The 57,671-nt window shown below is 72.1% G+C and carries 34 protein-coding genes (2 of these 34 only partly in view); 21 read left to right on the plus strand and 13 right to left on the minus strand.

Features of this window, described 5'->3' with window-relative positions; all coding sequences use genetic code 11:
• The 4 genes from ACBR40_RS10120 to ACBR40_RS10135 form a co-directional block, all read left to right on the plus strand.
• Nucleotides 1–788, plus strand: the 3' portion of a protein-coding gene (locus ACBR40_RS10120) for an oxygenase MpaB family protein (protein WP_371248467.1). 637 nt of this gene lie to the left of the window's left edge; 788 of the gene's 1,425 nt are visible here — the last part of the coding sequence; the start codon falls outside the window, past its left edge; it ends in the stop codon at nucleotides 786–788.
• A gap of 636 nt (nucleotides 789–1,424) precedes the next feature.
• Nucleotides 1,425–1,766, plus strand: a complete 342-nt coding sequence (locus ACBR40_RS10125) for a hypothetical protein (protein WP_371248468.1) — start codon at nucleotides 1,425–1,427, stop codon at nucleotides 1,764–1,766.
• Entirely contained in the window at nucleotides 1,763–2,884 is a 1,122-nt protein-coding gene (locus tag ACBR40_RS10130) for a hypothetical protein (RefSeq protein ID WP_371248469.1), read from the plus strand. Before ACBR40_RS10125 ends, ACBR40_RS10130 begins: the two co-directional genes overlap by 4 nt.
• 812 nt (nucleotides 2,885–3,696) lie before the next feature.
• Nucleotides 3,697–3,924, plus strand: a complete 228-nt coding sequence (locus tag ACBR40_RS10135; protein ID WP_371248470.1) for a hypothetical protein — start codon at nucleotides 3,697–3,699, stop codon at nucleotides 3,922–3,924.
• Between the two features lie 66 nt (nucleotides 3,925–3,990).
• Here the strand turns inward: ACBR40_RS10135 and ACBR40_RS10140 are convergent, their stop codons facing one another.
• On the minus strand, nucleotides 3,991–4,266 hold the full coding sequence (locus tag ACBR40_RS10140) for a hypothetical protein (protein ID WP_344206886.1): 276 nt from the start codon (nucleotides 4,264–4,266) through the stop codon (nucleotides 3,991–3,993).
• 359 nt (nucleotides 4,267–4,625) lie between these two features.
• Here ACBR40_RS10140 and ACBR40_RS10145 point away from each other — a divergent pair, with 359 nt between their 5' ends.
• The 3 genes from ACBR40_RS10145 (at nucleotide 4,626) to ACBR40_RS10155 (ending at nucleotide 7,323) form a co-directional block, all read left to right on the plus strand.
• Nucleotides 4,626–4,793 (plus strand): hypothetical protein, encoded by a 168-nt coding sequence (locus ACBR40_RS10145; protein ID WP_344206885.1) that lies wholly within the window; start codon nucleotides 4,626–4,628, stop codon nucleotides 4,791–4,793.
• A 98-nt stretch (nucleotides 4,794–4,891) separates the two neighbouring features.
• Nucleotides 4,892–5,422, plus strand: a complete 531-nt coding sequence (locus tag ACBR40_RS10150; protein ID WP_371248471.1) for a TlpA family protein disulfide reductase — start codon at nucleotides 4,892–4,894, stop codon at nucleotides 5,420–5,422.
• Nucleotides 5,419–7,323 carry an ABC transporter ATP-binding protein gene (locus ACBR40_RS10155; protein WP_371248472.1) on the plus strand — a complete coding sequence of 635 codons (1,905 nt, stop codon included), beginning with the start codon at nucleotides 5,419–5,421 and terminating at the stop codon, nucleotides 7,321–7,323. Before ACBR40_RS10150 ends, ACBR40_RS10155 begins: the two co-directional genes overlap by 4 nt.
• Here ACBR40_RS10155 and ACBR40_RS10160 read toward each other — a convergent pair.
• The 5 genes from ACBR40_RS10160 to ACBR40_RS10180 form a co-directional block, all read right to left on the minus strand.
• Nucleotides 7,242–7,685: a S26 family signal peptidase gene (locus ACBR40_RS10160; RefSeq protein ID WP_371248473.1), complete on the minus strand. Its 444-nt coding sequence runs from the start codon at nucleotides 7,683–7,685 to the stop codon at nucleotides 7,242–7,244. The genes ACBR40_RS10155 and ACBR40_RS10160 overlap by 82 nt on opposite strands.
• A gap of 53 nt (nucleotides 7,686–7,738) precedes the next feature.
• A complete protein-coding gene (locus tag ACBR40_RS10165; protein WP_371248474.1) occupies nucleotides 7,739–9,310 on the minus strand; it encodes a lectin in 1,572 nt (523 codons plus the stop codon).
• Nucleotides 9,311–9,323: 13 nt separating this feature from the next.
• Nucleotides 9,324–10,700, minus strand: a complete 1,377-nt coding sequence (locus tag ACBR40_RS10170; protein WP_371248475.1) for a glycoside hydrolase family 43 protein — start codon at nucleotides 10,698–10,700, stop codon at nucleotides 9,324–9,326.
• Nucleotides 10,701–10,721: 21 nt separating this feature from the next.
• Complete coding sequence (locus tag ACBR40_RS10175; protein ID WP_371248476.1) at nucleotides 10,722–12,047, minus strand: PHB depolymerase family esterase; 1,326 nt, start codon at nucleotides 12,045–12,047, stop codon at nucleotides 10,722–10,724.
• 194 nt (nucleotides 12,048–12,241) lie between these two features.
• On the minus strand, nucleotides 12,242–13,915 hold the full coding sequence (locus ACBR40_RS10180) for an RICIN domain-containing protein (RefSeq protein WP_371248477.1): 1,674 nt from the start codon (nucleotides 13,913–13,915) through the stop codon (nucleotides 12,242–12,244).
• A gap of 367 nt (nucleotides 13,916–14,282) precedes the next feature.
• Here ACBR40_RS10180 and ACBR40_RS10185 point away from each other — a divergent pair, with 367 nt between their 5' ends.
• From ACBR40_RS10185 to ACBR40_RS10200, 4 genes are all read left to right on the plus strand, one after another.
• A complete protein-coding gene (locus ACBR40_RS10185) occupies nucleotides 14,283–16,322 on the plus strand; it encodes a family 43 glycosylhydrolase (protein WP_371248478.1) in 2,040 nt (679 codons plus the stop codon).
• A gap of 21 nt (nucleotides 16,323–16,343) precedes the next feature.
• On the plus strand, nucleotides 16,344–17,279 hold the full coding sequence (locus ACBR40_RS10190) for a GNAT family N-acetyltransferase (protein ID WP_371248479.1): 936 nt from the start codon (nucleotides 16,344–16,346) through the stop codon (nucleotides 17,277–17,279).
• A 41-nt stretch (nucleotides 17,280–17,320) separates the two neighbouring features.
• Nucleotides 17,321–17,542 carry a hypothetical protein gene (locus tag ACBR40_RS10195; protein ID WP_371248480.1) on the plus strand — a complete coding sequence of 74 codons (222 nt, stop codon included), beginning with the start codon at nucleotides 17,321–17,323 and terminating at the stop codon, nucleotides 17,540–17,542.
• A 275-nt stretch (nucleotides 17,543–17,817) separates the two neighbouring features.
• Entirely contained in the window at nucleotides 17,818–18,447 is a 630-nt protein-coding gene (locus tag ACBR40_RS10200) for a hypothetical protein (RefSeq protein ID WP_371248481.1), read from the plus strand.
• A gap of 6 nt (nucleotides 18,448–18,453) precedes the next feature.
• Here the strand turns inward: ACBR40_RS10200 and ACBR40_RS10205 are convergent, their stop codons facing one another.
• Nucleotides 18,454–18,651: a hypothetical protein gene (locus tag ACBR40_RS10205; RefSeq protein WP_371248482.1), complete on the minus strand. Its 198-nt coding sequence runs from the start codon at nucleotides 18,649–18,651 to the stop codon at nucleotides 18,454–18,456.
• A 267-nt stretch (nucleotides 18,652–18,918) separates the two neighbouring features.
• On the opposite strand from ACBR40_RS10205, the gene ACBR40_RS10210 reads away from it, so the two are divergent.
• Genes ACBR40_RS10210 through ACBR40_RS10220 form a run of 3 tightly spaced genes read left to right on the plus strand, consistent with a single transcriptional unit; the run spans nucleotide 18,919 to nucleotide 32,815 of the window.
• Nucleotides 18,919–23,640 (plus strand): amino acid adenylation domain-containing protein, encoded by a 4,722-nt coding sequence (locus ACBR40_RS10210; RefSeq protein ID WP_371248483.1) that lies wholly within the window; start codon nucleotides 18,919–18,921, stop codon nucleotides 23,638–23,640.
• A complete protein-coding gene (locus ACBR40_RS10215; protein ID WP_371248484.1) occupies nucleotides 23,637–31,823 on the plus strand; it encodes an amino acid adenylation domain-containing protein in 8,187 nt (2,728 codons plus the stop codon). The genes ACBR40_RS10210 and ACBR40_RS10215 overlap by 4 nt, the downstream gene beginning before the upstream one ends.
• A 14-nt stretch (nucleotides 31,824–31,837) precedes the next feature.
• Nucleotides 31,838–32,815 (plus strand): threonine/serine dehydratase, encoded by a 978-nt coding sequence (locus tag ACBR40_RS10220; protein ID WP_371248485.1) that lies wholly within the window; start codon nucleotides 31,838–31,840, stop codon nucleotides 32,813–32,815.
• Between the two features lie 18 nt (nucleotides 32,816–32,833).
• Here ACBR40_RS10220 and ACBR40_RS10225 read toward each other — a convergent pair whose 3' ends face one another.
• A complete protein-coding gene (locus ACBR40_RS10225; protein WP_344206850.1) occupies nucleotides 32,834–33,469 on the minus strand; it encodes a 4'-phosphopantetheinyl transferase superfamily protein in 636 nt (211 codons plus the stop codon).
• A 260-nt stretch (nucleotides 33,470–33,729) separates the two neighbouring features.
• Between ACBR40_RS10225 and ACBR40_RS10230 the strand changes: the two genes are divergently transcribed.
• The 5 genes from ACBR40_RS10230 (at nucleotide 33,730) to ACBR40_RS10250 (ending at nucleotide 49,869) form a co-directional block, all read left to right on the plus strand.
• Nucleotides 33,730–35,322, plus strand: a complete 1,593-nt coding sequence (locus tag ACBR40_RS10230) for an acyl-CoA carboxylase subunit beta (protein WP_371248486.1) — start codon at nucleotides 33,730–33,732, stop codon at nucleotides 35,320–35,322.
• The gene (locus ACBR40_RS10235; RefSeq protein WP_371248487.1) at nucleotides 35,319–35,498 is read left to right on the plus strand and encodes an acyl-CoA carboxylase epsilon subunit; all 180 of its coding nucleotides are present in this window, start codon (nucleotides 35,319–35,321) and stop codon (nucleotides 35,496–35,498) included. Before ACBR40_RS10230 ends, ACBR40_RS10235 begins: the two co-directional genes overlap by 4 nt.
• Entirely contained in the window at nucleotides 35,495–36,022 is a 528-nt protein-coding gene (locus ACBR40_RS10240) for a hypothetical protein (RefSeq protein WP_371248488.1), read from the plus strand. Before ACBR40_RS10235 ends, ACBR40_RS10240 begins: the two co-directional genes overlap by 4 nt.
• Before the next feature lie 225 nt (nucleotides 36,023–36,247).
• A complete protein-coding gene (locus ACBR40_RS10245) occupies nucleotides 36,248–39,130 on the plus strand; it encodes an AMP-binding protein (protein ID WP_371248489.1) in 2,883 nt (960 codons plus the stop codon).
• On the plus strand, nucleotides 39,127–49,869 hold the full coding sequence (locus ACBR40_RS10250) for an SDR family NAD(P)-dependent oxidoreductase (protein ID WP_371248490.1): 10,743 nt from the start codon (nucleotides 39,127–39,129) through the stop codon (nucleotides 49,867–49,869). The genes ACBR40_RS10245 and ACBR40_RS10250 overlap by 4 nt, the downstream gene beginning before the upstream one ends.
• A 135-nt stretch (nucleotides 49,870–50,004) precedes the next feature.
• On the opposite strand, the gene ACBR40_RS10255 is transcribed toward ACBR40_RS10250, so the two are convergent.
• From ACBR40_RS10255 to rfbA, 4 genes are read right to left on the minus strand one after another with little or no spacing between them, the layout of a single operon-like run.
• Entirely contained in the window at nucleotides 50,005–51,117 is a 1,113-nt protein-coding gene (locus ACBR40_RS10255; protein WP_364464316.1) for a DegT/DnrJ/EryC1/StrS family aminotransferase, read from the minus strand.
• On the minus strand, nucleotides 51,114–51,728 hold the full coding sequence (gene rfbC / locus ACBR40_RS10260) for a dTDP-4-dehydrorhamnose 3,5-epimerase (RefSeq protein WP_371248491.1): 615 nt from the start codon (nucleotides 51,726–51,728) through the stop codon (nucleotides 51,114–51,116). Before rfbC ends, ACBR40_RS10255 begins: the two co-directional genes overlap by 4 nt.
• Nucleotides 51,729–51,746: 18 nt before the next feature.
• Complete coding sequence (gene rfbB / locus ACBR40_RS10265) at nucleotides 51,747–52,736, minus strand: dTDP-glucose 4,6-dehydratase (protein ID WP_364464310.1); 990 nt, start codon at nucleotides 52,734–52,736, stop codon at nucleotides 51,747–51,749.
• Nucleotides 52,733–53,608 (minus strand): glucose-1-phosphate thymidylyltransferase RfbA, encoded by an 876-nt coding sequence (rfbA, locus tag ACBR40_RS10270; RefSeq protein ID WP_344207151.1) that lies wholly within the window; start codon nucleotides 53,606–53,608, stop codon nucleotides 52,733–52,735. Before rfbA ends, rfbB begins: the two co-directional genes overlap by 4 nt.
• A gap of 205 nt (nucleotides 53,609–53,813) precedes the next feature.
• Between rfbA and ACBR40_RS10275 the strand changes: the two genes are divergently transcribed.
• Nucleotides 53,814–56,183: a penicillin acylase family protein gene (locus tag ACBR40_RS10275; protein ID WP_371248492.1), complete on the plus strand. Its 2,370-nt coding sequence runs from the start codon at nucleotides 53,814–53,816 to the stop codon at nucleotides 56,181–56,183.
• 65 nt (nucleotides 56,184–56,248) lie between these two features.
• Nucleotides 56,249–56,974 (plus strand): thioesterase II family protein, encoded by a 726-nt coding sequence (locus ACBR40_RS10280; protein ID WP_371248493.1) that lies wholly within the window; start codon nucleotides 56,249–56,251, stop codon nucleotides 56,972–56,974.
• A gap of 1 nt (nucleotide 56,975) precedes the next feature.
• Here the strand turns inward: ACBR40_RS10280 and ACBR40_RS10285 are convergent, their stop codons facing one another.
• Nucleotides 56,976–57,671 carry the 3' end of an SDR family NAD(P)-dependent oxidoreductase gene (locus ACBR40_RS10285; RefSeq protein WP_371248494.1) on the minus strand. The gene runs 5,268 nt beyond the window's last position, so the window shows 696 of its 5,964 coding nt (coding positions 5,269–5,964); its start codon lies beyond the right edge, outside the window — the gene reads right to left on this strand; its stop codon occupies nucleotides 56,976–56,978.

Genomic DNA, 57,671 nt, shown 5'->3' on the forward strand with positions numbered 1-57,671 from the left:
GCCGGGCCATTGCGGGCCCGCTGGCCACGGCGATCACCATCGCCTCGCTCCCCGAGGCCTTCAGCCGGCGCGTCGCCCTGCCCGACCTGCCGGGCGCCCGCACCCTCATGCAGGCCGCCTACCTCAGCACCGCCCTCGCCACCCGCCACCTGCCGGAGAGCTGGACGCGGGTGGAGTTCTTCATGGGCCTGCTCGACCCCTCCCACCACAAGGGCGCGGGCCCGTGGGAGACCGTACGCCGCCGGGCCGGCAAGGCCGCGGCCCTGGCCCGCCTCCTCACCCCCGCCTCCGGCGGCGAGGACGGCCAGGTGACCCGATCGGCCGACCGGTTCTTCGCCGAGGTCCTCGACCAGACCGGCGACGGCTATCTGCGCTGGCCCGACCTGGCCGCGATGGCCCGGGAGATCGCCACCCGGCTCGACCTGGGCGAGCAGGAGGAAGACCGGCTGTTCCAGGCGTATGCCGCCTGGTGGCGCGAGCTGCAGAGCGCCCTCGACAGCGACGGCGACGGACGGGTCACCCGCGCCGAATACGCAGCCTCGGCCGCCCGCCTGCCCAGCACCGGCCTCGTCAAGATCGCCGACGTGCTGTTCGACGTCACCGACGTGGACGACGACGAGAAGATCGACAGCGAGGAATACCTCAACCTGTTCCGTACGGCCTTCCACCGCGACCTGGCCGGCAACGACGACAGCTACTCCCGCGCCGCCTTCGTCAGACAGTTCGTCTCCTTCATGTCCGGACAGCAGCACTCCAACGCCTACATCTCCCTCCTCGCGTCGGGCTGACGACAGGCAACCCTATGGAAGGGGCAGGGTGGCAGCTGCCCATACGGCGCACAGTCCTGTTCGAGGCGCGGATGAAGGCACGGAGATGAGTGAGGCCTGCAGCGCGGTCTTCGAAGTGCCCACAGCAGCAGGTGCAGGACGTGGCGCCGCAATGAGGGCATCGCGGCTAACGTCCGTATCGCGGCGTATACGGCCGGTTCGCGGACCCTTGCTCCAACCTGGGAGGTCACGAAGGGCGTTGCGTTGGTAGCCTGCCAGCGCAGCACCCTGCGCGCCTGTTCCCGTAAGGCTTGGCCACAGCCATGGGTTGGCAGATTCAACGGCGCATCCGCATCATCACCCGTGTCCGGCGTCCGTCGATCGCCTGCACCGCACTGATGATCGCCGTTCATCCGCACCGTTCGCCTCGGAGTGCAGACAGCCGGCGAGTTGTCAGGGCGAGATCCTCGCCTCACGAATCGCTCAGCGTGACGTAACAGCACGTTGTGCTCCCACCGGTAAACGACATACCCAGCGACCGCAGGAACCTTCGCCTGACGAGGCGCGCCGCTCACGGTTGGAAGAGCACCTAGACAAACTCGGGCGCACCGGAGGAAGGTATCGACAGCACCTGAGTGATGCCACACGGAGGCAGTCATGTCGGCGGCGCGTCGCAACCAACGCTGGATATGGGTTGGGCGGATCGTGTTCGGAATCGTCATCGCTGGACTTATCGCATACTTCATGGTCATCGGCCTGGAAAAGGCCGACAAGCTGGCCAGCGTCCTCGCGTTCTTACTGGCATCAGGCGCGCTCGTGGGGCCGTTCCTGCTGCCGAAGTCAGAGCTGTCCGGCGGCGGTCAAGACTCGGACAGCGATCTAGCCGCCCGGCAACTCAAGGACTCTGACGCTCCTGTCGACATGAGGAACTCGCATGGAGTGCAGGTGAACCAGGGCGGCACCAACACGCAGAACAACAACTTCTTCGGGTCGCTATGACGGGCGAGCAGAGGGCACGATTTCAGGGCCTCCAAATCAATTATGGAGGCTACGTTCATCAAACAAATACTTTTGCAGCGCCATCCCTGGATGATGAGCTTCGATCACTTCGTGCACATAATCGCGCTCATGCTCGGCAATGGATATTGGATCAGGATGCCAAGCTGCGAAGAACGGTGCTGAACGAGTACGAGAAGGCACACGAGATTCTCAATGACATATGTGCTCATCAAGGTGCCGCGCTGGCCGTAGAACTCATCTATCACATGAATCCGAAGCGACTGATGTGGCTACTGGAGCGTCTGGATGAGAAGCACCAGCAAGCAGCCTTCTTCGAACTGTCGATACGGCTCGCCCAGGACGGGAAGGTCGCTGAGTACTATGTTCGCGACTACGCGGCTGTTGATCAGATTCGCACCGCTCACCTGTTGATCAACGTCGCCTGCATGGCAGAAGCAGGACCCGGTCGCGCCCTTGAGCTGCTCCCTAGCTATGACTTCGCCCTGAGCTTACCTGATTGGTTCGCAGTCAGACTCCTAGAAGCACTTATCTTTGACCACAGAAATGCCGGCCCGCAGACATACGGCTACACGCGCGAAGCATACACGGTGCTGATTCGACTGCTGAATGTGGACGACGAGCGAACCATACGCCTTATCGTGCAGTTTCCCCCTGATCAGAGGTCGAAGTGCTTGTTCCTCCTCCCGCTCATCTCTGCGGCGGACCTGCTGACGGCCATGACCGAGGTCTCACAGGAGGCGGCCATCGAAGTCGTACACACATTGCCTTGGCCGATCGCCAGGGCTGTGGTGGGAAGGGTGGCGTGGGATATGGGCCGAAAATTGGAAGGGCCAGGAGAAACGACATGGTGGCCCTGGCTTGACGGCATCTGCGCCGCGCTGGCCTATCTTCCTCACACCGTACACCGCGTGCGCCATAATGGCGGGCCGTCGGCTCTCACTACAGAGCTGAAGAACCTGCGGGATGTGCGCAAGGCCGCAACATGGGCCATCAAGGATGCGAACTTCTATCGCCACCAACGCAACCACCTGGGGTGGCTGGCAATCGCCCAGATGCTCATCCTGCTCATTTTGCTGATTATCCTTGTGCTCACCTGAGCCGTAGTGCGAGCTGGAGGGCCGGGATGGCCGGCAGCGCAGCTTCGTGAGTACCTTCCGTTGCTCCAAGAGTGCGACGATGCACTCGCCGAAGGCGCGAATGCGGGTACGGGCACGGTTGAAGTCCCGTTGCCCACGCGACAGCCATGAACAACGGTGGCGATGCCGCTTCAGCGACGTCCGGATCGTACCGCCCGCCCCTTGACAGCCCTGCCGCGGAGGCCTTCACGCCCGCATCGGGCCAAGGCATCGATCAGGCCGTCTGCCGAGCGGTGGTCAGGTCATGAACGACGCCCAAGCGCAGGCGACGCCCCACTGAGCCGCGCCCTGCGGGATCGGCCAGTACTTGCACGTTCGACCGTGCTGCTTGTGTTTTCCGCTGTAGCACGGCCGCTCAATCGATGGAGATGAGAGGCCGTCCAGGATGGCATAGGCCGCCCGCGCCACGGCGGCGTGCACGTCGTAGGCCGGCGTAACCAGCAGGTCCCCGCCTTCGAGCGGGCCTAGCGCCCGGCCAGCTGTGTACGGGGCCAGCCGGTTCGGCGGGGTGCTCGTCATCCCGTGGCAGGCGCGTCGGGCGGCCGATGGTTTCCGGCGGCGCACTCTTCCCGTCCTCCTCATGTCGCAGGCAAGGCTTCCACGCGGGGCTGGGGGTGCTTGGGCTGAAGCTGTCGTGGGTGCCGGTCGGCGTTGACAGATCTTGGTGAAGATCCGTAGCGTGTTGTGAAAAGTGCGACATATGGGGCGCTTTGCAGCGTCCTGCGGAAAGGAAAAGTGTGCGACGCAGACTGGCGCAAGCAACCTCCACGCTCATGGCAGCGGCATTCCTGACGGTCGGCGGAGCCTCCATCGCGGCCGCTTCCACGGAGGCCGGATCGACGCAGCAGGCCTACGCCGCGGCCGGCTGGACGCCGTACAAGAATTACGCCACCTACGCGGCCTGCCAGCAGGAGGGGAAGGAACTGCTGAATGCGGGCATCGTCAAGAACTACGACTGTTCGTGGGACAGCCCCTACTGGCTGTTGAGCGTCTACAAATAATTCCGCGAAAGGCTGATGGAGGGTGACGGAGCGCGGTCCGTCACCCTCCATCAGACTGTTGGCTGGCTATTCGATACGTACGCGGAGCAGCCAGAACGGGCTGTCGTAGTCACAGGTGTAGGCGATGACGACTCCGCCGCCGAGCATTTCCCGGCCCTGCTGACGGCAGGCTTCATAAGTGGCGTAGTTCTTGTAGTCCACCCAGACCGCAGGCGGCGCCGCGACCTTTGCCTGCTGTGCGGTTTGAGCTTGTGCGGAAGCGGTCGCGAGGAAGCTTCCTCCCGCTGTCAGGAATACTGCTGCCAGGAGCGTTGAAGCGGCTTGCGCCAATCTGCGTCGCACACTTTTCCTTTCCGCAGGGCACCCGATTGCGCCCCTTTTGCCGACCTTTGCGCAACACGCTACGGATCTTCACTCAAGTGTGTCAACACCGTAATTGACTTTCTCCGATTTTCGGAGAAGGGGGGTTGCCGTCAGGTCGATCCTGACGCTGCCGCGCCCGCACGGCCCCGCGCCTTTACACAAGCCGGATGATCATGTCAACGGCAAGAGTCATCGAAACAAGGTTGCGCCTTGCGGCGATCTTCATCGTTAAGTTCTGATCTTGGTCCGGCATAGGTTGCAGGCGCCACAAGCAATGATCACCGACTTCCGCAACGCGGTGACAGCGTACGGACGAGGTGCTCGACAGAGGAGAGTTCATGATCCGTTCTCTTGGCAAGCTGGGCGACCGGCTGCTCGACAAGCTGCTCCCCACGACCTCCGCCGCCGCCGACACCTGCTGGGACGAGATCAAGTTCGTCGGCTACACCATGCGCAGGACGTGCTGCATCGCCGCCGGTTACACGGCCTGCACCCCCTGGCGCTGATCGAGATCCGCACCGAGTGATCGTCATGCGGTGCACGGCGCCGGCTGCGTGCCGGTCGGCGCCGTTCTCCGGGCGGGCCGGCCTGTGAAGGGAATTCGATGTCGTACCTCGTTGTCGCCGTAGTCCTCGTCGGGGCCCTGTGCGCCGTGAACCTGCTGCTGACCCTGGCGGTCATCCGCCGTCTCCGCGAGCATGCGGCCCAGCTCGCCGCCGGCCGGCCGGCGAGACCGCCCCTCGTGCCGGCCGGCACCGCGCTGCCCGAGTTCACCACTGCCGCGGCCGACGGCACGACGGTGTCGCGGGACTTCTTCACCGGGCCGACCCTCGTGGCGATGTTCTCCACCACCTGCTCGGCCTGTCACGAGCGACTGCCCGAGTTCACCAGCCGGGCGCAGTCCCTCGGCCCCGGGCGCGCCCTCGCGGTGGTCGTGGACGAGAAACAGGACGCCGGCGCGTTCGCGGCCGCCCTCGCCCCGGTGGCGACCGTGGTCGTCGAGCCGCCGGACGGGCCGCTGGGCAGGGCGTTCCAGGTGTCGTTCTTCCCGGCCTTCTACCTCGTCGACGGCCGAGCGGTGATCTCCGCGGCCGCGCTCACCCCTGACGAGCTGCCGCTGGCGGCCCTCACGTGAGGGACGCCGGGGCGGGCTCCCTGCTCCGTCGCGGACGGGTGGCGGCCGAGCTGGCCTGGCGGGCGCAGCCGGCCGCCGTGCTGGGTTCGCTGGCAGTGGTGCTGCTCATGGGTGCGGCACCGGTGGCGACCGCGTGGCTGACCAAGCTCGTGCTCGACAGCCTGGCGAGTGGCAGCGGCAGCGGCGACGGTGGTAGTGGCGGCGGCGGGGGCATCCTCCTCCTCGCGGCCGCCCTCGGGGTGGCGGGCCTGGCCCTGGTCGTCCTGCCGCACGTCGCCGAGTACCTCAACGGGCAGTTGCACCGGGGGTTGCAGCGGCTGATCTACGATCGGCTGTTCCGGGCCGTCAACGCCGACCCCGGGCTCAGCCGGTTCGAGAACCCCTCCTTCCACGACGAGCTGCGGCTGGCCCATGAGGCCGGCCAGAACGCACCGCAGCAGATCGTCGGCTCATCCCTGGCGATCTTCCAGGGCGTCCTGACGCTGCTCGGGTTCATGGTCACGCTGACCGTGCTCAGCCCGGTCATGGTCGTCATCGTCATCGCGGCCGCGCTGCCGTCGGCCCGGGTACAGCTCGCCTTGAGCCGCCGCAGGGCCCGCACGATGTGGGGCATCAGCTCCAACACGCGCCGCCAGCTCTTCTACGGCGCCCTCCTCACCAGCCCCGACGCGGCCAAGGAGGTGCGGCTGTTCGGCCTCGGCGACTTCCTGCGCGCCCGGATGCTCAAGGAGCTCGGGACCGTGAACGAGGCCGAGCGGGATCTGGACCGGCGGACGCTGCGCAGCCAGGGGCTGATGTCCCTGCTGGGCGCCGCCGTCGCGGCCGGCGGCCTGTTCTGGGCCGTGCTGGCCGCCGCGTCGGGCAGCCTGAGCGTGGGGGACGTCTCCGTGTTCGTCGCCGCCGTCGCCGGGGTGCAGACGGCCCTGACCTCGATCGTCAGCCAGTGGGCCGGCGCGCACAACGCCCTGCTGATGTTCGGGCACTACGTCGGCGTCGTCCAGGCCGGGCCCGGCCTTCCGGTGGCCGCGGAGCCCGCCGCGCTGCCCGCGCTGCGCGAGGGCATCGAGCTGCGCGACGTGTGGTTCCGCTACGACGACGAGCACCCCTGGGTGCTGCGCGGGGTGAACCTCTTCATCCCGTACGGCAAAGCCGTCGCCCTGGTCGGGCTGAACGGGGCGGGCAAGAGCACCCTGGTCAAACTGCTGTGCCGGCTGTACGACCCGGTCCGCGGCGCCGTCCTCTGGGACGGCGTGGACCTGCGTGAGGTGCACCCGGACGACCTGCGCGCCCGGCTCGGCGTGGTCTTCCAGGACTACATGGCGTACGACCTCACCGCCGCCGAGAACATCATGCTCGGTGACCTGGCCGCGGGTGCCGACCCGGAGGCGATCAGGGCCGCGGCCCGGCGGGCCGGGATACATGACGCGCTCGACACGCTGCCCAAGGGCTATGACACGTTGCTCAGCCGGATCTTCTTCGGTGAGGGGGACGAGCGGCAGGCGGGGGTGACGTTGTCGGGCGGGCAGTGGCAGCGGCTGGCGCTGGCCCGTGCGCTGATGCGTCATCGCCGGGACCTGCTCATCCTCGACGAGCCGAGCTCCGGCCTGGACGCGGAGGCCGAGCACGCCGTCCACCTGGGGCTGCGCCGGCATCGGGCGGGACGTACCAGCGTGCTGATCTCGCACCGGCTCGGAGCCCTGCGGGACGCGGACCTCATCGTCGTGCTGAGCGAGGGGAAGATCCGCGAACGCGGCTCCCACGGCGAGCTCATGGCGCTGGGCGGCGAGTACGCGCGGCTGTTCAGTCTGCAGGCCAGCGGCTACGAGCCCGCCGCCGCCGGGCCAGGTGCCGGGGAGAGCCTGCGCACGACCACGCCCAGCACCCGGTCCGCCGGTACATAACCCCAGTGCCGCGAGTCGGCGCTCAGCGGACCGTCGCCGATCACGACCAGCCGGCCCGCCGGGACCAGCGCCCCCTCCGGGGCGTTGACCGCGGGCGGCACAGGATCGCCGGGCAGCGCGGCCACCCGCTTGATGAGCCACTTCGCGTCCTTCGGGGCGGACAGCGGGCCGGTGCGCCACCGCCCGCCCGCCGCCGCCTCGAAGACCACCACCTGGCCCCGCCCGAGTTGCGAGCCGGCCACGCGGCGGACGAGCACCCGGTCGCCGGAGCGGTACGCGGGCTCCATGCTCGGCCCGGTCACCTGGACGACCACGAAGCGACGGCGGGCGACGGCGAGGGCCCCGGCGAGAACCCCAAGCAAGATCAATAGGTACCGCACGGGGCCACCCTAGCCGTCATGTCCCAGGCCACGCGTCAGACGCGGCTCCACCGCTGGTTGGCGCCGCCGTTGCAGGACCAGAGCACCAGTTTGGTGCCGTTGGCGGTGGCGTTGTTCGGCACGTCGAGGCACCGGCCCGACTGCACGCCGGTGATGGTGCCGTCGGCGTTGAGCCGCCATTGCTGGTTGGTCTGGCCGTTGCAGTCCCAGATGATCACCTGGGTGCCGTTGGCGGTGCCCTGGTCGTAGGCGTCCAGGCACTTGTTGCCGTACACCCGCAGCTCGCCGCTCGCGGTCGGCGTCCACTGCTGGTTGGGCTGGCCGTTGCAGTCCCAGATCTGCGCCTGCGCGCCGTTGGTCGGCGAGGCGCCCGCGACGTCCAGGCACCGGCCCGAGCCGGCCCCTCTGAACGCGACCGCGGGGACGATGCCGCCGCCGGTGACGGTGTACATGGCCGCCCCGTGCCCGGGCACCGACGCGCTGATGGTCCCGGTGGAGGAGGACGTCGTGTGCGCCCACAGGTCGCGTACCGAGTAGGAGGACGCCGAGCCCAGGCCGAGGGCCGAGGCGGTGGTGGAGACGGTCGAGGTGGAGGTGCCCCGGTTGAGCAGGACGACCGCGACCGAGCCGTTCGACATCGGCTTGCGCCAGACCTCCAGGTTGCCGTTGTCGCTGATCTTGTGGCCCTGCCTGCCGCCCCAGTCCTGGTTGACCGCGATGACCTCGGTGTTCGTCAGGATGGTACGGGTCTCGGCGCTCATCGACCGGAGGTCGTTGCCCGCGATGAGCGGCGCGTTCAGCAGGGACCACAGGCTGAAGTGCGCCCGTCCTTCGGTCGCCGTGAGCGAGCCGACGCCGACCTCCAGCATGTCGGGGTCGTTCCAGCCTCCGGGCCCCGAGTACGCTTCGAGCCCGACCTGCTGGTCCAGGATCCCCATGACGGAGTTCCAGTTCGCGGCGATGTCACCCGTCGTGCGCCAGGAGTTGCCCACCGGCATCCCCCAGGTCCACACGTTCTCCTGGCCCCAGTTGCACAGGCTGTAGAGGATCGGGCGTCCGGTGGCGGCCAGCGCGTCGCGCATGGCGGTGTAGCGCTGTAATCCGGTCCTGCCCTGGTGGTCGCCGCAGTTGTCGTACTTCAGGTAGTCGATCCCCCAGGACGCCCACAGCGCGGCGTCGCGCTGCTCGTAGCCGAGGCTGGCCGGGTAGCCCGCGCACGTGGTCGTGCCCGCCGAGGAGTAGATGCCGAGCTTGAGCCCCTTGCCGTGGACGTAGTCCGCGAGGGCCTTCATGCCGCTGGGGAACTTCTGCGGGTCGGGCACCAGGTTGCCGCCGGCGTCGCGGCTCTTCGTGGACCAGCAGTCGTCGATGTTGACGTACTGGTAGCCGGCCGCGGCCATGCCGCTGGAGACCATGATGTCCGCGGTCTGCCGGATGAGGCTCTCGTTGACGTTGCAGAAGAAGGAGTTCCAGTCGTTCCAGCCCATCTGCGGGGTGCGGGCGAGCCCGTTGTCCAGCGCGAGGGCGGGCGACGTGGCGCCGCCGACCGCGACCAGCGAGGCGGCGGCCAGTGACACCGTCAGGAGCCAGCTCATGAATTTACGCATCCGATTCCTCCCTTCAGGAGGTGAACTGCCACCAGTTCACGTTGAACAGGTAGCCGCTGCCGCCGGCGTACCTGAAGTACAGGTCGTGGGTGCCCGTCGCGCCGTTCACCGGGCAGGTGACCGTCGTCCACGTCTGCCAGCCGCCGGTGCCCGCCACGGTGCACGTCCCCACGAGGGTGCCGTTGGGCCCGTCCAGGCGTAGCTCGATGCGGCCGCCGCCGGCCGCCGAGGCGACCCGCGCGCTGAAGGACCTCGCGCCGGAGCCGAAAGCGACACCCTTGACCTTGACGTAGTCGCCGTTCTCGATCCACCCGACGTTCATGCCGCCTTCGCTGGCGGGCTCGGTCTCCACGCCGGACTCCCAGGCGATCGTCTCGGCCTCCTGGCGGACGTAGGGGTTCAGCGTGCCGACCTGGGGCGCTCCGGTCGTGGTCATGTTGATCGTCGGGATGGTCCCGTCGGCGTTGTAGGTGAACTTCTCGACGGCGACCGAACGGGTGAAGCCGCCACCGCCCGGCAGTGCGCCGTTGTGGTAGAAGAAGTAGGAACCGCCGTTGAAGTCGATGACGCCGGCGTGGTTGGTGAAGCTGCTGCCCTGCGTGGGCATGACCGTCCCGCGGTAGGTCCAGGGGCCGGTGGGGCCGGGGGCCGTCGAATAGCCGATGAACTCCGAGCAGCATTTCGCGGCGAAGACGTTGTAGTAGAGGCCGTTGCGCTTGTAGACCCAGGGGCCCTCCTCGTACAGCGTGGGCCGGCTGGCGTTGCCGGTGCGGGTGCCGAAGCCGGCCGTGGTGAGCGGGATCTGGGTGGGGCTGCCGGAGTACGAGATCATGTCGGCGTTGAGCCGGACGTACCAGAGGTTGGGGTTGCCCCAGTACAGGTACGCCTGCCCGTTGTCGTCGATGAAGACCGTGGGGTCGATCTCACCGTTCCTGACGAGGGGGCGGCCGATGGCGTCCCTGAAGGGTCCGGTGGGGCTGTCGGAGACCCCCACGCCGATGGCCATCTGACCGCTCGCCCGGTCCTTGACCGGGACGTACCAGTAGAACTTGCCGTTCCGCTGGACGGCCTGGCCCGCCCACGCGTCCGCGCTCGCCCAGCTGAAGGTCGCCACGTTCATCGGCGAGCCGTGGTCGGTCCAGTTCACCAGGTCGGCGGACGACCAGACCCGCCACTCCTTCATGGTGAAGTACGTCGAGCCGTCCTCGTCGTGTCCCGTGTAGAGGTAGACCCGGCCGTTGTGCACCAGCGGAGCGGGGTCGGCCGTGTAGATCGTCTGGACGATCGGGTTGTCCGCCCTGGCCGTGCCGGGGATCACCGCCACGAGGCAGAGCAGCGCCGCGATCACGAGCGCAGCGCGCCCGGAGAGAGCGCCGAACCGAAGATTCATGATCACCTTCTGTTAGGGGGGTCAGGTGCGGGTCCAGCGCTGGTTGGCGCCGCCGTGGCAGGTGTAGAGCTGGATCCGGGTGCCGTTGGCGGTGCCCTGGCCCACGGCGTCGAGGCACAGCCCGGACTGCGCGCCGGTGATGGTGCCGTCGGAGTTCAGGCGCCACGACTGGTTGGCCCCGCCGTGGCAGGAGTAGATCTGGACGGCCGCGCCGTTGCCGCTGCCGGCCGCGTCGAGGCATTTGTTGCCGTAGACCCTGAGCTCGCCGGCCGAGGTGGCGGCCCACTGCTGATTGCTCCGCCCGTTGCAGTCCCACAGCTGCACCTGCGTGCCGTCGGTGGTGGCGGCGCCGGGCACGTCCAGGCAGCGCCCGGAGCCGACTCCCCTGAGCGGCCCGGTCGCGTCACCGGACGTGGGCGTCGTCGTCGGGGAGCCGCCGGCGTCCAGGCCGAAGAAGCGGATGGCGTACGCGGCCATCCCCGCTCGCGGCAGGTCGTGGCCGGCTCCCGAGATGGTGTACGCCTCGACCTGGCCCGAGCCGAACACCCGCCGGGTCCAGCCGGACTGCGGGCTGTCGGTGGAGGCCGGGGTCTGGCTCAGCCCGTGCACGTTCGTCCACTGGTCGACCTCCTCCTGCAGCATCGTGTACTGCAGCACGGAGTCGGCGGTGCCGTGCCAGGCCTGCACGCGGGGCCGGGGCCCGGTGTAGCCGGGGTAGGCGTTCCTGACCAGGTCGCCCCACTGCTGCGGCGTCTTGTCGCCGCACCCGGCGGGCCCGAGGCAGCCGTAGGGCACTCCCGCGTACGGCGCGCCGGCCTTGAACACGTCCGGGTACGTGGCCAGCAGGTTGAGCGTCTCCATCGCGCCGGAGGAGAACCCGGTGGCGAACACCCGCTGCGGGTCGCCGTTGTAGCGCTGCAGCACGTGGTTCACCATGGAGACGATCGACACCGGGTCACTGCCGCCGCCGTGGCGCAGGGCCTCGTTCGACCAGACGTCGAAACAGTTCGACATGCCGTTGGCGCTCTTGTTGGCCTGCGGGTAGATGACGACGAAGCCGTACCTGTCGGCCAGCGAGGCGAACTCGGTCCCCTGGTGGAAGCCCGGCGCCCAGCCGTTGCAGCCGTGCATCGCGACCAGGACGCCCGGCCGGGATGCCACCCTGTCGGGGACGTAGAGGTACATCCGCAGGCCGCCGGGGTTGGTCCCGAAGCCCGTCACCTCGGTCAGGACCGCGGCCGACGCCTGCGGCGTGGCCGTGAGGAACGCGGACAGCGCGGTGACCGCCGCCGTGATCAGGACCGCCAGGACGGTTCCGATGCCCGCGCGTCTTCTCGTACGCTTCATCGGTTCGCCTTTCCTGTGTTAGCGCTAACAATGTGCTGGAGGTGGTGGCAGGACGGAGCAAATACGGGGCAGAAAGGTACTGTCAAGAGCGCCTTAGCTTGCGGCCGAATGGAGACGGCAGCGGGTGAATGCGCTCACCTCGGATTTTCCGGTCCTGCGGGACTCGGGCTTGCTGTGAAACTTTCGGCGTTCGGTCAGCCCACGCGCGCGAGCTGCCATTGCTGGTTGGTGCCGCCCCAGTCGTCGTACTGGACGATGTTGCCGCCGTCGGCGGTGGAGGCGCCCTGCACTTCGAGGGCCTTGTTGCTGTGGCGGGCGATGAGTCTCACGTAGCCGTCGGGGCTGTCGGCCAGGCGCCACTGCTGGTTGGCGCCGTTGGTGTCGGTCCATTGGACGATGGCGGCGCCGTTGGCGGTGGACTGGTTGGAGACGTCGAGGACCTTGCCGGAGTGGCGGGACTTGAGCCGGTAGTAGCCGCCGCCGGAGTCCACGAACTGCCACTGCTGCTGGTTCTGGTTGTTGCGGGTCCATTGCGTGATGCGGCCGCCGTCGGCGGTGGACAGGTTGTAGACGTCCAGCGCTTTGCCGCTGTTGCGGTTCACCAGGACGTACCAGGCGGTGGTGTCCACCACGCCGCCGGGGGCCTGGGTCACCCCGGTCACGAAGGTCGTCACGCTGCGGGCGGGCAGCGTGGCGGTGAAGGAGCCGTTCGACACGCCGGCCGCGCCCTGGGGCGCGACGTTCCTGCTCGCGTCGGTCACCCAGGACGACACGCTGGAGGCGGTGCCGCCGGCCAGGGTGAACTGCTGGCTCACCGCGGAGGTCGTCTTGTTGATGGCGACGATGGCGACCGTGCCGTCACCGCCCCGGTACGCCGAGACGTAGACGTTCGACACCGGGTTCGCCGTCGCCGCGATCCGCACGTACCCCGGGCGGACGAACCTGGCGAACTGCGCCATGTTGGCACCGCGCTTGCTGAGCTGCCCGTCCTCCCGCATCGGGCCGTAGCTGCGCCGGATGTACCACCAGATGTACGCCTGGAACTCGGCGTCCACCATGGCGTGGTGGATGTGCTCCCCCACGTCCAGCGCCTGGGGCCAGAGGTCCGCCGAGTCGCTGCTGTTGGGGTAGTAGACCTCGGTCATCCAGAGTTCCTTGCCCGCGCCCTTCTGCTGGAAGAGGGGGTAGGGGAAGTTCGCGTACGACGTGCCGTAGAGGTGGGCCCCGATGATGTCCACGTTGGCGAGCGCCGTGGGGTCGTTGAGTATCGGGTCCGACATGTTCTTCAGGTACTGGAAGGACTCGGGCGCGATGACCCTGGTGCTGATCGAGCCGGCGTTCTCCCGCAGGAAGCGCACCATCTCGGCAGGGGTCCACCACGTCCATTCCTGCGCATAGTCGGGCTCGTTCTGCACGGATATGCCGTATAAGTTCACCCCGTTGTTCCGCATGTACGTGGTGAAGTCGTTGAGGTGCTGGGCGTAGGCGGCGTACGAGCCGTACTTGAGGCGCCTGGCGTTGGTCTGGCTGCCGCGGACGAAGGTCTCGACCATGCCGGCGGGCGGGTTCCACGGCGAGGCGATCACGGTCACGCCGAGCTCGGCCGCGCGCCGCGCCGTCGCCAGGTCACGGCTCCAGTCCGCCTGGTTCTCGGGAACGGGGATCCTCAGCACCGAGAACCCCAGCTGCCCCTCGCCGGCGCCGAACGCCGTCTCCCTCTGGGCGGCCGTCAGGTCGCCGATCCAGGCCGCGTGGGCCATGCCGCCGAAGCCCCGGATCGTCTGCCTGCGCGCCGACGGGTCGATGACCACCGCCGCGGCGGCGGTCGCGGGCCGTGTCGTGGCCGCGAGGACCGGCAGTGCTCCCATCGTCGTCAGGACGGCTCTCCGGCTCAGCGATCGGCGATCTCCGGGCGCGGGCTCTGTCATGGTTCCTCCTGGTGGCTTTTCCGGAGGAACGTAAAGCCCTGACTCCGGCCCGTCAACCATGTGAGGCCGGAAACTTAATGGCTCGGTTTTCGCAACTTAAGGAGTGCCGCCCAGCGAATTCCATGAAACTTTCATGCGTACGAGCGCTGCCGCTCCGCCCTCCCCGGAGGCGAAACTCCAGGAGGGAAGGCCGGATGACGGCGAAACCCCCGCTCGGCGGGCGACCCGCTCGTTGACGCCGGGCCGCCCGTCGGATGTACTCCGCGACGAAGCCCCGTTCGTGTTAGCGCTAACAGCGGAGCGCCCGATGAAGCACAGACCTCTGTCCATCCTGGCGACGGTGACCGCCCTACTGGCCGGCCTGCTCGTCGCCCTGCAGACCCAGCCGGCCAACGCGGCCACCGTCGACACCAACGCCTGGTACGTCCTGGTCAACCGCAACAGCGGCAAGGCCCTGGACGTCTACAACCTGTCCACCGCCGACGGCGGCCGCATCACCCAGTGGACCCGCAACAACCAGAACCAGCAGCAGTGGCAGTTCGTGGACTCCGGCGGCGGCTACTACCGCGTCAAGTCCCGCCACTCCGGCAAGGTCCTCGACGTCTCCAACCAGTCCACCGCCAACGGCGCCGCCATCGTCCAATGGACCGACACCAACGGCGCCAACCAGCAATGGCGCCTGGCCGACAGCCCCGACGGCTACGTGCGGCTCATCGCCCGCCACAGCAACAAGGCCCTCGAAGTGCAGGGCGCCTCCACCGCCGACGGCGGCAACATCGTCCAGTACGACGACTGGGGCGGCGCCAACCAGCAATGGCAACTCGTCCCGGTCAACGGCAGCGGCAACGGAAACGGCAGCTACACCAACCCGGTCGTCTGGCAGGACTTCGCCGACGGCGACATCATCCGGGTCGGCGACGCCTACTACTACTCGGCCTCGACCATGCACTACTCGCCGGGCGCGCCGATCCTGCGCTCCTACAACCTGGTCGACTGGGAGTACGCGGGACATTCGGTCCCGAGGCTCGACTTCGGCTCCAATGCCTACGACCTCAACGGCGGCCGGGCGTACGTGAAGGGCATCTGGGCCTCCACCCTGAACTACCGGCCCAGCAACAGCACCTACTACTGGATCGGCTGCATCGAGTTCAACCGGACCTACGTCTACACCGCCTCCGCCGTGGACGGCACGTGGACCAAACGCTCGCAGATCAACAACTGCTACTACGACGCCGGCCTGCTGGTCGACACCGACGACACCATGTACGTCGCCTACGGCAACGGCACCATCAGCGTCGCCCAGCTCTCGGCCGACGGGCTCAGCCAGGTCCGCGCCCAGCAGGTGTTCCAGACCCCGAGCAGCGTCGGCACCCTGGAGGGCTCCCGCTTCTACAAGCGGAACGGCTACTACTACATCTGGCTGACCCGCCCCGCCAACGGCCAGTACGTGCTCCGCTCCACCTCGCCGTGGGGCCCGTACGAGATGCGCCAGGTCCTGCTGAACATGCCGAGCCCCATCTCCGGCGGCGGCGTCCCCCACCAGGGCGGCCTCGTCCAGACCCAGAACGGCGACTGGTACTACATGTCGTTCGTCGACGCCTACCCCGGCGGCCGGGTGCCGGCGCTCGCGCCGATCACCTGGAGCGGCGACTGGCCGACCGTGCAGACCGTCAACGGCGGCTGGGGAGCCACCTACCCGAAGCCGAACATCCAGACCAGCCGCACCGTCTCGTCCATGATCGGGCCGGACACCTTCACCTCGGGCAGCCTCGGGCACCGCTGGGAGTGGAACCACAACCCCGACACCAGCCGCTTCTCCACCGGCAACGGCCTGCGCCTGCAGACCGCGGCCGTCACGAACGACCTCTACAACGCCAGGAACACGCTGACCCACCGCATCCAGGGCCCCTCGTCCACGGCGACGATCGAGCTCGACTACTCGCAGATGAGCAACGGCGACCGCGCCGGGCTGGCCATGCTGCGCGACCAGTCGGCCTGGATCGGCGTCAAACGCGACAATGGCGTCAACCGGGTCGTGATGACCAACGGACTGACCATGAACAGTTCGTGGCAGACCACCGGCACCGGCACGGAGGCGGCGAGCGCGAACGTCTCGGGCGGCCGGATCTGGTTGCGCGCCACCGCCGACATCCGGCCGGGGTCCGGCAGGCAGGCCCGTTTCTCCTACAGCACCGACGGCAGCACGTTCACGAGCCTCGGGCCGGCCTTCACGTTGAACAACGCCTGGCAGTTCTTCATGGGCTACCGGTTCGGGATCTTCAACTACGCGACGCAGTCGCTCGGCGGGGCGGTGACCGTACGCCGCTTCGATCTCACCACGCCCTGACGCGGGCATAGGCTCTCCCCCATGGTCGCCGTCCGCCCCTTCCGGTCCGGCGACGAGGTCCCCCTCGTCGCCGCCTGGAACCGCAGCATGCCCGCCGACCCGACGACGTCCCGCTGGTTCGGTGACCGGGTGCTGCTCGATGCGAACTTCGACCCCGAGGGCCTGCGCGTGGCCGTGGACGGGGACGAGGTGGTGGGCTGCGCGTACGCCGTCCGCCGCCTCGTCCCCCTGGCGCCCGGCACGGGCCTGGAGCCGGACGCCGGCTGGATCCCGTTCTTCTTCGTCGTCCCGGAGCACCGGGGCGGCGGCCTGGGGCGGCGGCTGGTCGGCGAGGCGGTGGCGTTCCTGGAGGGCCTCGGCCGCACGACGGTGGACTTCTCGTCGTACACCCCCAACTACGTGCTGCCGGGCGTGGACGCCGAGCTCTATCCCGGCGCCTACCGGCTGCTGGGCGAGCTCGGCTTCCGTACGCTCTACTCGCCGGTCGCCATGGACCGCACCCTCGTCGGCTACCAGGCCCCGCCCGAGGTGCACGGGCTGCTGCGCGAGCGGGAGCGCGAGGGGTACGTCTTCCGCAGCCCCACCGTGGGCGAGCTGCCGGAGCTGATCCGTTTCGCGGCCGGCGCCTTCAACCCCGACTGGGGCGAGGCCATCCGGCAGCACCGCGACCCCGAACGCGTCGTGATCGCGAAAAAAGACCATATAGAGGGCTTCGCCCTGTACGGGGCCTACCGCGGCACCCCCGAGCGCTTCGGCCCCTTCGGCGTCGATCCCGGCCGGCGCGGCACCGGCCTCGGCAAGATCCTCCTCCACCTCACCATGACCAGGATGCGCGCAGAAGGACTGCATTCGTCGTGGTTCCTGTGGACCGGCGAGGCCACCCCGGCCGGCCGGCTCTACACGAAGGCGGGCTACGAGGTCACCCGGCAGTTCCACGTGATGCGACGGACCGCCTGACCGCCGTCGGCCTGCCGGCGTTGACGGGCCGGGCGTTCCCCGTGGCCGCCGGGTCCGCCGCGGCCGTCACGGCGGCCGCCCTGCTCGCGCTCCGGCCGGCCGGCGACGACGGCTTCCCGACCGACCCCGTGGGCGTGCTCGCGTTGGCGGCGGCCTCGACCGGCGCGGCCGTCACCGCCGCCCGGCTCACGGTTACGCGGTCTCCTGGGTCGCCACGGCGATCTTCCTCGTGCTGCTCGCCCGCGGCCGGAGTGGCGTGCTGAACCTGCTCGGCGCCCTGCTCTCGGGCGTCGGCGGGATTCTTTTCGCGCTCACGATCACCGCGGAGGCGCTGCCGTTCGCCTACGCAGCCGACCCCGCGGTGCTGCCCGAGGCCGAGGGACGTGTTCGCGGGGCTACCGGCGTTCAATCGCGCGGTCACCGTCGTCGGATACCTGCTGCAGGTCGCGCTCGTCGCCGCCATCGGCTGGTTCGGGCTCCGCGCCGCGCTCACCAGGTAGCTCCGAACAATTCCGGCACTTGCCGCATCCAACGTGACATGATCACGCTCCTGGTGGCGGCGCTGGCCCTCGGCCCCGTCCAGATCCCCGACAACTTCCTGCTGACCGAGAAGGCCGCCCGTGCCCCGCAGTCGGAGGACGACAGGGCCGAGAGCTCGTGGCGCATCAGCGACAAGACGACCGCTCCCCTGGCGCTCAACCCCTGCCGCCGCAAACGCGTCTCACCGGCGGAGCGCTCGGCCGTACGCACGATTTTCCACGACACCACAGCGCCCTCGCACTCCAGCGAGCAGCTCCTCGTCCACCGGAGCGCCGGCGCCGCCAGAACCGCCCTGCGCACCCTCCTCGCCGACGCCCGCCGGTGCCGGACCAAGCCGTACGGAGCGCCGTACAGCTGGGCCCGCGACAGCAGGACGCGCTGGGTCGTGAGCCCCACGCGGGTCGGCGATGAGGCCGCGCTGATGCACCTCATGATGTACGACAAGCTCAACAAGGAATGGACGCCCCTGCTGTCGGGCATCGTCGCCCGCAAGGGCCGCGCGCTGATGGTCTACACCGGCGACCAGGAGACCCTCGGCCACTCCCGCGCCCGCGCCGTCAAGGCGCTGCGCAAGACCGCCACCCGTATGGCGGCCAAGGTGTGCGCGCTGCCCTCGGTCTGCGCCTGAAGCCGCTCAGGCCCGGGGCATCGCCACCGCCTTGATCCGGGCGGCGGCCAGCACGGCCGCCGCCAGCACCGCGAGGACACAGCAGAGGCCGAGCAGCCCGAGCACGGTCGCGACGGCGGCCAGTTCTACGGCGAGCGGCTGCGCAGGGAACGGAACAAGAAAGCCGCTCGCTACCACCTCTACCGGGCCTTTCCCCAGCTCCATGTGACCAGCAGAGCACAGCCCTCCGGGCTCGCCCTGACCTGACCTGCAAGCAAGATCAAGCAGGTTCCAAGTCAGTAGCAAGCCGGGTCATTGATGCTGATCTGCGGAGGATAATGATCCTTTGCGAAGCGAGCAGATGACCCCACGGAGAAGACCCGCGCCGCGGACGCACGCGCCGACCATGCGCCGGTGAGCCGCCCGCGCGACCTCGCGCGCCCAGCGACGACCTCGCCCGGGCACGTTCGACCTTTGCTGGAAAGAGGACACATGAACACGGATGTGACGGGCGCGAACCGTCCTCTCACCGACTCGCCCGGCCGCCTCCACGAGGCCGTGGAGGCGCAGTGCCGGCGTACGCCCGATCGTGTGGCCGTCGTCGCGGGCACGAGCCGGCTGACCTACGCCGAGGTCGACCGCATGGCCAACGGGGTCGCCGACGCCCTGGTCGCGAGGGGTGTCGGACGCGGCGACCTGGTCGGGATCTGCCTGAGCCGCGACGAGTGGCTGGTGCCCGCGCTGATCGGGGTGCTGAAGGCGGGGGCGGCCTACGTGCCGCTGGACCCGGCCTATCCGGCGGAGCGGTTACGGTTCATGGCCGAGGACTCCGGCGCGGGCGTGGTGGTCACCTCGGCGGCGCAGCGCGACACCGCGGCGCTGACCGGCGCCGGCACCGTGCTCGTCGACGACACGACGCCCGCGGCGCGCGGGCCCGAGGTGCCCGGCGAGCCGGGCGACGCCGCGTACGTCATCTACACCTCCGGCTCCACCGGCCGCCCCAAGGGCGTGGTCGTGGAGCACCGCAACACCCTCAACTTCGTGCGCTGGGAGGCGTCCGCCTACACCGCCGAGGAGCTGAGCGGCATGCTGGCCGGCTCCTCCATCTGCTTCGACGCCTCGATCACGCAGATCTTCACGCCGCTCTGCGCCGGCGGGACCGTGATCATGGCGGACAACGTGCTGTCGCTGCCGACGCTGCCGGCCCGCGACGAGGTGCGCACGGTCTTCGGTGTCCCGTCCGCGCTGTCGGTGCTGCTGCGCGAGCCGCTGCCGGACGGCGTGCGCATGATCCTGTCCGGCGGCGAGCGGCTGACCGCCGCCCTGGTCGCCCGCATGTACGCCAACCCGGGCGTACGCCGCGTGCTCAACATGTACGGCCCCACCGAGTGCACCACCGGCTGCACCATCCATGAGGTGAGCCGCGACTCCCAGGACGACCCGCCGCTGGGCGGGCCGATGGCGAACGCGCTGCTCAGCGTGCGCGACCCCGACGGCAGGCCGGTCGCCGACGGAGACGTGGGCGAGCTGTGGATCGGCGGGCCCGGCGTGACCCGCGGCTACCTGGGCCACGAGTCGCAGGCGTTCCGCACCGAGCCGGACGGCACCCGCGTCTACCGCAGCGGCGACCTGGTCCGGTGGGTGGATGGGCTGCTGCGTTACGTGGGCCGCGCCGACGACCAGGTCAAGATCCGCGGCTACCGGGTGGAGCTGGGCGAGGTCGAGTCGGCGCTGGACCGCCACCCCGCCGTGCACCGCTCGGTCGTGCTGGCGGACACCGACGACGACGGCATCGCCTACCTCGCCGCCCACGTGGCGGCCTCCGGCGTGACCGAGCCCGAGCTGCGCGACTGGCTGCGTGACCGCCTGCCCGACCACCTGGTCCCGGCCAGGATCGGCGTGACCGCCGACCTGCCGATCGCCCCGATGGGCAAGGTGGACCGCGCGGCCCTGCCCAAGCTGCGCGCCGCCCGTACGGGGAGCGAGGCGCCGGTCGCGCCACGGACGGACGACGAGCGCCAGGTGGCCGAGGTCATCGCGGACGTGCTGGACCTGCCTGAGGTGGGCGTGCACGACCGGTTCGCCGACCTCGGCGGGCACTCGCTGGCCGCCGCACGGGTGGTGACGGAGCTGTCACGGCGGCTCGGGCACACCGTGCCGCTGGCGGCGTTCCTGACCGAGCCGACCGCGGCCGGCCTCGCGGCGCGCCTGCGTGAGCCAGGGTCGGCGCCGGTGCGGCGGACCGGCGCGACCCGGCACCCGCTCACCGCCGCGCAACGCGAGTTCTGGACGCTGCGCCAGCTGCACCCGCACAGCCCGGTCACCACCGTGTCGGTACGGCTCCGCGTACGCGGCCTCGGTGGAAGCGCGCCGCTGCGCGCGGCGCTCGACACGATCCTGCGCCGGCACGAGGCCCTGCGCAGCACGGTCTCGGTCGGCGAGGACGGCGTCCCGTACGCGGTCGTGCACCCGCCCGTCCCCGTCCCCCTGGTCGAGCACCCGGCGGGCGCGGACCCGGTGAAGGTGGCCAGGGCCGCCGCGGAGCACGTGTTCGACGTGACGAACGAGGTGCCGCTGCTGCGCGCGAGCCTGTGCCCGGCAGGGGACGACGTGGCCGAGCTGGTGCTCGTGACGGACCACCTCGCCTTCGACGGCGGTTCCGTCGGCGTGCTGATGGAGGAGCTGGCCGCCGAGCTGGCGGGTGAGCCCGTCGCCGAGCCTGCGGTGCAGCTCGGCGACGTGGCGGCGCGCGAGCAGGAGGGCCGGGCCGACCTCGCGCGGCTGCGGGAGTTCTGGCGCACCGAGCTGGAGGGGGCGCCGGTGGCGGGGCCGCCGCCCGGCGACCTGACGACCGGCCGGGTGATCAGGCCGCTGCCCGAGGAGTTCACGGACGGCGTGGCCGCGCTGGCCCGAGCGTGCGGTGCGACCCCGTTCGCGGTGTACCTGGCCGCTCTCGCCCTGGCCGCCGGGGAGCCCGACACGCTGATCGGCATGGTCGCGGCGCGGCGCGCCGAGCCGGAGCTGGCCCGGATCGTCGGGCCGCTGATCGACACGGTGCCGGTGCGGCTGCGGACGGATGCCGCGCCGACCTTCCGCGACCTGGTCAGGCAGGCCGGGGAGGCCAGCACGCGGGCGCTGGTCCATCAGGAGGTCCCGCCCGCCGACCTGCCCCGCGCCCCGGTGCTGCTGGCCATGCAGCACGCCGAGGTGCCGGTGCGCGCCGGCTGCCTCGAACTGCTGACCGAGGTCGGCTCGGGCGCGGCGGTGCACGAGTTCAGCGTCCTCGTCAACCGGACGGCCGCCGGCGCCGAGCTGCACCTGGAGTACGCGGTCGCGCTGCTCGGCAGGGAGGCGGCCGAGGCGTACCTGGACCGGCTGCTGTGGCTGCTGCGGCGCGCGGTGGCCGAGCCGGACCTGGTGATCGCGGCGTTCGAGCCGGTCACCCCCGACGAGCGCGCCGCGCTGCTGGCCCGCGCGGCCGGGCCGCGGCTGCCCGACGGCCTGCCGCCGGTGCCGTCGGCGCTCGCGTCGCACACGGCGGGCACGGCGGCGGTCGGCCCGGACGGCGCCACGCTGAGCCACGCCGAGCTGAACGACCGCGCCGACCGGATCGCGGCCGGGCTGCTGGCGCACGGGGTGTCGCGGGGCGACGTGGTCGGCGTCCGCGTGCCGCGCGATCACATGCTGCCCGCGGTGCTGCTGGGCGTGTGGCGGGCCGGGGCGGCGTACCTGCCGCTGGACCCGGACCACCCGGCCGAGCGGCTGCGCCTGCTGACCGAGGACGCGGGCGCCCGCGTGGTGCTCACGCGCGGCGAAACGCCCACTGAAACAGGGCCGGTGGCGCTCGACGCGGACCGGCTCGCGGCGGGTCCGCGTGCGGACCTGCCGGAGGTCCGCGCCGACGACCTGGCGTACCTCACCTACACCTCCGGCTCCACCGGCGCCCCCAAGGGGGTCGAGGTCACCCACGGCGGCCTGGCCGCCCTCGTGGCCGGGATGATCTCGACGCTCCGCCTCGGCCCGGCCGACGTGCAGCCCGCGGTCGCGCCGCTGAGCTTCGACGCCTCGGCCTCCGAGCTGTGGAGCGTCCTGACCGCCGGCGGCACGTCGGTGGTGGTGGACCGGGCCACGGCCGCCGACGGGCACGCGCTGGCGGAGCTGATCACCACGAGCGGGGCCACGGTGATCGACCTGGTGCCGACCTCGTACCGGATGCTGGTCGCGGCCGGCTGGGCGGGCGGCCCGGCGCTGCGCGCCGTCGCCGGCGGCGAGGCCCTGGACCCGGCGCTGGCCGAGCAGATCCTGCTCCGCGTCGGCGAGCTGTGGAACGCCTACGGTCCCACCGAGACCACCGTCACCTCGACGCTGCACCGGGTGCGCGCGCACGAGGCCGACCGGGTGCCGATCGGGTCGCCGATGCCGGGCGAGCGGGCGTACGTGGTGGACGCGCGGCTGCGGCTGGTGCCGCCGGGCGCGGTCGGCGAGCTGCTGCTGGGCGGCGCCGGCGTGGCCCGCGGCTACCGGGGCCGCCCCGAGCTGACCGCGGCCGCCTTCGTGGCCGACCCGTTCACGCCGGGCGGCCGGTGCTACCGCACGGGCGACCTGGTGCGCTGGCGGCCGGACGGGACGCTGGAGTTCCACGGCCGCCGCGACCACCAGGTGAAGGTCCGCGGCTACCGGATCGAGCTGGGCGAGATCGAGGCCGTGCTGCGCGAGCTCGCCGACGCCGCGGTGACCGTGGCGGGCACCGACGCGCAAGCCCACCTGGTCGGCTACGTCGCGCCCGAGACGGCGGACCTGGCCGCGATCGAGCGGCACGCCCGGTCCCGGCTGCCCGGCCACATGGTGCCGCGCCGCTGGGTCGCCCTGCCGGCCCTGCCCACGCTGCCCAGCGGCAAGGTGGACCGGGCCGCGCTGCCCGAGCCGGACACCGGCCCCGACCCGGCGCGGGTCGCGCCGGCCACCGACGCCGAGCGCCTGGTGGCCGCCGTCTGGGCCGAGGTGCTCGAACGGCCCGAGGTCTGGGCCGGCGACGACTTCTTCGCCCTCGGCGGGGCCTCGTTCGCCGCGACCAGGGTGGCCGCCCGCCTGCGCGAGATGTTGCAGCTCGCCGTGCCCGTGCGGTTGCTGTTCGACCGCCCGGTGCTCGCCGACTTCGCCGCCGCGCTGGAGGAGCTGCTGGCCGCCGACCTGATGGAGGGGAACGAGGGATGACCGAAGTACGTGAGGACCGGATCGCCGAACTCGTCCGGTCCAGGCTCGCCGCCGCGCTGAAGCAGAACGAGAAGGCCGCCGCCCCCGGCATCCCGGCGACGTCGGCCACGGACATGCCGCTGTCGCCGGCGCAGGAGCGGCTGTGGTTCCTGGCCCAGCTCGAACCGGACACACCTGCCTACAACGTGCCGCTGACGCTGCGGCTGCGCGGCCCGGTGGACGTCGCCGCCCTCACCGGCGCGGTGGCGGACCTGGCCGAGCGGCACTGGGTCCTGCGCGGCGTCATCGAGGACGGGCGGGTGCGTCCCGTCGCCGCCGTGCCGGTGCCCGTGGTGGACGTGGACCCGGCGGAGCTGGAGCGCGAGCTGACCGCGCACGCCTGGCGGCCGTTCCGGCTGGAGGCCGAGCCGCCCCTGCGGGCCACGGTGTTCCGGCTCGCGGGCGACGAGTGCGTGCTCGCGCTCACCCTGCACCACATCGCCACCGACGCCTGGTCGGAACGCGTGCTGCTGGACGATCTCGCCCGCCTGTACGCCGCCCGCCTCGGCCTGGAGCCGCCCCCCGCTCCCCCCGCCCTGCAGTACGCGGACGTGGCCGCGTGGGAGGCCGGGCGGCCGGACACCGACCTCGACTGGTGGGCCGGGCACCTGGCGGGCCTGCCGCCGGTGCTCGACCTGCCGCTCGCCCGCCCGCGCCCGTCCGTGCCCGGATGGGAGGGCGCGGCGGTCCCGTTGGAGGTGCCCGCGCCGCTGGCCGCGAAGGTGCGCGCGGTGGCGGGGACGTCGCCGTTCATGGTGTTCCTGGCCGGGTTGCAGGCGTTGCTGAGCCGCCTGTCCGGCGTCGAGGACGTCGCCATCGGGGTGCCGCACGCGGGCCGTCACCATCCCGACGCCGAGCGGGTCGTCGGCTGTTTCGTCAACACCCTGGTGGTGCGCGGCGACACCTCGGGCGACCCGACCGGCGCGGAGCTGCTGGCGCGGGCGCGCACGGCGGCGCTGGACGCGTACGCGCACGCCGGCACGCCGTTCGAGCGGATCGTGGAGCGGCTGCAGCCGGAGCGGAACCTCGCGGTCACGCCGCTGTTCCAGGTGATGCTCAACGTCTACGACACCGGCGCGCCGGTGTCGCTGGCCGGGCTGGAGGTCGAGGCCGGGTCGCCGGACGCGCCGACCGCGAAGTTCGACCTGAACCTGGAGCTCGGCGACGACGGCACCGGGTTCGCGGGCGAGCTGCGTTACCGTACGGACCTGTTCGACGAGGCCACCGTGCGGCGGCTCGCCGCCTGGTACCTGGAGCTGCTGGACGGCATGCTCACCGACCCGGACGCGCCGGTGCGGCTGCCGGCCGGCGACGACCTGCGCGGCCGGGACGCGGACCTGCCCGTGGACGTGCCGCTGCACACGCTGGTCGAGCGGGTGGCCGACGCCCGCCCGGACGCGGTCGCGGTCGGCTCGCTGACCTACGCGGAGCTGGACCGCCGCGCCAACCAGGTGGCCCAGTGGCTGCTGGCGAGCGGGGTGCGGCCGGAGGAGCCGGTCGGCGTGCTGCTGGAGCGGCGGCCCGAGCTGGTGGTCGCCATGCTCGGCGTGCTCAAGGCGGGCGCGGCCTACCTGCCGCTCGACCCGGTCTATCCGGAGCGGCGCAACCAGGCGGTGGTGGCCGACGCCGGGACGCGGTTCGTGCTCACGGACGTCGAGCTGGCCGCCGCCGCGGACGCCTCCGCCGAGCGCCCCGGCGTGACCGTGCGGCCGGAGCATCTGGCGTACGTGATCTACACCTCGGGCTCGACCGGGCGGCCGAAGGGGGTCGCGGTCGAGCACCGGCACATCACGCACTATCTCAGCGCGGTGGCCGAGGTCGTCCCCTCGGGGCTGACCTCGTACGCGCTGGTCTCCACCGCCGCCGCCGACCTCGGCATGACGAACGTGTGGTGCGCGCTGACCACGGGCGCCACCCTCCACCTGATCGACCACGAGACGGCCACCGACCCGGCCGCGTTCGCCGCCCGGCTGGCGGCGCACCCGGTGGACGCGATCAAGATGGTGCCCAGCCAGCTCGAACTCCTCGGCACGGCCGCGTTACCGGAGAAGCTGCTGATCCTCGCCGGTGAGGCGGTGCCGGCGGACCTGGTGGCGCGGGTCCGTGAGGCGCGGCCGGACCTGGAGGTGCAGATCCACTACGGCCCCACCGAGACCACGGTGTCGGTGCTGGCCTGCGACGCGAGCGAGAGCTCACCCGGCCGGGCGCCGCTGGGCCGGCCGCTGGCCGACGTGGTGTGCCGGGTGGCCGACCCGTCCGGGCGGGCGCTGCCGCCCGGCGTTCCCGGCGAGTTGTGGATCGGCGGGCCCAGCGTGGCCCGCGGCTACCTGGGCCGCCCCGACCTCACCGCGGAGCGCTTCACCGGCGGCTGGTACCGCACCGGCGACCGGGTCAGGGTGACCGGGGACGGGATCGTCGAGTTCCTGGGGCGGATCGACGACCAGGTGAAGGTGCGCGGCTTCCGCGTCGAGCTGGGCGAGGTCGCCGCGGCGCTGCGGGCCCTGCCGCAGGTCGCGGAGGCGTACGTGCAGCCGGTCGGCGCCGGCATGGAGCGGCGCCTGGCCGCCTGGGTGACCCCGGCGACGGTGGACGCGGCCGAGGTGCGGGCGGCGCTGCGCGAGCGGCTGCCCGACTACATGGTGCCGGCCGCGATCGGCGTGCTGGAGGCGCTGCCGCTCACCCCGAACGGCAAGGTGGACCGGGCCGCGCTGCCCGTGCCCGAGGCGGGGCCCGCGGTGCGGGTGCCGCTGGGCACTCCGGCGGAGCGCCTGGTGGGCGAGGTCTGGGCCGACGTGCTCGGCCTCGCGGAGGTGTGGGCGGACGACGACTTCTTCGCCCTCGGCGGGCACTCGTTCGCGGCGACCCGGGTGGCCGGGCGGCTGCGGGAGCGGCTGGGCGCGGCGGTGCCGGTGCGGCTGCTGTTCGAGCACCCGGTGCTGGCCGACCTGGCCGCCGCGCTCCCCCGCCCGGCCGAGGCCGCGCGGGTGCGGCGCGCGCCGGCGGACGGGCCGGTGCCGCTGTCCGGGGTGCAGGCCAGGCTGTGGTTCCTGGCGCAGCTCGAACCGGACAGCAGCGCCTACAACGTGCCGGTGGCGCTGCGGCTGCGCGGCCCGCTGCGGGCGGAGGCGCTGCTGGGCGCGGTACGCGACCTGGCCGAGCGGCACCACGTGCTGCGCGGCGTGATCGACGACTCCGGCCCCGAGCCGGTGATGGTGGTGCGCGACGCCGGCGAGGTGCCCGTGTCCACCGCGCGCGTGGACCGGTCGGAGGTCGAGGACGTGCTGGCCGTGCACCTGGCCACGCCGTTCGCGCTGGACCGCGAGCCGCCGATGCGGGCGGTGCTGCTCACGGTCGGCGATACTGGCGGCGATGCTGGGGGCGACGACGAGCACGTGCTCTCGCTCACCTTCCACCACATCGCCACCGACGCGTGGACGCGCGGGCTGCTGCTGTCGGAGCTGTCCGGCCTGTACGCCGCCCGCCTCGGCCTGCGCCCCCCGCTCGACCCGCCGCCCGCGCAGTACGCCGAGGTGTCGCCGGTCCCCGACCCGGCCGACCTGGACTGGTGGGCCGGGCACCTGGACGGCCTGCCGCCGGTGCTCGACCTGCCCACCGACCGGCCGCGCCCCGCGGTGCCCGACCCCGGCGGGGCCGCGCTCGACCTGGAGCTGCCGGCCGGGCTGAGCGAGCGCGTCAGGGCGGTGGCCGCCGCCTACCGGTCCACGCCGTTCATCGTGCTGCTGGCCGGGCTGCAGGCGCTGCTGGCCAGGCTGTCGGCGAGCGCGGACATCGCGGTCGGCGTGCCGGTCTCCGGCCGCGACCACCCCGACACCGAAGGCGTCGTGGGCTGCTTCCTCAACACCGTCGTCGTACGGACCGACGTGGGCGGCGACCCGACCGGGCGCGACCTGCTGGCCCGCGCGCGGGAGTCCGCGCTGGGCGCGCTCGCGCACGCGGGCACGCCGTTCGACCGGGTGGTGGACCGGCTGCGGCCGGAGCGGAACCTGGCGGCCACGCCCCTGTTCCAGGTGATGCTCAACTACATCTCCGGCGTGGCGCGGCCGGAGCTGGCCGGCCTGGAGGCGTCCGAGATCCACCTGCCGGAGCTGACCACCAAGTTCGACCTGAGCTGGCACGTCGTCGACGAGGGGCCGGGCGTGCCGCTGCGCGGCGGGCTCGCCTACCGGACCGACCTGTTCGAGCCGGGCACCGCGGCCAAGCTGACCCGCTGGTACACGGCGCTGCTCGACGGGCTGCTCGCCGACCTGGACGCGCCGGTGGGCGCGGTGCCGCTGGAGCCGGTGACCGGCCCGGTCGTGGCCGGCGGGCCGCCGCCCGAGCCGGCCGCCGGGGCGGTGCACCACCTGATCGAGCGCTGGGTGGACGAGACTCCCGGCGCCCCGGCCGTGGTGGGCGCCGACCGTGCCCTGACGTACGCGGAGCTGGAGTCGGCCGCGAACCGGATCGCGCACTGGCTGCTTGAGGCCGGGGTGGGCGCGGACGAGCCGGTCGGCGTGCTGCTGGAGCCGGGCGCGGACCTGGCGTGCGCGCTGTTCGGCATCCAGAAGTCGGGCGGCGGCTACCTGCCGATGGACCCGGCGTACCCGGCGGCGCGGATCGCCGCGATGCTGGAGGCCGCAGGGGTGCGGGCCGTGGTGACGGTGGGCGAGTTCGCGCACCTGATCGGGGACGGCAGGCGGGTGCTGACGCTCGACCGGCCGCCGTCCCTGCCGGACACCCGCCCCGAGGTCGACGTACGTCCCGAGCACCTGCACCACGTGATCTTCACGTCGGGGTCCACCGGCACGCCCAAGGCGGTGGCCGCCGAGCACGGCGGCGTGCTGAACTACCTGGGCGGCATGCTGCCGCGCATCGGCGTGCCCGGCGGGTCGTTCGCCGTGGTCTCCACGCCCGCCGCCGACTTCGGCCTGACCTGCGTGTTCGGCGCGCTGACCACGGGCGGGACGGTGCACCTGGTGCCGCGCGAGACCGCGATGGACCCGGCCGCGTTCGCCGGCTACCTCGCCGAGCACCGGGTGGACGTCGTCAAGTGCGTGCCGAGCCACCTGGAGCTGCTGGCCTCGGGCGGCGACCTGGCCGCCGTGCTGCCGCGCGAGCTGCTGATCCTGGCGGGCGAGGCGTGCCCGTGGGACCTGGTGGAGCGGGCCAGGGCCGCCCGGCCCGGGCTCAGGATCCAGAGCCACTACGGCCACACCGAGTCCACGATGATCTGCCTGGTGTGCGACACCGAGGAGATCCCCGCCGACCGGCGGACCGGCATCGTGCCGCTGGGCCGTCCGCTGCCCGGCGTGTACGGGCACCTGGTGGACGCCGCGCTGCGGCCGGTGCCGCCCGGCGTGCCCGGCGAGCTGGTGGTCGGCGGCCCCGGCGTCACCCGCGGCTACATCGGCCGGCCCGAGCTGACCGCCGAGCGGTTCGTCCCCGACCCGCTGACCGGGGAGGGACGCTGCTACCGCAGCGGCGACCTGCTGCGCGTCACCTCCGACGGGCGGATCGAGTTCCGCGGCCGGGTGGACGACCAGGTCAAGGTGCGCGGCTACCGCGTGGAGCTGGGCGAGGTCACCACCGCGCTGCGGGCGCTGCCGCAGGTCGCCGAGGCCGTGGTGCTGCCCGTCGGCGAGGGCAAGGCCAGGCAGCTCGCCGCCTGGGTGACGCCCGCGACCGTGGAGGCCGCGGCCGTGCGCTCGGCGCTGCGCGAGCGGCTGCCCGACTACATGGTGCCGGCGCACGTCGTGGCGCTCGACCGGCTTCCGCTCAACCCCAACGGGAAGATCGACCGGGCCGCCCTGCCCGAGCCGGTGGCGGAGCAGGCCGCGTACGCGGCGCCCTCGACCCCGAACGAGGAGCTGGTCGCCGGGGTCTTCGCCCAGGTGCTCGGCGTCGAGCGGGTGGGGGCGGGCGACGACTTCTTCGCCCTCGGCGGCGACTCGTTCGCCGCGGTGCGCGCGGTCAAGGAGATCGGTCGCGGGCTGCGGGTGATCGACCTGTTCACCCGGCCCGCCGTCGCCGAGCTGGCCGCGTTCCTCGGGCGCGAGGACGGCGGCGGGCTGCTGCACCGCCTGGGCGGCGGCCGTACCAGCGAGTTCACGCTGGTGTGCGTGCCGTACGGCGGCGGTTCCGCGGCGGTGTACCAGCCGCTGGCCAAGGCGCTCGGCGACCGGGTGGAGGTGCTCTCGGCCGAACTGCCCGGCCACGACCCCGCCCGCCCCGACGAGCCGCCGCTGCCGCTGGAGGAGCTGGTGGACGTGCTGGCCGCCGAGGTGGCGGAGAGCGCGTCGGGCCCGGTCGCGATCTACGGCCACTGCGTGGGCTCCGCGCCCGCCGTCGCGCTCGCGCGCCGGCTGGAGGCGGACGGCGTGCCCGTGCTGGGCGTGATCGCCGCCGCGAGCTTCCCCGCGGCCCGGCTGCCCGGCGCGATCAGGCGGCTGTTCGGCGGCGACCGCTGGGTGTCGGACCGGATGTTCCGCGACGCGCTGCGCGCCTCGGGCGGGCTGCTCGACGACATGGACGAGGCCGCCAAGCGGACCGCCGTACGCGCCATGCGGCACGACGCCGACCAGGCGCAGGAGTGGTTCAGCCAGGAGCTGGCCGGCGAGGGGACGCCGCTGCGCGCCCCGATCCTCAGCCTGGTCGGCGAGCGCGACCGCGCCACCGAGCTGCACGAGGAGCGCTACGCCGAGTGGTCGGCGTTCGCGCCACGGGTGGAGCGGGCCGTGCTGCCCAGGGCCGGCCACTACTTCCTGCGCCACCAGGCCGAGCCGCTGGCCGCCCTGGTGCTGGAGCACCTGACCCGCTGGGCGGCCGGAACACTGCCGGAACCGGTACGACCACCCGAACGTACGCGGCTGTGGCCCTTCTACACGGTCGCGAGCGGGCAGATCGTCTCGGCACTGGGCACGGCGCTGAGCTCGTTCGCGCTCGGCGTGTGGGCCTACCAGCGCAGCGGCGAGATCCTGGACCTGGCGCTGGTCACGATGCTGGCGCAGATCCCGGCCGTATTGCTCACCCCGCTGGGCGGCGCGCTGGCCGACCGGGTGGACCGGCGCAAGATCATGCTGGCCTGCGACGCGCTGTCCGGGCTCGCCATGGTGGCGCTGGTGCTGCTGCTGACCACCGGGGGGCTGGAGTTCTGGAACGTCTGCCTCATCGTGGGCGTGACCTCGGTCGTGTCGGCGTTCCAGCAGCCCGCCTGGCTGGCGGCGGTCGCGCAGCTGGTGCCGAAACCGTACCTGCCGCAGGCCAACGCGCTGGCGAACGTGGGCTTCGGCGTGGGCAACGTGGTCGCGCCGCTCGCGGGCGGCGCGCTGATCGGCCTGTTCGGGTTGTCGGCGGTGGTGGCCGTGGACGTGGCCACGTTCGCGGTCGGCGTCGTGACTCTGCTGCTGGTGCGCTTCCCCGACCGGCTGTTCCACCGGCGCGAGGAGACGTTCACGGCGGCGCTCACCGGCGGGTGGCGGTTCCTGCGCAGGCGGCGGCCGCTGCTGGTGATGGCGCTCTACTTCGCGGTGGTGAACTTCTGCACCGCGCTGATGTGGGTGCTCGTCACCCCGGTCGTGCTGTCCATCGGCGACTCGGCCGACCTGGGCGCGGTGACCGCCATCGGCGGTGTCGGCGCGGCCCTCGGCACCGGCGTGGTGCTGGTGTGGGGCGGCACCCGGCGGCGGGCCACCGGCATGATCGGCTTCGTGGCCGGGTCCGGGCTCGGCGTGATCCTCATGGGCGTGTGGCCGGTCGTGTGGCTGGTCGCGGCCGGGCTGTTCATCCGGCTGGCGTGCATGAGCATCGGCAACGCGCACTGGCTGTCGATCATCCAGGTCAAGGTGGGGCCGGAGCTGCAAGGGCGGGTGCTCGCGGTGAACATCATGATCGCCACGGCCATGCAGCCGATCGGCTTCCTCGCCGCCGATCCACTGGCGGAGTGGGCCGGGCGGTTCACCGACGGGCCCGGCGGAGGCGCGGGGGCGGTGCTGCTGGCCAGCGGCGTGTTCCTGGTGGTGTGGGGACTGCTGGGGCTGCGGTACCGGCCGCTGCACCACCTGGAGGACCTCGTCCCCGACGCCGCGCCGCCGTCCGAGGCCGCGGCCGACCTGGACGCCATTCAGGAGAGGGTGCTGAGCGCGTGAACATGGAACTCGCAGTGAGCACGAGGCTCGTCACCGCGGCCGACATCCGGGCGGCGGGCGAGCGCATCGCCCCGTACGTCCGGCGCACGCCGCTGCTGCGGCTGCCCGGCGAACGGCTCTGGGTCAAGCCGGAGAACCGGCAGCCCACCCGCTCGTTCAAGGTGCGCGGCGCGGTCAACGCCGTGGTCCGGCTGGCCGGGCAGGGCGTACGGCACGTGATCGCGCAGTCGTCGGGCAACCACGCCCAGGCCATCGCCTACGCCGCTGCCGAACAGGGCATCCGGGCGACCGTCGTCCTGCCGGACACGGCGCCGGAGCTGAAGGTGAGCGCCGCGCGCCGGCTCGGCGCCGAGGTGGTGATCGTGCCGCCCGCCCTGCGGGAGGAGGCCTGCCTGGCGCTGGCCGAACGGTTCGGCGCGACGGTGATCGGCTCCGACGCGTTCGACGTCATCGCCGGGCACGGCAGCGCCGGGGCCGAGATCGGCCGGGATCTGCCGGACGCGGGGTCCGTCCTGGTGCCCGTCTGCAACGGCGGCCTGCTCGCCGGGGTCGCCGTGGCGGTCAAGGCCGCCGACCCGGCGATCCGGGTGATCGGCGTCGAGCCCGAGCTGGCCGCCGACGGTGCGGCCAGCTTCCGCTCCGGCACGCGGACGGCATGGCCGGTCGAGCTGACCTACCGCACCCGGGCCGACGGGCTGCGCGGCCCGGTGCTGGGGGCCCTGGCCTGGGAGCACATCCACCGGTACGTGGACGACATGGTGACCGTGACCGAGGACGCCATCGACGCCGCCGCCGGCCTGCTCTGGCGGGAGCTGGGGGAACGCGCCGAGCCCAGCGGCGCGGTCACCACGGCCGCCTACCTCGCCCACCGGACGCACCTGCCGCCGGGGCCCGTGGTCGCGGTCCTCTCCGGCGGCAACGTCGCGACCGGCGCGGCGACCGGGGAGGGGCCGATGGTGCGGCCGGGCGGCCGGATCCAGGAGGTCAATTGACCCTGCCCTCGACGGCGGTCACATGCCTGACGGCGGGTTCGTGCCCCACACGATCGCGCTGGCCACGAATCCGTCCGAGACGGCCCATCGGCCGGTGAACTCGCCGACGGGGCCGGGAACCAGCAGCTTCGCGGTGAACGTGCCGGTGTCGTTGACGATGATCTCGGCCTCGTCGAAGCCCAGGTTGCGGTGGGTGAGCGGGTACCACGCCTTGAAGACCGACTCCTTCATGGTGAACAGCAGGCGGCCCCGTTCCTGGGCGCTCTCCGCCCAGGTCCGCTCCTGGGGCAGGGCGATGGCGTCCAGGACTCCGGGGGGCAGCGGCTCGCGTGGCTCGGCGTCCATGCCGATGCTGAGGACGTCCGGAGTGCGCGCCACCGCGGCCGCGCGGTAGCCGCGGCAGTGCGTGATGGTGCCCACCACGCCGTCGGGCCACAGCGGCTCGCCGCGCGGTCCGGTCAGGATCGGCGTCGGCGGCAGTCCGAGGCCGGCGAGGGCCGTACGGGCGCAGTGGCGTCCCGTGGTGAACTCGGTCCGCCGTGCCTCCACGGCGCGCGCGACCAGAGCCGCTTCCTCCGGGAACAGCGCGGCGTCCGGTGGGTCGGCGAAGACCTCGGCGGTGATCACGCCGGGCGGCATGAGGTCCTCTATCATGAGAAAGAACGATAAGTCGGGTCGAATGTGCTGAGGCTGGGCTGAAACGCCGCCCATGAACTCCGATCAGTGGCGGTCATTGTTCGCGTACCCTCCTGGCGGCACAGTTCCTCTAGCCGACATGAGGGACGATACGGAAGACCGTCACCGCCGGGACACCCCTAATGGTTAGGGGTTGGCCTGTTTCAGCACTCCCCGTAATGTCCGCCTGGCAGGCGTTGCCGATATTCATTTCACTGGCTTTTCACGGTGGGGGTTGTATGAGCAAGACCGCGCCGACTCCTGTGAGCCAGCTGCCGCAGGAAACCATGCGCGACAGGATCGCCGAACTCGAACTGGTGCGGGACCGCATCATCCAGGGGCCGGATCCTGTGGCCACCGAGAAGCAGCACGCCGCGGGCAAGCTGACCGTACGGGAGCGCCTGGACGCCCTTCTCGACCCGGGATCGTTCGTCGAGGTCGAACCGTTCCGCAGGCACACCGCCACCGGCTTCGGGCTGGAGGCCCGGCGGCCGTACACCGACGGTGTCGTCGCCGGGTGGGGGAAGGTGCACGGGCAGGACGTCATGGTGTACGCCCACGACTTCCGCATCTTCGGCGGCGCGCTCGGCGCGGCCCACGCGGACAAGATCCACAAGGTCATGGATCTGGCCGCCTCCGCCAAGGTGCCGCTGATCGGCCTCAACGACGGGGCGGGAGCACGCATCCAGGAAGGGGTGACGGCGCTCGCCGGTTACGGCGGCATCTTCCGCAGGCACGTCCGCATGTCCGGCGTCGTCCCGCAGATCAGCGTCATGCTCGGGCCCTGCGCGGGAGGCGCGGCCTACTCGCCCGCGCTCACCGACTTCGTCTTCATGGTGCAGGGCACGGCGCAGATGTTCATCACCGGACCCGACGTGGTGCGGGCCGTGACCGGCGAGGACATCAGCCGCGAGGCGCTGGGCGGCGCCGGGGTTCACGGCACCCGCTCGGGCGTGGCCGGCTTCGTCTACGACGACGAGCTGATGTGCCTGGAGGACGTACGCTTCCTGCTCTCCATGCTGCCGCCCAACAACCAGGAGCTGCCCCCGGTCGCCCCCTGCGCCGACCCGGTGAACCGCCCCAACGACCCGCTCGTGGACCTCGTCCCGAGCGACCCCGCGCAGAGCTACGACATGGCGGCCGTCATCGAGGAGATCGTCGACGACGGCCAGTTTTTCGAGTTCCACCAGGGCTGGGCGCCCAACCTCATCTGCGGGCTCGGCAGGCTCGGCGGTCACGTGATCGGGATCGTGGCCAACCAGCCGTCCCATCTGGCGGGCGTGCTGGACATCGCGGCCTCGGAGAAGGGCTCCCGCTTCATCCAGATGTGCGACGCCTTCAACATCCCGCTCGTCAGCCTCGTCGACGTCCCGGGCTTCCTGCCCGGCGCCGACCAGGAGCACGGCGGCGTCATCAGGCACGGGGCCAAGCTGCTGTACGCGTACTGCGCGGCCAGCGTCCCCCGCATCCAGGTCATCGTCCGCAAGGCGTACGGGGGCGCCTACATCGTGATGGACTCCCGCTCGATCGGCGCGGACCTGTCCTTCGCGTGGCCCACGAACGAGATCGCGGTCATGGGCGCGGAAGGCGCGGCGAACGTCATCTTCCGCCGGGAGATCGCCTCCTCACCCGACCCTGAGCAGCAGCGGGTCACCCGGGTGGAGGAGTACCGCCGCGCGCTCATGCACCCCTACTACGCGGCCGAACGCGGCCTGGTGGACGACATCATCCACCCCCGCGACACCCGGGCGCGGCTGGGCCGGGCGCTCGAACTGCTGCGTGCCAAGCACGTGCCCCCGCCCTACCGCAAGCACGGAAACCCACCGATGTGAACGAGATCAAAGTGCTCGCCGGAGCGCCCACGGCCGAGGAGATCTGCGCGCTGATCTGCGCGCTCCGGCTGCGTGCCACCGCCGCCGCCCCGCCGCGCCCGGCCCGCCGTACGGCTCCCTGGATCCAGGCGGGGGACCTCCCGCGACCTCCCGCGGCCGGACGGATGACAGTGTGAGGCGGAGCTATCGGTACGTGGGACCGGCCGAGCTGAAGGCCGCGGTCCCGCCCGGCAGCGGCGGCCGCCGGATCGGCTCGGCGGCCGATTTCGACAGCTGGGTCGCCGGGCGTTCCGCCGCCGAGCTGGCCGAGCCGTTCACCTTCGTGGTCGGCGCGGACGGCGTGCTGCTGCTGGCCCCGCGACGCAGCGAGCACGTGGCCTGTGCGGGCGGACGACCGGTCCTGAGCGCCGGCGAGATCGGCTTCGCCCGCGAGGCGGGCCGATGGGTCGTGGGCGACGTCAGCAACCATTCGACCGGGTACTGCCCGGACGTCAGCTCGTGGCCGTCGGTCGCCCAGGCCCTCGATCGCGCAGGGGTCGGGCGTCCGTCCGGCTTCACCCATGAGGTGGTGTTCCGGCGCTGTCCCGGGTGCCAGGAGCACAACATCGTCCGCGAGGGCGACTTCGTCTGCGTCTTCTGCGGCGGTGATCTGCCCGCGCAGTGGAACGTGGACCCGCTGACCGAGAGCGCCGGGTCGTAGCCACTCGTTCGACCGCCGGCCGCGCCGCGCGCCGGCCTGGTGAGCCCTGCTCATGAAAGACGGCTCGAATGCCGCGAAATCCCCGCGTAAACCCGCTGGAAAGAGAGCGACTTATTGAACGCCACCATAGGCCGACCGGCCCCGACGTTAGGGGCGGCTAGGGGTACATCTGGGGCGCGGCCCCGGCTTAGCCTGAACTCCGCCGCCTGAGGGAGATCGTCGATTATGCGGAATAACCGGCCGAGATACAACGGGACATTCATCCACGATTTTCTCGACCAAAGCGCAGCGGAGTTTCCCGAGTCGCCAGCGGTACGGGACTCCACCGGGATCTGGAACTATCACGAACTGGATACGTTCGGCCACGCGGTGGATTACTGGCTGGACCGGCAGGGCGTTGGCCAGGGCATGCGCGTGGTGGTGCAGGCCCCCACCGACCGCCGGCTGGCGGCGCTGTTCTTCGGCGTCTCGCGCCGCGGCGCCGTCTTCGTGCCGCTCAACCCGGCGATGAAGAGCTTCCACCTGCGTTCGGTGCTCGAGAACGCCGAACCCGCGCTGGTGATCGTCGAATCCGCCGGCGGAAAACCCGACGCCGTACGCGCTCTCACCGGCGCACCGGTCCACGACTTCGAAACGGTCTGGGCCGAGGTGACCGAGCTCGCGAGCCGGCGGGCGCGCGTGGCCGTGCCGAGTGAGCTCGACCCCGCGGACCTGGCCGCGCTGGTGTACACCTCGGGCAGTACGGCGGAGCCGAAAGCGGTCATCCTCCCCCACGCCCAGGTCTGCTTCGCCACCGTGGCGCTCGTCGAGGCGCTCGGCTACCGCCCGGACGACGTGGTCTTCTGCCGTTTCCCGATGTCCTGGGACTACGGGCTGTACAAGCTGCTGATGACCTGCGCCGTGGGCGCCGAGGTGGTCTTCGCCGACGCCGGCGCCGACCTGCGGCTGGTCGACCAGCTCAGGAAGACCCGGGCGACCGTGGTGCCGATCGTGCCCTCGCTGGCCAACATGATCATCGCCTCGGCGCAGCGGAAGAGCGAGCCCACCACCGGGGTGCGGTTGTTCACCAACACGGGCGCGGCGCTGCCCGCCACCACCATCGAGGCGCTGCGGACCCACTTCCCCGGCGCGCGGGTGGTCCGCCAGTTCGGCCAGACCGAGTGCAAGCGCATCTCCGTCATGCCTCCCGAGGAGGATCGGGAGCGCCCGGACTCCGTGGGACGGCCGCTGGCCGGCACCGCCGTACACATCCTCGACCCCGACGGGAACCCGGTGCCCACCGGGACGACCGGGGAGATCGTGGTGACCGGCCCGCACGTGATGCCGGGGTACTGGCGCAACCCCGAGGTGACCGCCAGGACGTTCCGCCGCGACCCGCGGACGGGGGAGCTGCGGCTGCACACCGGCGACTACGGCCACCTCGACGAGGACGGTTACCTCTACTTCGACGGCCGCAGGGACGACATGTTCAAACGCAAGGGCATCCGGATGAGCACCGTGGAGATCGAGGCGGCGGCGCTCGACATCGCCGGGGTCAGGGCGGCCGCCGCGCTGCCCCCGGACGGCGAGCACGACCTCGCGATCTTCGTCGAGGCCGCCGACGGGGCGGAGCTGGAGCCCCACGCCGTCCTCCGCGAGCTGGCCGCCCGGCTGGAGCCGGCCAAGGTGCCCGCGGTCTGCCGGGTGGTCGAGGAGATCCCGCAGTCCGCGCACGGCAAGTACGCCCGCGACCGGCTGCGCGACCTGCACGCGCAGGACGCGCGCCCGGCCGCGTCCGCTCCCCAGGGGTCGCTCCCGGACGCGACGCGGCAGGCGGAGCCCCACCGCAAGCCGCCGGGAATCCCCCGTGAGGAGCTGGTCCGCCGGTTCGGTTCCCCGCTCTACGTGTACGACCTGGACCGGGTCACGGCCGCGTACCGGGACCTGGCCGACTTCATGCCGGAAGGCACCGCGATCTACTACGCGCTCAAGGCCAACCCGCACCCGGACGTGGCCCGCGCGCTGCGTACGGCCCCCGGCGGCGGCTGCCGTGCGGAGATCAGCTCCACCGGGGAGCTGGCCGCCGCGCTGGCCGCGGGCTTCACCGGCGCGGAGTGCATGTACACCGGCCCCGGCAAGACCGCGGGCGAGCTGGCCGAGGCGATCGCCGCCGGGGTGCGGCTGTTCTCCGTGGAGTCGCTCACCGACCTCGAACACGTCGGCGCCGCGGCCACCGCGCAGGGCGTCGTCGCCAAGTGCCTGCTCCGCGTGAACAGCGCCACCGCGGCCGCCGCCACCAGCATCCGGATGACCGGCACGCCCTCCCAGTTCGGCAACGACATGGAGGATCTGCCGGCGCAGGTCGACGCGATGCGCGCGGTTCCCGGCGTCCGGATCATCGGCGCCCACTTCTTCCCGCTCAGCAACGCCGCGGACGAGGACAGCCTGATCGGCGAGTTCCAGCACACCGTGACGGTCGCCGCGGAGGTGCAGCGCATCCTGGGCGAACCGCTGGAGCTGGTGGATCTCGGCGGTGGGTTCTCCGCGCCGTACGGCGTGCCGGGCACCCGGCCCGGCTACCCGAACCTGCGCAAGGGCCTGGAAGAGGCGCTGGACCGGCACCTGCCGCAGTGGCGGGAGGGCCGGCCGAGCATCGCCTGCGAGTCCGGCCGCTACCTGGTGTCCGACTGCGGCGAGCTGCACAGCACCGTGATCAACATCAAGGAGAGCCGGGGCCGCACCTTCGCCATCCTGGACGCGGGGATCAACGCGTTCGGCGGCATGGCCGGGCTCGGCCGGCTGCTCCCGGTCCAGGTCAAGCCCACGCCACCGGACGGCGACACGCCGCAGGCCGCCGCGCCCGGCCGCAAGGCCGCGCTGGCCGGGCCCTTGTGCACGCCCGGCGACCTGCTCGCCCGCGAGGTCGAGCTGCCCGACCCGGCACCCGGCGATCTGGTGACCATCCCGCACGCGGGCGCGTACGGCCTCACCGCCAGCCTGTCGCTGTTCCTCGGCCGCCCCGCGCCCACCGAAGTGGTGATCCGCGGGGGCGAGGTCGTCTCCGTCTCCCAGCTGCAACGCCAACGGGTCTACGACCCGCCGCTGAACCCCGACCCCCGGAGCGCATGATGGCATTTCCAGGCGAGCACGGCGGCCCCAACGAGGCCGGGCTCGACGGACTCGACGAGCTGCCCGTCGCGGAGCAGCGCCGGGTGCTCCTGGAACTGGTGCTCCGGGACACCCGGGAGGCGCTGCTCGGCGTGGAGGGCGGCGAGCTGGCCGAGGTGACCTCCAGCCGGCCGTTCCGCGAGCTCGGCCTCGACTCGCTGGCCGCGGTGGACCTGCACGACCGGCTGGAGGCCTCCACCGGCGTCACGCTGCCGATGACCCTGGCCTTCGACTTCCCCACGCCCGAAATGGTCGCCGAGTACGTGAGGGCCGCCGTACTCGGTCTGCCCGTGCCGGAGCCGGGGTCGGGGCGCGCGGACGCCGCTCCCGACGCCGCCGCCGACGACGACCCGATCGTCATCGTCGGCATCGGGTGCCGCTTCCCCGGCGGCGCCGACTCCGCCGAGGCACTGTGGCGGATCTTCGCCGAGGAACGCGAGGTGCTCGGCGGCTTCCCCACCGACCGCGGCTGGGACCTGGAGAACCTCTTCGACCCGAACCCGGACGCCCCAGGGAAGAGCTACGTGGATCGCGGCGGCTTCCTGCCCGACGCGACCGGGTTCGACGCGGACTTCTTCGGCATCAACCCGCGCGAGGCCCTGGCCATGGACCCGCAGCAGCGGGTGGTGCTGGAGACCTGCTGGGCCGCCCTGGAGCACGCGGGCATCGACCCGACGTCGCTGCGCGACCAGCCCGTCGGCTCGTTCTTCGGCGCCGAGGTGCACGAGTACGGCGTACGCGTCCACCAGGCGCCGGAGGGCCTGGACGGCTACCTGATGACCGGCAACGCGCCGAGCGTGGTCACCGGCCGGCTCGCCTACCTGCTGGGCCTGTCCGGGCCGGCGATCACGGTGGACACCGCGTGCTCCGGCGCGATCGTCTCGCTGCACCTGGCCTGCGCCTCCCTGCGTTCGGGCGAATCCTCCCTGGCCCTGGTCGGCGGGGTGGCCGTGATGGGCAGCCCGGGCATGTTCACCGCGTTCAGCCGGCAGCGGGGGCTGGCCCCGGACGGCCGGGTGAAGGCGTTCGCCGACGCCGCGGACGGCACCGGGTTCTCCGAGGGCGTCGGGGTGCTCGTGGTGGAGCGGCTGTCGGACGCCCGCCGCAACGGGCACCGGGTGCTGGCCGTGGTACGCGGCACCGCGATCAACCAGGACGGCAGGTCCAACGGGCTGACCGCGCCGAGCGGGCCCGCGCAGCGCCGGCTCGTCAGGGACGCGCTCGCCGCCGCCCGGCTGGAGCCGGCGGACGTGGACGCGGTCGACGCGCACGGCACCGGCACCGGGCTGGGCGACCCGATCGAGGCGCACGCGCTGCTGGCCACCTACGGGCAGGACCGGGAGACGCCGCTGTGGCTGGGCTCGGCCAAGTCCAACCTGGGCCACACCCAGGCGGCCGGCGGCATCGCCAGCGTGATCAAGATGGTCATGGCGATGCGGCACGAGCTGCTGCCCAAGACGCTGCACGTGGACGCGCCGTCGACGAAGATCGACTGGTCCGGCGGGGCCGTGGAGCTGCTGACCGAGGCCCGGCAGTGGCCGCGGGTCGAGGGCCGGCCGCGCCGGGCGGGGGTGTCGTCGTTCGGCATCTCCGGCACGAACGCTCACGTGATCCTGGAAGAGCCGCCCGTCGAGGAGCCCGCGGGCGTGGCCGCTGAGGACACCGCCGCGCTTCCGGTGCTGCTGTCGGCCAAGAGCGAGGCGGCACTGCGGGCGCAGGCCGAACGGCTGGCCGCCTTCGTGGCCGAGCATGACGCGGCCGATCCGGCGGAGGTGGCGGCCGAGCTGGTGCGCCGGGCCGCGCTGGAGCACCGGGCGGTGCTGCCGGTGGCGGACCGGGAGGGTCTGCTGGCGGGGCTGCGGGCGCTGGCTGCCGGTGAGTCGGCGGCTTCGGTGGTGCAGGGGCGGGTGCGGCCGGGCCGGGTGGCGGTGGTGTTCTCCGGTCAGGGTGCTCAGCGGGCTGGGATGGGGCGTGAGCTGTCTGCGGCTTTCCCCGTGTTCGCCGGGGCCTTCGACGAGGCTTGTGCGCTTCTGGAGGCCGAACTCGGTAAGGCCGTGACCGGCCTGGCCGGTGACGTGCGCCTGCGGGACATCATCCTCGGCGAGCGTGGTGCCGATGGGATGCTCGATCAGACCGTGTTCGCACAGGCGGGGCTGTTCGCCTTCGAGACGGCGCTGTACCGGTTGCTGGAGTCGTTCGGGGTCCGGCCTGATTTCGTGGCCGGGCATTCGCTGGGGGAGATCAGCGCGGCGCATGTGGCCGGGGTGCTGGATCTGGCGGACGCGTGCCGGTTGGTGGCGGCTCGTGGCCGGTTGATGCAGGCGTTGCCGGCCGGCGGCGCGATGGCGGCGATCGGGTGCGGCGAGGACGAGATCGTCCCGGTGCTGCACGGCGACGTCTCGGTGGCGGCGGTGAACGCGCCGGGCGCGGTGGTGGTCTCGGGTGCGGCCGATCAGGTCGCCGAGGTCGTGGAGTGGGCGCGGGAGCGCGGGTACCGGACGCGGCCGTTGCGGGTGTCGCACGCGTTCCACTCGCCGCTCATGGAGCCGATGCTGGCCGAGTTCGAGCAGGTCGTGGCGGGGTTGACGCTGCGGCGGCCGGAGCTGGCGCTGGTGTCGAACGTCTCGGGCGAGCTGGCCGGCGACGAAGTCACCGAACCCGGTTACTGGGTGGAGCACGTGCGGCGGCCGGTGCGGTTCGCCGACGGCGTCCAGGTCATGCGGCAGCGCGGGGTCACCCACTTCCTGGAGGCCGGACCCGACGCGCAGCTCACCCCCATGATCGAGCAAACTCTCATCGGCGAAGAGCCCTCGGTGGTGGCGCTGCTGCGCCGCGACCGCGACGAGACCACCCAACTGATCGCCAGTCTGGGCCGGGCCTGGACGTGTGGCACCCACGTGGACTGGACCATCCGGGCCCGCAGCAGGCACCTGGAACTGCCCACCTATCCCTTCCAGCACCGCCGCTTCTGGCTGCAGCCCGCCCCGGCCAGTGACCCGGCCGCGCTTGGTCTGGGTGCCGCCGACCACCCGATCCTGGGCGCGGTGGTGCAGCAGCCCGACGGCGGCGCCATCCTGACCGGGCGGTTGTCGGCCACCGCGCAGTCGTGGCTGGCCGATCACGCCATCAACGCCACCCCGATCCTGCCCGGCACCGCCTTCGTCGAGCTCGCCCTGCGCGCGGGCGACCAGGTCGGCTGCCCGGCCATCGACGAGCTCACCCTGCACGCCCCCCTGGAGCTTCCGAGCCGGGGTCAGGTGACGATCCAGGTGATCGCCGGCCGATCCGACGCTGACGGGCGGCGGCCCGTGGAGATCCACTCCATCGGCGAAGACGGTGTCTGGCTCCGGCACGCCACCGGCTTCCTCTCTCCCGTCCCGGCGTCGGCACAGGAGCTCGCTGACTGGCCGCCGCCGGGCGCGGAGCCGCTCGACGTCAGCGGCCTCTACGCGGCGATGGCCAACCGTGGCTACGACTACGGCCCCGCCTTCCGCGGTCTCACCCGGGCCTGGCGCCGCGGCGAAGAGGTGTTCGTCGAGGTGGCGTTGCCGGACGGGATCGAGGCAACGGGCTTCGGCGTGCACCCGGCGCTGCTCGACGCGGCCCTGCACGCCACCGACCTGCTGCCCGGCCACGACCAGGACACGGCGCTGCCGTTCGCCTGGCGCGGGGTGTCGCTGCATGCCGACGGGGCGCGGGCGGCGCGGGTCAGGCTGCGCCCGGACGACGATGCCGCGGTGCGGCTCGACCTCGCCGACCCCGTGGGCCGGCCGCTGGCCACGGTGACGTCACTGGCTTACCGTTCGGTGCCCGCGCAGTGGTCGAGTTCGCGCTCAGCGGCGCACCAGTGGCTGCACGAGATCGTGTGGCGGCCGGTGGACGCCACGGTGTCGTCGGGCGGCGTCGGCGCGGACCTGGTGATCGATGCCACCGAGTGGGCCGGAACCGCCGACAGTGAGCTGCTGGACCGCCTGCGCCGTGGCGTGGGTTCGGTGTTGGCTCGCTTGCAGGAGTGGCTGACTCGTGAACCGGTCGACGACGCCCGGTTGGTGGTGATGACCCGAGGTGGGGTCGCCACCGACGGCGGGCAGGTGGATCCGCTTCAGGCCGCGGTGTTCGGCCTGGTACGGGCGGCGCAGGCGGAGAATCCGGGCCGGATCACACTGGTGGATGTGGAAACGGCAGCCGGTGAGGCGAGCGACGACGCGGTGGCGGCGGCGCTGGCTTCCGGTGAGCCGGAAGTGGCGCTGCGCGGCGGTCAGTTGTGGGCGCCGCGTCTGAGGCGGGTCACGTCGCCCGGTTCGGAAGACGCGCCTGGCCAGGCTGGTCTGGTGGGCGGCGAGGAGGGCGTGGCGGCCTGGCCGGTCGATGGGACCACGCTGATCACCGGCGGCACCGGTGGGCTGGGTGCGCTGGTGGCGCGGCATCTGGTGGCTGAGCATGGCGTGCGGCATCTGGCGCTGGTCTCCCGGCGTGGTCTGGATGCCCCTGGGGCTGCCGAGCTGCGTGAGGAGCTGGCCGGGCAGGGTGCCGAGGTCGCCGTCGCCGCCTGTGACGTGGCTGATCGGGATGCGCTCGCCGTGGTGCTGGAGGACATCGCCGACCTGCGTGCCGTGGTGCATGCGGCGGGGGTGGTCGATGACGGGGTGATCACGTCGTTGTCGGCTGAGCGGGTGGAGTCGGTGCTGCGGCCGAAGGTGGACGCGGCCTGGCATCTGCACGAGCTGACCCGCGATGCTGATCTGGCCCGGTTCGTGGTGTTCTCCTCGCTGGCCGGGGTCGTGGACGGGGCCGGGCAGGGGAACTACGCGGCGGCCAACGCCTTCGTCGATGCTCTGGCCGTGACCAGGACCGCTGCCGGTTTGCCGGCGGTCTCGCTGGCATGGGGGCCGTGGTCCGAGGAGCGCGGCATGGCCGGCCGCGTCAGTGCGCGGGATGAGGCGCGGATGCGCGCCGCAGGACACATCTCGTTGACCGCGGGGCAGGGCCTGGCCCTGCTGGACGCCGGCCTGCAAACCGGTCGGGCGCTTTTGGTGCCGGCCCGGTTCGATCCCGCCGCGCTGGGCCGGCGTGGCGATCTGCCGGCGCTGTTGCGTGAGCTGGCCGGTCCCGCCGCCCGCCCCGCCGCAGCCGCCTCCGCCGACGCCTCTGGGGATGATGAGGCACGGCCGGTGGTGGCGGAGCTGGCGCATCTGTCCGCTCCGCAGCGGCAGCGGCGGTTGCTGGACGTGGTCTGCGGCGAGGCGGCGGCCACCCTCGGCCACGACAGTGCTCAGGCCATCGATGCCGACCGGCCCTTCCAGGAGTTCGGGTTCGATTCGCTGACCGCGGTGGAGCTGCGTAACCGGCTGCACGCGGTGACGGGGCTGCGGCTCACTCCCACCCTGGTGTTCGACCACCCCACTCCGCGTGCGCTGGCCACGCACCTGGACGCGGCCCTGTCGGGTACCGTGGCCCGCCGCCCGGTCCAGGCCGCCCCGTCCAATGGCCCTGCTGGTGATCCGATCGTGGTTGTCGGGATGGCTTGTCGGTTCCCCGGCCAGGTCACCAGCCCCGAAGACCTCTGGCAACTGCTGATCGACGACCGTGATGGCGTCACCGGCTTCCCCACCGACCGAGGCTGGGATATCGCCGGCCTCTACGACCCGGAGCCCGGCAAGCTGGGTCGTACCTACACCCAGCAGGGCGGGTTCCTGCACGACGCGGCGTACTTCGATCCTGCTCCGTTCGATATCGGCCCGCGTGAGGCCACCGCGATGGACCCGCAGCAGCGGCTTCTCCTGGAGACCTCGTGGGAGGCCCTGGAGCGGGCGGGCATCGACCCGTCCGGGCTGCGCGGCACCTCGACCGGCGTGTTCGCCGGAGTGATGTACCACGACTGGGGCACTCGGCCGGGCCGGGTGCCGGAGGAGTATGCCGGCTACCTGGGCAACGGCAGCCTGGCCAGCGTGGTGTCCGGGCGGGTCGCGTACGCGTTCGGCCTGGAAGGGCCGGCGGTGTCGGTGGACACGGCGTGTTCGTCGTCGCTGGTGGCGCTGCATCTGGCGGCTCAGGCGTTGCGCGCCGGTGAGTGCGATCTGGCGCTGGCCGGTGGCGTGACCGTGATGTCCACGCCGGACACCTTCACCGACTTCGGTCTCCAGCGAGGGCTGGCTGCTGATGGGCGGTGCAAGTCGTTCGCCGAGGCGGCTGACGGTGTCGGCTGGGGCGAAGGCGTCGGTGTGCTGGTGGTGGAGCGGCTTTCGGACGCCCGCCGTAACGGGCACCAGGTGCTGGCGGTGCTGGCCGGCAGCGCAGTCAATCAGGACGGGGCCTCGAATGGGCTTACGGCGCCGAACGGTCCTTCTCAGGAGCGGGTGATCGCTCAGGCGCTGGCTTCGGCGGGGATCGGTCCCGCGCAGGTGGACGTGGTCGAAGGACACGGCACCGGCACCGCGCTGGGCGACCCGATCGAGGCCCAGGCGCTGCTGGCCGCCTACGGCCAGGACCGGCAGTCGCCGTTGTGGCTGGGATCGGTGAAGTCCAACCTGGGCCACACCCAGGCGGCGGCCGGGGTCGCCGGTGTGATCAAGATGATCCTGGCGATGCGGCACGAGCTGCTGCCCAAGACACTGCACGTCGATGCGCCGTCGTCCAAGGTGGACTGGTCCGGCGGCGCGGTGGAGCTGCTCACTGAACCCCGGCCCTGGACGCGCGCCGCGGACCGGCCGCGCCGGGCGGGAGTGTCGTCGTTCGGCATCTCCGGCACGAATGCTCATGTGATTGTCGAAGAGCCGCCCGCTGAGGAACCACCGGCCGCGAGCGCGCCGGACACGCTCCCGTTCCTTCCGGTGCTGCTGTCGGCCAAGAGCGAGGCAGCGCTGCGGGCGCAGGCCGACCAGCTGGCCGGGTTCGTGGCTGAACACGACGAGGTTACTCCGGTGGAGGTGGCGGCCGGGCTGACGCGCCGGGCCGCGCTGGAGCACCGGGCGGTGCTGCCGGCAGCGGACCGGGAGGAGCTGCTGGCCGAGCTACGAGCGCTGGCCGCCGGTGAGCCTGCGGCTGCGGTCGTGGGCCGGGTGCGGCCGGGCCGGGTGGCGGTGCTGTTCTCCGGTCAGGGTGCCCAGCGGCCCGGGATGGGCCGCGGCCTGTATGCGGCTTTCCCAGTGTTCGCCCGCGCCTTCGACGAAGCGTGTGCGCTCCTGGAGGCCGAACTCGATACCGCAGGGAACCTGCGGGAGATCATCCTCGGCGAGCGTGGCGCCGATGGGGTGCTGGACCAGACCGTGTTCGCGCAAGCCGGGCTGTTCGCCTTCGAGACGGCGCTGTACCGGCTCCTGGAATCACTAGGGGTCCAGCCCGACTTCGTGGCCGGGCATTCGCTGGGTGAGATCACCGCCGCGCATGTGGCCGGGGTGCTGGATCTGGCGGACGCGTGCCGGCTGGTGGCCGCTCGCGGCCGGTTGATGCAGGCACTGCCGACCGGCGGTGCGATGGCCGCGATCGGCTGCGGCGAAGAAGAGATCGCCCAGGCTCTGGCCGGGCGTAGCGAGATCTCGGTCGCGGCGGTGAACGCGCCCGGCGCGGTCGTGGTCTCCGGCGCGGCCGACCAGGTGGAGCAGGTGATCGAGTGGGCGCGGGAGCGCGGGCACCGGACGCGGCCGTTGCGGGTGTCGCACGCGTTCCACTCGCCGCTCATGGAGCCGATGCTGGCCGAGTTCGAGCAGGTCGTGTCGGGGCTGACGCTGCGGCGGCCGGAGATGGCGCTGGTGTCCAACGTCTCGGGTGACCTGGCCGACGAGGAAGTCACCGAGCCCGGCTACTGGGTCGAGCACGTACGACGCCCGGTCCGGTTCGCCGACACCATCACCACCCTGCGCGAGCACGGAGTCAGCTGCTTCATCGAGGCCGGCCCGGACGCCCAGCTCACCCCCATGATCGAACAAACCCTCATCGACGACGAGCCCTCGGTGGTGGCGCTGCTGCGCCGCGACCGCGACGAGACCACCCAACTGGTCACCGGGCTGGGCCAGGCCTGGACCTGCGGGACCAGCGTGGACTGGGCCACCGGTACCCGCACCGGCCATCTCAACCTGCCCACCTATCCCTTCCAGCGGCGGCATTACTGGCTCCAGCCCGCCCCGACCGGCGACCTGGCCGCCTTCGGCCAGACGGCCGCCGACCACCCGATCCTGGGTGCGGTGGTGGAACAGCCCGACGGCGGCGCCATCCTGACCGGCCGGTTGTCGGTCACCGCCCAGCCCTGGCTGGCCGACCACCTCATCAACGGCACCGCGATCCTGCCCGGCACCGGTTTCGTCGAGCTCGCCCTGCGCGCGGGCGACCAGGTGGGCTGCCCGGCCATCGACGAGCTCACCCTCTACACCCCTCTGCCCATCCCCGACACCAGCGGCGGCGTCGTCGTACAGGTCACCGTGACCGCACCCGGCGAGGACGGCCGCCGTCAGATCGGCATCCACTCCAAGGACGAGCACGGGAACTGGACCCGGCACGCCACCGGAACCCTGACCCCGACCCCGTCCATCCCCGCCGACCTGCGCCACGCCTGGCCACCGCCCGACGCCCAGCGACTGGACGTCACCGGCCTGTACGACCGCCTGGTCGACCACGGCTACGGCTACGGCCCCGCCTTCCACGGCCTCACCAACGCCTGGGGACACGGCGACGACCTCTACGCCGAAGTGACGCTCCCCGAAGACGCCGGACAGACCACCCGGTACGGCCTGCACCCCGCGCTCCTCGACGCCGCGATGCACGTGGACCTGGTGGCCGGGCCGAAGGCGACGCTGATCCCGTTCAACTGGCACGGCGTCACCCTGCACGCCGCCGGCGCCGACACGCTGCGGGTACGGCTACGCCGGCTGGACGGCGACGAGGTCACCAGGCTGGACCTGGCCGACCCCACCGGACGGCCGGTGGCCACCGTGGAGACGGTGGTGTCCCGGCCGGTCCAGGCCGACCAGCTGGCGCAGGCCCGTCCGTCCTCGGACTCGCTGCTCGCGGTGACGTGGCGGCCGGCCGCGCCGTCGGCTCCTCTCGGCCCGGTGAACGCCTCCGACGCGCTCGTCATCGACGCCACCGGCGAGCCGTCGGGCGGCGGTGTGCCGGATCGGGTGCGGCGTACCCTGCGTCCGGTCCTCACCGGCCTGCAGGACTGGTCGGCCGCGGGGGACGCCCGGCCGGTGGTGGTGGTCACTCGGGGTGCCGTGGCGGTGCGCGACACCGAGGCGCCGGATCCGGCGCGGGCCGCGGTCTGGGGCCTGGTGCGGGCCGCCCAGGAGGAGAACCCCGGCCGGATCATCCTGGTCGACCTGGACCGGGCCGGCGAGCAGGCGGACGGCGTACGCGTCGCCCTGGCCGCCGGCGAGCCCGAGCTGGCGATCCGTGACGGCCGGCCGTGGGTCCCCCGGCTGACCCGCGCCGGTCTCGCCGACCGGGTGTCCCGCGCCGTGGACCCGTACGACGCGACCTGGCCGGTCGACGGGACCACGCTCATCACCGGCGGCACCGGCGGCCTGGGCGCCCTCATGGCCCGGCACCTGGTCGGCGAGCACGGCGTACGGCACCTGCTGCTGGTCTCCCGCCGTGGCCTGGACGCCCCCGGAGCCGCCGAGCTCCGCGACGAGCTGACCGGACAGGGCGTCGAAGTGACCGTCGCCGCCTGCGACGTGGCCGACCGGGACGCCCTCACCGCACTGCTGGAGGGCATCCCCGACCTTCGCGCCGTGGTGCACACCGCTGGTGTGGTGGCCGGTGGCGTGCTCGGCACGCTGACGGAGGAAGGGCTGGACCGGGTGTTGCGGCCCAAGGCGGACGCCGCCTGGCATCTGCACGAGCTCACCCAGAAGCACGACCTCGCCCGCTTCGTGCTGTTCTCCTCCGCCGGAGGGATGGTGCTGGCCGCCGGGCAGGGCGACTACGCGGCGGCCAACGCCTTCCTCGACGCGCTCGCCGCGGAGCGCGCCGCCGCCGGGCTGCCCGCCACCTCACTGACCTGGGGAATGTGGGCGGTGGACACCGGGCTCGGCGGGCCGCTGCAGGAGAGCGACCTGGCCCGGGTCCGCAACCTGGGCATACCGGCGATCTCCGCGGACACGGGGCTGGCGCTGTTCGACGCGGCGCTGCGCGTGCCCGCGCCGGTGCTGGCGCCGATCCAGCCGGACGTCCGCACGCTGCGGGCCCGTGGCGACGACCTGCCCGCGCTCCTGCGCGACCTCGTGGGCGCGCGCCGTACGGCCGCCGCGGCCGAACGGGCCGGCGAGTCGAACGGCACGACGGAGCTGCGGGAGCGGCTGGCCGGGATGCCCGCGCGGGAGCGGGACCGGATGCTGCTTGAGCTGGTCCAGGCCGAGGCGGCGATGGCGCTCGGGCACGACAGCGCGGACGTGATCGACGCCGAGCGCGGCTTCGTGCAGCTCGGCTTCAGCTCGCTGGCCGCCGTCGAGCTGCGGAACCGGCTGCGCCGGCGTACGGGGCTTCCGCTGCCCGCCACGCTCGCCTTCGACCAGCCGAACGCCACCGCGGTCGCCCGGTACCTGGCCGAGCGGCTGGCCCCGGCCGAGCCGGAGGCCCCCGAGCCCGCTCCCGCCGTGACGGACGATCCTTCCTCGGCGAAGGCGGAGGAGGACGAGCTGCTCGCCGCGGCCTCCGCCGAGGAGCTGTTCGAGATTCTCGACCGGGAGCTGGGCGGCAACGGGTAGCCGAGGTTCTTGAAAAGCCGGTGCGGCGGGCGCGGGTTCCACCCCAGCGCCCGCCGCACCGGCATCTGTGTCCGGCCAAAGAGAAAGGGCCTGCACATCGCCTGGATGGCAAGCCCTGGGGGGTTACGGCTTATTTCACCAGCCGCGCCGTACGGTCTCCACGATGTGGGCGCGCTGCTCCTCGGTCACCCACCAGCCCACGGGCAGGCAGACGACGCGCTCGGCCACCCTGTCGAGTCCGGGCAGCAGCGTGGCGTACCGGCGGACGCAGGTGTGGGTGTCGTTGCGTTCGTGGACGTTGCTGACCATGATCTGGGCCTCGTCCATGCGCTTCATGAAGCCGGCGCGGTCCTCGACCTTGACGGGGTAGATCCAGAAGGACGACTCGCGGTCCGCAGCGCGTTCGGTCAGCTCCAGCCCCGGCACGCCGGCGAGCTCCCGGTCGTAGTGGGCGGCGTTGGCCCGGTGCCGGGCCACGACCTCCTCCGACCAGTCCAGGTTGGCCAGCCCCATCGCGGCGTTGATGTCGGTCATGTGGAACTTGTAGCCCCACTCGGCGACGTCCGGCGGGTTGCGCAGCCGGTCGGCGCCGCGGCTGATGCCGAACCAGCGCAGCAGCGTGGCCCGCTCGTGCAGCTCGTCGTCCGGCAGCACCAGGGCGCCGCCGTCGGCGGTGGTCAGGTGCTTGATCGCCTGGAAGCTGTACACCGCGACGTTGCCGTGGGTGCCCATGCGGCCGCCCTGGTAGGTGGCGCCCCAGGCGTGGGCGCAGTCCTCGATCACCACGGGGCGGAACCCGAAGGTCGCCTCGGCCTCGTCGAGGATCTTCGCCAGCCGCCCGAGATCGACCGGATAGCCGGCGAAGTGCACGACGACGATGGCGCGGGTGCGGGGGGAGATCTTGCGGGCCAGGTCGTCGAGGTCGACGTTGAGCGTGGCGGGATCGACGTCCACCCACTTGATGCGCAGCCGGTTGGCGAGGATGGTCCAGTTGGTGGCCTCCATGGTCAGGGGCGTGGAGAGCACCTCGCCCTCGTCGTCCCCTGACGCGGCGACCATGTGGAGCGCCAGGTGCAGCCCCGAGGTGCCGCTGTTGACCGTGGCGACGCGCGGGTTGCCGATCCGCTCCCCCAGCGCCCGCTCGAACTCGGCGACCTTGGCGCCCTGGCCGATCTGGCCACTGCCGACGACCTCGGCGACCGCGGCCGGAGCCGACTCCGACATGGCGACCTTGAACAGCGGGATCAACGGGGCGCTCCGTCCGGTGTGGCGAGTTCGGCGTAACGGGCCAGGCAGTCGGCGTAGGAAGGCAGGATGCCGAGCCGTTCGGCCTCCTTCAGTGAGGGCGCGGCGCGGTCCTTGTCCGACAGGACGGGCTCGCGGTCGCGCGGCCAGGGCAGGTCGAGGTCGGGGTCCAGCGGGTTCACCTCGAAGGAGCTCTCCGGCGACCAGGTGTTGGAGCACAGGTAGAAGACGGTGGCCTGCTCGGTCAGCGGGGCGAACCCGTGCGCGAGCCCTTCCGCGAGGTAGAGCGCGTGCCGGTTGTCCTCGCTCAGCTCCGCCACGACGTGCTCGCCGTACGTGGGCGAGCCCTGCCTGATGTCGACCACGATGTCGCGGACGGCGCCGCTCGGGCAGCTCACGTAGCGGGCCTGTCCCGGCAGGTGGATCGCGTGCAGTCCGCGGATCGTGCCGATGGTGGAGACGGAGCAGTTGACCTGGGCCACGCTCAGCGGGTGGCCGACGGCCTCGGTGAAGGCAGGCTGTTTGAAGACCTCTAAGAACAATCCTCTGGAGTCGGGGAAGACCTTGGGCTCGACGAGGAACGCCCCGCCGATGCCGAGTTCGCGAATCCGCATCGGATCCCTCCTTCGACGTTATGTTCGGTTGCCCTGATCAGCGGCGGCAACCCCTACGGCACCCTTATGGGCCTCCCACCAGGGGCGGTTGTCCCGGTACCACTCGACCGTCTCGGCCAGGCCCTTCTCGAAGTCCACGGCCGGCCGGTACCCCAGCTCGGCGCGGATCTTGCCGTCGTCGACGGAGTAGCGGCGGTCGTGGCCGAGGCGGTCCTCGACGAACTCCACGCGCTCCCATCCGGCGCCGCAGGCCTCCAGGAGCAGGCGGGTCAGCTCGCGATTGGTCAGCTCGGTGCCGCCGCCGATGTTGTAGACCTCTCCGGGCCGGCCGCCCTGCCGGACGAGCTCGATGCCCGCGACGTGGTCGGCCACGTGGAGCCAGTCGCGCGCGTTCAGGCCATCCCCGTACAGCGGGACCTTGCCGCCGTCGAGCAGGTTGGTGACGAACAGCGGGATGACCTTCTCGGGGAACTGGTACGGCCCGTAGTTGTTGGAGCAGCGGGTCACCCGCACGTCCAGCCCGTACGTCCGGTGGTAGGCGAGGGCGAGCAGGTCCGACGACGCCTTCGACGCCGAGTACGGCGAGCTGGGCGCCAGCGGCTGCTCCTCCCCCCACGAGCCCTCGGGGATGGAGCCGTACACCTCGTCGGTCGAGACGTGCACGAACGTGCCGAGCCCGTGCTCGGCCGCTGCCGCGAGCAGCGTGTACGTCCCCGTCACGTTGGTGCGGACGAACTCCCCCGCACCGCTGATGGACCGGTCGACGTGCGACTCGGCGGCGAAGTGCACCACCTGGTCGTGCGCGGCCACCAGCTCTCCGACGAGGCCGGCGTCGCAGATGTCTCCCTGGACGAACGTGAAACGGCCTTCGGCGGGCTCCAGGTTGGCCCTGTTGCCCGCGTAGGTGAGCTTGTCGAGGACCGTGAGCGTGCAGTCGCCCCGCTCGGCGAGGGTGCGGACGTAGTGGGAGCCGATGAAACCGGCGCCGCCGGTGACCAGGATCCTCATGGCGTGTAACTGCTCGCGATGCTCATGACGTACTGGCCGTAGCCGGACTGCGACTGCTCGGCTCCGAGCCGATAGCACTGCTCCGCGTCGATGAAGTTCATGCGGAGCGCCACCTCCTCCAGGCAGGCGATGCGCACGCCTTGGCGTTGTTCGAGGGTCTGCACGTACTGTCCCGCCTGGAGCAGCGTCTCCGGCGTGCCGGTGTCCAGCCAGGCGAATCCCCTGCCGAGGTCCACCAGCCGGGCCCTGCCCTGCCGCAGGTAGGCCAGGTTCACGTCGGTGATCTCCAGCTCGCCCCGTTCGGACGGCTTGAGATTCTTGGCGATGTCGATGACGTCGTTGTCGTAGAAGTAGAGGCCGGTGATGGCTCTGTTGGAACGCGGATTCTCCGGTTTCTCCTCTATCGAGATCAGCCGCCCGCTCTCGTCGGTCGTCCCCACTCCGTATCGGCCGGGATCGCTCACCGGATATCCGAACAGCACGCACCCCCGCACTTCCCGCGCATTCTCTTCCAGCACCTCGGAGAACGAGGGTCCGTGGAAGATGTTGTCGCCGAGGATCAGCGCGGCCGGGCCGCCGCCGATGTGGGAGGCGCCGATGAGAAAAGCCTGGGCTATCCCGTCCGGCGATTCCTGGGGGGCGTAGGAGATGTTCAGCCCGAAGCGGGCGCCGTCGCCCAGCAGCCGGACGTAGTTCGGCACCTGGTCGGGCGAGGAAATGAGGAGGATATCCCTGATGCCGGCCAGCATGAGCACCGATATCGGGTAATAGATCATCGGCTTGTCGCTCACCGGGAGCAGTTGTTTGGAGACCACGGCGGTGATCGGATGCAGCCGCGTTCCGCGACCCCCCGCGAGAACGATTCCTTTCACGGCCTTATACCTCTCTGCTGCGTGGAAGTGTCCCGAGGCTAAGCAGGGGCGCAGCGGAGCGGCAAGGTCGATGACCGGAGAGAGGGGGCGCATCAGGGGTATCGGCGACGGACACCCGGATTAGGGGAGGGTAGGGGCTTACCCGGTCTCCGCCCGGCGACGAGAATTTCCCCACATTGACGTCTCCGGGGGAGGGAGTCCGCCGGTGCGGAATTCCACTTTACGCCGTGCCGTCACCGCGATGGTGGTCGCGGTGTGCGCACTCACACCGGCCGTTTCCGCGCAGGCGGAGCGGGACGCGGCGGACGCCTCCACGCGCGAGGTGCCAGGGCTGCGCGAGCCGGTGCGGCTGGTGGTGGACCGCTACGGCGTGCCGCACCTGTACGCGCGCAACACCGACGACGTGTTCCTGGCGCAGGGGTACAACGCCGCGCGGGACCGGCTGTTCCAGCTCGACCTGTGGCGGCGGCGCGGCCTCGGCCTGCTGTCGGCCGCCTTCGGGCCGCGTTACGTCGACCAGGACCGGGCCGCCAGGCTCCTGCTGTACCGCGGTGACATGCAGCGGGAGTGGGCCGCCTACGGGCCGAACACGCGCCGCGCCGTCACCGCGTTCGTCAGCGGCATCAACGCCTACATCGACTGGGTCGACGCGCACCCCGAGGCGCTGCCGCCGGAGTTCCGGCGGCTGGGCCACCGGCCGGACCGCTGGCGGCCCGAGGACGTGGTGCGCATCCGCAGCCACGGGCTGGCGCTCAACGCGTACCCGGAGGCGTTGCGCGCGGCCGCGATGTGCGCCAACGGACAGACCGCCGCGCGGGCGCTCGTCAAGCTGGAGCCCGCGCACGAGCCCCGGGTGCCGGACGGGCTCGACCCGTGCACCGTGCCCGCGGACGTGCTCGACACCTACCTGCTCGGCATCTCGTCGGTCACCTTCGACGGTGTCGCGCTCCGGTCGGAGCCGCCGGCTCCGGCGCCCGGAGGGTCGAACGCCTGGGCGCTCGCGCCGTCGCGCACCGCCACCGGCCGGCCGATCCTCGCCGGCGACCCGCACCGGGCCACGCCGGCGCCCGCGCTGCGCTACGTCGCCCACCTGTCCGCGCCCGGCCTGGACGTGATCGGCGCCGGCGAGCCGGTGCTGCCCGGCATCTCCCTGGGGCACAACGACCGCGCCGCCTTCTCGCTCACCGTCTTCGCGGCGGACCAGGAAGACCTTCAGGTGTACCGCCTGCACCCGGACGACCCGGGCCGCTACCGCTACCGCGACCGCTGGGTGCCCTTCACCACGGTGCGGGAGGAGGTGCCGGTGGCCGGCTCGACGCCCCGCCAGGTGGAGCTGACCTTCTCCCGGCACGGGCCGGTGCTCAAGGTGGACGCGGAGCGGGGTCTCGCGTTCGGCCTGCGGACCGCGTGGTCGGAGCCGGGGGCGGCGCCGTACCTCACCGGGCTCGACGCGATGACCGCGCGGAGCTACCCCGAGTTCGCCGCCAAGGTGCGGCGCTGGGCCGCGCCGCCGGAGAACCTCATTTACGCCGACACCTCGGGCACGATCGGCTGGGTGCCCGGCGCCCTGGTCCCCCGCCGGCCCCGGCACGACGGGCTGCTGCCGGTGCCCGGCGACGGCCGCTACGAATGGGACGGCTTCCACGACGGCGCCGAGCTGCCCAGGGTGAGCAACCCCAAGAGCGGCTTCATCGCCTCGGCGAACGAGTACGACATGCCGGACGGCCACCCGGTGCGCGTCGGCTACGAGTGGGAGCCGTCGGCCCGCAAGGAGCGCATCGAGGACGTGCTGTCCGGCTCGACCCGGCACACCGTGCCCGAGATGGCGCGGCTCCAGCGCGACCAGGTCGACGAGTACGCCCGGCGCATCGTCGCGGCGCTGCGCGACATCCCGTCCGGTGACGACCCGGACACCGCGGCCGCGCTGCGGCTCCTGCGCGACTACGACGGCACGGCGAGCGCCGACTCCGCCGGTGCGGCGCTGTTCGAGCCCTGGCTCATCGGGCATCTCGGCCCGGCGTTCCTCGCCCGGTTCATGCCCGCGGGGGTGGCCGCCCGGGTGCCGCGCGCCGACGCCCGGCAGGTGATCGACGCCCTGGAGCATCCGGAGCGCTGGTTCGGAGCGGACGCCGTCGCGGTGCGGGACCGGCTCGTGCAGGAGACGCTGCGCGCGGCCTACGCCGACGTCCGCGGCCGGCTCGGCGCCGACCCGGCCGCCTGGCGCTGGGGAAGCCTGCACCAGGCGCTGTTCGCCAACCCCTTGGGCGACAGCGTGGGCCCATTCCCCCGGGGCGGCTCCGTGACCACGGTGGACGCCTCGACCTACTACCGGGGGTTCTACCGGTCGCAGTCCGGGGCCGCGTACCGGATGGTGCTGGACGTCGGGGCCTGGGACAACTCCACCTTCGTGAGCGCCCCCGGGCAGTCCGGCGACCCGTCGAGCCCGCACTACGCGGACCTCGCCGCCGCCTGGACGTCCGGCGCGCAGGTGCCGCTGCTGTACAGCGCGGCCGCGGTCGCGCGGAACACGGAAAGCGTCATCACTCTGGTGCCCGCGGCGTCCGGCCGCGGGTGATCGCCGGGCTCCCGGAGGGTTCGCTCACCGGGAGCCGGCGAACGGATCACTGCGGAAGGAACGACGTGGACGAGCGTTGGATCAAGCGGTTTCACCCCGCGCCGGACGCCCCGGCGCGGGTCATCGTGCTGCCGCACGCCGGAGGCGCGGCCAGCGCCTACTTCAAGCTGTCCGCCGCGCTGCACCCGGCGCTGGACGCCTACACGGTGCAGTACCCCGGCCGGCAGGAGCGCCGGCACGAGCCGCCGTTGACGGACGTGCGCCTGCTGGCCGCCGGCGTCGCCGACGCGCTCCCCGGCGACGAGCGGCCCACGCTGCTGTTCGGGCACAGCATGGGCGCGCTGGTCGCGTTCGAGCTCGCCCTGCTCCTGGAGCGGCGCGGCACGCCGCCGCACACGCTGGTCGCCTCCGGCCGGCGCGGCCCGTCCACCTACCGCGACGAGTGGGTGCACCGGCGGGACCCGGCCGGCGTGGCGGCCGAGCTCCGCAAGCTCAACGGCACCGACCCGGTGTTCCTCCAGGACCCGGAGCTGTTCGAGATGGTGCTGCCGGCGCTGCGCGCCGACTACCGGGCGGTGGAGACCTACCAGTGCGCCCCGGACACCGCGGTCGGCTGCCCGCTGGTCGCCTTCGTCGGCGACGACGACCCCAAGACCACGGTCGAGGAGGCGCGCGCCTGGGGCCGGAACACCACCGGCCCCTTCGACCTGCGGATCTTCCCCGGGGGCCACTTCTTCGTGGACGACCAGGTGGCCGAGGTGACCGACGCGCTCGTCGCGCTGTCCACGTGAGTCACCCGGCCGTCTGAGCCAGCCATTCCTCGATCACGGCGGCGGTCTGCCGCGCCTCGGACTCCAGGATGCTGAAGTGGTCTGCCGCCACCTCGCGCACCGCCGTACCGGGGGTGATGGCCGGATGCCAGCCCGCGCCGACGCCCGCGGTCGTCCCGCCGGGCGTCGCCACCCCCTGGTTCGCGCGGATGAACAGCGTCGGCGCGGCCGGCTCGCCCGGCCGCCACTGGGAGAGCAGCGCGGCGTACCAGCCCATCGCGGACAGCCGGGCGGCCGTGAACGGGCCGAACACGGCCTCCCTGTCGAGCAGGCCGCCCACGATCGACGACCACACGGCGGGGCTCTCCCCCGCGCCCGGCACGTGCGTGTCGAGCAGGATCACCGCGGCCGGGCCCTGGCCCGCCTCCGCCATCGCGCCGGCCAGCGCGTGCGCGAACACCCCGCCGGCGGAGTACCCGACCAGCGCGTACGGCTCCCCGCCGCTGGTCACGGTCCGGGCCAGGCCCTGCACGAGGGCGTCCAGCGACTCCGGCAGGCTCTCCTCCCGTACGAACCCCGGCACCGGCAGCACGGCGAGGTCGCGCACCTCGCGGAACTCCGCGGCCAGCGGGACGAACTGGTGCGGCCCGCCGAAGGCCATCGGCGAGTTCAGGCAGAACAGCCGCGGCCGGCTCGGGCCGGTGGACAGCACCACCGG

Source organism: Nonomuraea sp. AD125B (assembly GCF_041402765.1).
Lineage (GTDB): Bacteria > Actinomycetota > Actinomycetes > Streptosporangiales > Streptosporangiaceae > Nonomuraea > Nonomuraea bangladeshensis.

Coding starts and splice junctions, on each gene's coding strand:
- rfbB (WP_364464310.1), bottom strand. CDS start 52,736: ATGAGGATCCTGGTCACCGGCGGCGCCGGTTTCATCGGCTCCCACTAC.
- ACBR40_RS10145 (WP_344206885.1), top strand. CDS start 4,626: ATGATCCGTTCTCTTGGCAAGCTGGGCGACCGGCTGCTCGACAAGCTG.
- ACBR40_RS10190 (WP_371248479.1), top strand. CDS start 16,344: ATGGTCGCCGTCCGCCCCTTCCGGTCCGGCGACGAGGTCCCCCTCGTC.
- ACBR40_RS10180 (WP_371248477.1), bottom strand. CDS start 13,915: ATGGGAGCACTGCCGGTCCTCGCGGCCACGACACGGCCCGCGACCGCC.
- rfbC (WP_371248491.1), bottom strand. CDS start 51,728: ATGCGGATTCGCGAACTCGGCATCGGCGGGGCGTTCCTCGTCGAGCCC.
- ACBR40_RS10245 (WP_371248489.1), top strand. CDS start 36,248: ATGCGGAATAACCGGCCGAGATACAACGGGACATTCATCCACGATTTT.
- ACBR40_RS10200 (WP_371248481.1), top strand. CDS start 17,818: ATGATCACGCTCCTGGTGGCGGCGCTGGCCCTCGGCCCCGTCCAGATC.
- ACBR40_RS10130 (WP_371248469.1), top strand. CDS start 1,763: ATGACGGGCGAGCAGAGGGCACGATTTCAGGGCCTCCAAATCAATTAT.
- ACBR40_RS10205 (WP_371248482.1), bottom strand. CDS start 18,651: ATGGAGCTGGGGAAAGGCCCGGTAGAGGTGGTAGCGAGCGGCTTTCTT.
- ACBR40_RS10210 (WP_371248483.1), top strand. CDS start 18,919: ATGAACACGGATGTGACGGGCGCGAACCGTCCTCTCACCGACTCGCCC.
- ACBR40_RS10175 (WP_371248476.1), bottom strand. CDS start 12,047: ATGAAGCGTACGAGAAGACGCGCGGGCATCGGAACCGTCCTGGCGGTC.
- ACBR40_RS10165 (WP_371248474.1), bottom strand. CDS start 9,310: ATGCGTAAATTCATGAGCTGGCTCCTGACGGTGTCACTGGCCGCCGCC.
- ACBR40_RS10215 (WP_371248484.1), top strand. CDS start 23,637: ATGACCGAAGTACGTGAGGACCGGATCGCCGAACTCGTCCGGTCCAGG.
- ACBR40_RS10125 (WP_371248468.1), top strand. CDS start 1,425: ATGTCGGCGGCGCGTCGCAACCAACGCTGGATATGGGTTGGGCGGATC.
- ACBR40_RS10185 (WP_371248478.1), top strand. CDS start 14,283: ATGAAGCACAGACCTCTGTCCATCCTGGCGACGGTGACCGCCCTACTG.
- ACBR40_RS10170 (WP_371248475.1), bottom strand. CDS start 10,700: ATGAATCTTCGGTTCGGCGCTCTCTCCGGGCGCGCTGCGCTCGTGATC.
- ACBR40_RS10150 (WP_371248471.1), top strand. CDS start 4,892: ATGTCGTACCTCGTTGTCGCCGTAGTCCTCGTCGGGGCCCTGTGCGCC.
- ACBR40_RS10225 (WP_344206850.1), bottom strand. CDS start 33,469: ATGATAGAGGACCTCATGCCGCCCGGCGTGATCACCGCCGAGGTCTTC.
- ACBR40_RS10135 (WP_371248470.1), top strand. CDS start 3,697: ATGGCAGCGGCATTCCTGACGGTCGGCGGAGCCTCCATCGCGGCCGCT.
- ACBR40_RS10230 (WP_371248486.1), top strand. CDS start 33,730: ATGAGCAAGACCGCGCCGACTCCTGTGAGCCAGCTGCCGCAGGAAACC.
- ACBR40_RS10250 (WP_371248490.1), top strand. CDS start 39,127: ATGATGGCATTTCCAGGCGAGCACGGCGGCCCCAACGAGGCCGGGCTC.